Raw genomic sequence first — 53,050 nt, 5'->3', positions numbered from 1 at the left:
CCTGAAGGGCGCGCTGACCTGGAGCGGCGATACCCGTCCCATACCTGAAATGCTGGCGCGGTTCGCTGATGACAACGAACTGATCGCGCATGACTGCGGCCTGCACGGCAACCCGTCGCACACCGGCGTGGATGACCTGGAGCGCGAATACAGCGCCGAACTCCAGGCCCGGATGATGCTCTATCACTACGCCAGCGTGGCCGATGGCGATGCGCTGCGTGCACGCGGCCACCGCGTGGCGCTGCCGGGGGAGTGCGTGCCGCTGGCGCCGCCGACGGCGATGCAGGCGCCCTGACGGCGAAGGGCGGCCGCCGGGTGGGCTGCCATTTGATCAGGTTTAATGGATGCGTTAAAGTTCGGGCAACGCCTCGGCTGGAGAGCCCATGGACCTCTGCGATGACATCGTTCCACTGAACCAGGTGCGTGCCCGCTTCACGGCGCTGGCCGAAGACGCCCGCAATGGACATGCAAAAGTCATCACCCGCAATGGCGAAAGCTATGTCGCCATCGTCGACGCGCGGAAGCTGGATTACTACCACCGCCTTGAGCGCGAAGTGCAGCAGTTGTCTGCATTGCGCGACGTGGTGGACGGGCTGGAGCGATTGCGGGCGGGAGAAGCGGGTGCTGACCCGGCCGCGGTACGTGTGCGCCTGCAGGACAGAGTGAAGCGTGCCACGCGCGGCTGAACCGCGCGTGCTGGCGGTCCACGCCCTTCCTGCGTACGAACGCTCGCTTGAAGCGGCGGTGGATGTCCTGCTGGAACTCGGGGCTGTCGATGCAGCTCAGGTCGTACTCGACCGGGCAGCGGGTTTCCTGCCGGAGCTGCTGCTGCGGTTTCCCGAGGCCGGACGTCAGTTTGATCCGCGCAATCCGGAAGGGGCGCGTGTACTGGCTTTGGCGGGACGGGTGCGTGAGTTGCTGGGCGATACCATCGAGCTGCGTGAGTACGTGCTGGATGACTACCTGGTGCTTTACGCCATCCACGATCGCGCCGTGCACCTGCTGACGCTGCGCCATCAGCGGCAGGACGGCTTCAGTCTGGGGTCGTAATAGCCCGTTCGCTGCCGCCGACGGCGCGGCAGGCGCCCTGACGGCATCCGGCGCGCGCAACGATCAGGTAGCGCCGAGCAATGCTCGGCGGGATCTTTCCGGGACTTCCGGTCCTGACCCAGGCCGCGCTTCGCGCTCGCCGGGCAAGGCTTGGCGCTAACGGTACGGGGCTGAAAAGGTGGCGACCCCGCCGGCTGACCTCGGCGCCCGCGTCGATCGATACCGTTGCTGCCTTCCGGCCCTGGCGGGATTTTCGATCTAGCGTCGCGAGGGGCCGACGGGGCCACCATAGAGACGTGGTCACCTTGCTGGCGACCTGTCACGGATGTGGGACGCAGCGCGAAGCGCCTGGAACCCGGTCCGGACTGCACATCGCTGGGCGATGGCAGGCGCGCATTCTAGCGCATGCGCGCATGCGTTAGCCAGCACGCACTCAGCGTTGTTCCCCTTCACCATGACGATGCGTCGTCTGACTTCCGGCGCTGCATGCCATGCCTATGCTGAACAAGGTGCTCGCGCCTGTGTTCAATACGAGATGTATCGTATGGGATGGTGTATGGTGGGATTCAACGAAGCCAAGCAACAGGTCATCCGAGACCTGCAAGCGGGCAACTTCGTCCACGAAGTCCGCCGCAACATCAGCAGCAAGAACCTGCTGCTGACCGGGGGGATCAGCGCGTCGGACCTGGCGGCAATTCTCAAGCGCGCGCGGGGGCAGGATCACCGCAGCTCGCCCCACCACCGGGACGCCGACATCCAGGTGCACGAGATCCTCGCCGCCGGGTGGTACGTGAAGTTCTACTTCCTTTCCGATACGACGTTCATCAGCGTTCACCGACAAGAGTCCATCAGGCCATGAAGCTCTACCGCGAAGGCGAACACAGGGACGCCCTATGTGACCGGGACGGTCGGGTCACCGCCACCTTTGAATACCGGGACGTGCCCTTTTCCGATGGGCGCGCGATTGCGCGTGACATTCTGGTGGGACGGTGCAACGCCTGCGGTGATGTGATCTTCATCCCGGCGCAGTCAACCCCGGCGGTGGCCAATGCGCGTTCAGCGCAGCAGTGCTCGTTCGAGGTCAACGTGCCTTCGGTGTTCGTCGAGCTGCTGGATGCCGCTGCCGCCCGCATCACGCCGCTGGCGACGCCTGACTTCCGCAAGCGCCTGTTCTTTTTCTATGTCAACCGCTACGCGCACGGCCAGGAGACATCAGCCGGGCTTGCGAAGCTGGCCAGACGATCAGCAGAGCTGGAAGCAGGCGGGCCGGCCAAGCGGTTGTCGATGAAGTTGAGTGCCTTCGCCAATGAGCGCATCGAGACCGTTCTGCAGCGCTCCTCGTTGACCAGGACCGAGCTGATCAAATGCGTCGCGTTGAAGGTGGGCGATGATATCGTCGCGCCCGAGCGACCACGTCACATAGGCCAACTGACCGTGCTTGCCGACATCCTGTATGCCTGATCTGCGTGAACCCGTTGTAACCACGGAAGGCCCCGTATGGGGCGGCGATCCGGCTGTTGCTAGACTCCCTCCCGGAGGAACGGCCTCCCCCGCACCGGGTTGAAATGTCCAGGACGGCCTGGCCCCTGCAAAGGAGGCCGCCATGGCCTGGATCCATCTTCTGTTTGCTGGCTTGCTGGAAATTGTCTGGGCCGTTTCGATGAAACAGTCCGAAGGCTTCAGCAAGCTCACCCCCACGCTCATCACCCTGGTCGGCATGATCGCCAGTTTCTGGCTGCTGGCCGTGGCGATGCGCAGCCTGCCGCTGGGCACCGCGTATACGATCTGGACCGGCATCGGCGCGGTCGGTGCATTCGTGGTGGGCATCGTGTTTCTGGGCGAGCAGGTCAGTGCGATGCGCATCGGCGCGGCCGTGCTGATCGTGTGTGGACTGGTGCTGATGAAGCTGTCCAGCAGTTGATGTGCGCCAAGCGGAAGCGGGGCGTCACGCGCTCCGCTTCACCACGGCAAGCAGGGTCTGCATCAGTTCGTCGCTGGCCTGCGACCTGCTGATATCGCCGTCGGCTGCGGCCTGCGACAACGTATCGGCCGCGCCCAGCACCGCCCACATGCCCGCATTGGATACCCCCGCCGTGCCCGCGAAGGGGGTAAAAATGCGCTGGCATTTTTCGATGAACGCATGCTGGTAACTGCGCTTGACCGCCTGCAGTTCAGGCGAGCCGCCGAGTGCAGCCACGACGGCTGAAATCTCCTGGCCCTGGGTCAGGACGCACTCCACATAACTGGCCGCGACCACCCGCGCTTTTTCCTGCAGCGTGGCCTTGGCAGCGTCAACGGCGGTATCGAAGATCGCCGTCTGCCGCACGTCATAGTCTTCGTAAAGCGCGGCAAGCAGGCCATTGCGGGTGCCGAAGTGATCGTAGGCCACCGGCTTGGTGACCCCCGCTGCTTCGGCCAGCCGGCCCAGCGTCAGCTGGTCGGTGCCTTCCTCGCTGATCAATGCCCACGCCACGTCCAGCAACTGGCGCGTGCGTGCTTCGCGCGGCAGGCGACGGCGGGGGGCGGGCGTGGCAGTGGAGGAGGACTTCGGCAACGACTCAATTCCCGGGGGTGGCGATGCGGCGTCCGATCGCGTGGGCGGTATCCAGATGCGCGGCCGGGAAGCCGGGATCCGATGCCAGCAGGCGCGCCGAACTGGCGACAGTGGCACCACAGTAATCGAAAATCCCATGGTCGATCTGCGTGGCCATGGCCTTGGCGTAACCGTGGCGTTCGATCATCCCCGCGTCGGCGCCGCCGTTGGCGACCAGATGCACCTGCAGCCGCTGCAGTTTCTTCTGCACCTTTCCGTCGGGGCCTTCGTCGTAGGCCCAGCCGTTGCTGAAAACACGGTCGATCCAACCCTTCAGCAGCGCGGGAAACGACCACCAGTAAATCGGGTAGACCAGCACCAGCGTGTCCGCCCGGTCCAGGCGGGCGTGCTCGCGCGCGACATCATCAGGCGCCGCGGCGCGCTTCTCGAAGTAGGCGAGGTCGTCGCTGTTGAAAACCGGATCGAAGCGTTCGGCGGTCAGGTCCGCGAACTCCGTGCTGGCGGCTGGGTCGGCGCTGGTGATGCCGTCGGCCACGCGGCGGGCGATGGCGTGGGTCAGGGAGTCTGGATTGGCGTGCGAGACCACGATCAGTGCGTGCATGGGGATCCTTTCTGTAGTTACCATAGGTAACTTAATATAAGTAGATATCTGCCCCGTGCCATGCACACTGATGGAACGCTGTCAGCTCACCGGATGTTGGTCTTGCGCGCGATGGGACGGTAGCCCTGCCATTCCGGGTGAGGCTGGGTGCCCGATGGGTTGGGCTGCAGGTGCACGTGCAGGCCGCCGAACTCCCCGAGGGCCAGGCAGTTGTCGACCTCGCGCAGGTCATCCTTGTGCAGCTGCTGGGCCCCTTGCAGCAGGCTGCGCCGCGCCTTCGCCTTGGCGCCGGCGGCATCCGCTGCCACGAACAGGCCGAACGCATGCAGCTCCGCCAGGGTGTCTGCGCGGTAGCCACCCATGTTGACGAAGAACAGCGTGAGCCCGGACGGGTCCGGCTCCGGCGCGAGATGCACGTCGAAGCCATCGGCCCAATCGATGCGCATGTAGCCATCCAGATGCAGGCTGCCGGGATCGCCGAACCACGCCTCGCGCAGGGCAGGGTAGGCATCCTGCACGCGGGAAACTGCGGCGAACTGGACGTCGTGCAGTTCGATGTTGGCGCGGCCGGCCATGCCGCCGATGTAGAACTGGTAGAGGTGTCGGCTGCGGGCGGGTGGGGTGGGCATGGCGAGGAATCGTTGCTTGCGGGTGACGCGTCAGCGTAGCCGCAGATCGCATTCGCTGCGGTGGGACGCGTCTGTAGTGCCGACCTGGGTCGGCAGCTTTTTTGCACGGGGCCCACCATGGGCGGCACTACCGAAGCAGAAGCTGCGCGCTGCAGGGCCAGCCTTCGGCTGTCCGGATCTGCTCCTGCAGATCCGTCGAACCCCGGGGCTTCTCATCTGCCGCTCTCTCCGCCAGGCAAATAAAAAGGGCCGCCCGATGGGCAGCCCTTTTTATTTGTCTGGCGGAGAGAGGGGGATTCGAACCCCCGAAGCGCGGTTTAGACGCTTACACACTTTCCAGGCGTGCTCCTTCAACCGCTCGGACACCTCTCCGGATTCCCCTGCGGAACGACAATGCCGTTGCAGGGGCCGCAGATTCTAGCTGGCTGCGCGGCTGGACACAAGGCCCTGCAGTTGCCGACGTAGGGGGCTGGACAGGCGTGGCACAATGGTCGTCCTGATGAAGACGGTGGCCTGATGTCCTATCTCGTCCTTGCCCGCAAGTGGCGTCCAAAGCGTTTTGCCGAGCTGGTGGGCCAGGAACACGTGGTCCGCGCGCTTACCAATGCGCTGGACAGCGGTCGCGTGCATCACGCTTTCCTGTTTACCGGTACCCGTGGGGTGGGCAAGACCACCATCGCGCGTATTTTCGCCAAATCGCTGAACTGCGAACAGGGCACCAGTGCCGATCCCTGCGGCCAGTGTCCGGCCTGCCTGGACATCGATTCCGGCCGCTACATCGACCTGCTGGAAATCGATGCGGCGTCCAACACCGGCGTGGACGATGTCCGCGAAGTGATCGAGAACGCGCAGTACATGCCCTCGCGTGGCAAGTACAAGGTCTACCTGATCGACGAAGTGCACATGCTGTCCAAGGCGGCGTTCAATGCGCTGCTGAAGACGCTGGAAGAGCCGCCGGAGCACGTCAAATTCCTGCTCGCCACCACTGATCCGCAGAAGCTGCCGGTCACCGTGCTCAGCCGCTGCCTGCAGTTCAACCTGAAGCGCCTGGACGAAGACCAGATCCAGGGGCAGATGACCCGGATCCTGGCGGCCGAAGAGATCGAAGCCGACGACAGCGCCATCGTGCAGCTGTCCAAGGCCGCCGATGGCAGCCTGCGTGACGGCCTGTCATTGCTCGACCAGGCCATCGCCTATGCCGGCGGTGCGCTGCGCGAGGACGTGGTGCGCACCATGCTGGGCACGGTGGATCGCACCCAGGTGGCGGCCATGCTCGACGCCCTGGCCGAAGGTGATGGCCAGCGCCTGCTGCAGGTCGTGGCGGCGCTGGCGGAGTTCTCGCCGGACTGGAGCGGCGTGCTGGAAGCGCTGGCCGATGCCCTGCACCGCATCCAGGTGCAGCAGCTGGTGCCGGGCGCCATCGCCGCCGATGGGCTGGATCTGGGCGGCTTTGCTGCGCGGGTGCGTCCGGAAGTGGTGCAGCTCTGGTACCAGATGGCCCTCAACGGCCGCCGCGACCTGCCGCTGGCGCCGAGCCCGCGCGCCGGTTTCGAAATGGCCGTGCTGCGCATGCTGGCCTTCCGTCCGGCCGCTGCGGTGCCGCCGGTACCGCGTGCACCGGAAGGTGGCGAAGGTATGCAGTCGGGTGGTTCGACGGGTTCGGTGAGCGGCTCGGCGGGTTCTGCCGGCATCGCCGCCGCACCCGTTGCCGCCGCACCGGCGCCGGCCGTGGCAGCCAGCGTGCAGGCCGCAGCGCCCAAGCCCGGTCCGCTGCCGGACACCACGCCGGTGGAAGATCCCGAGCCAGCGCCGCCGGCACCGGTGAAAGATCCGCCGCCGGCCTCGAATGAACCGGATCTGCCCCCGTGGGAGATCGAAGCGGCCGATGACAGCGACCAGCGCGACGATGCACTGGCGGCCGAACTGGCTGGCCCGGACGCGGCCATGCTGGCGCCGTGGCAGCCACCTGCCGAACCGGCACCGCGCGCTGCGCCCACTGTTGCGGTGGCGGCACCGCCCAAGCCGTTCCGCGCCGAAGGCATCGACATCGCGCCTACCGCCAGGGTGGCCGAAGCAGCAGCCCCGGGCGGTGCATCGGTGGCATTGGCCTGTGCCGAAGATTGGCTGGAACTGGTGGCTGCCAGTGGCCTGAGTGGGCCTTCGCGGCAGCTTGCCGCCAACGCGGCGTTCATCAGTTTCCAGCACGGGGTCTTGAAACTGGGTTTGTCGCCCGGATTTGAGTACCTGAGTTCCGAACGCGCGCTGGGCGCGCTGGCGGAGATGCTGGGCAAGGCGCTGGGTTCGCCGCCGAAGATCGTGGTCGATGCCACGCAGGCGCCGGCCGAGACCCTGCACCAGCGATCAGACCGTCAGCGGAGTGAACGCCAGCAGGCGGCCGAGGCGTTTTTCATGGCCGATCCGGAAGTGCAGGTGCTGATCCAGAAGCACGGCGCGCGGCTCGTGTCCGATTCCATCCGTCCCTTTGAAGAGTAAAGAACCATGCGCGGCAATATCGCCCAGATGATGCAGCAGGCCCAGAAGATGCAGGAGAACCTGCAGAAGGCCCAGGAAGAAATCGCCAAGCTTGAAGTCACCGGCAGCGCCGGCGGCGGCATGGTCAGCGTCACCCTCACCGGTGCCAAGGAATGCCGCAAGGTGCGCCTGGATCCGTCGCTGCTGGGCGACCAGGAAATGCTGGAAGACCTGGTGGCCGCAGCCTTCAACGATGCGTCCAACAAGATCGATGCCGAGTCGAAGACCCGCATGGGTTCGGCCACGGCCGGCATGCAGCTGCCCCCGGGCATGAAGCTGCCGTTCTGATGCAGCGCAGCCGGGCATGGCCCGGCTCTATCCGAGCCGAATGATGTCCGCACCCCTGCTTGACCAGTTGATCGAAGCGTTGCGCGTGTTGCCCGGCGTGGGCCAGAAGACCGCCCAGCGCATGGCGTACCACCTGCTGGAACGCGAGCGCGAGGGCGGCGGGAAGCTGTCCTCGCTGCTGGCGCAGGCGATGGAGCGCATCGGCCATTGCGCGCAGTGCCGCGATTTCAGTGAAAGCGAACTGTGCGCGACCTGCGCCAACAACAGCCGCGAGCGCAGCCAGTTGTGCGTGGTGGAATCCCCCGCCGACCGGCTGGCCATCGAAAACGCGACCGGTTTCCGCGGCGTGTACTTCGTGCTGCAGGGCCGGCTGTCGCCGCTGGATGGAATCGGCCCGCGCGAACTGGGGCTGGAGCTGCTGGGCCAGCGGCTCGATGCCGGCGAGATCACCGAAATGATCATCGCCACCAGTGCCACCGTGGAAGGCGAAGCGACCGCGCATTACCTTGCCCAGCTGGCGCGTGCGCGGCAGGTGCGGCCGAGCCGTCTCGCGCAGGGCCTGCCGCTGGGCGGCGAGCTGGAGTTCGTCGATCGTGGCACGTTGTCGCATGCCTTCGGCACGCGCAGCGAAGTGCGGGAATGAAGCGTAGTGCCGACCTTGGTCGGCACCCCCCCCCAAAGAGGCGACACCCATGACCAGCGAAACGCTCTTCAGCAAGATCATCCGCCGCGAAATCCCGGCCGTCATCGTCTACGAAGACGAAGAGGTGCTGGGCTTCAAGGACATCGCGCCGCAGGCGCCGGTGCACGTGCTGTTCATCCCGAAGAACGAGGTCATTCCCACCCTGGATGACGTAACGCCGGGGCAGGCGCACCTGATCGGCAAGTTGGCGCTGGCCGCCGCACAGTACGCGCGTGAGCAGGGGCTGGCCGAAGACGGTTACCGCATCGTCATGAACTGCCGCGAACACGCCGGGCAGACCGTGTTCCATATCCACCTGCACTTGCTGGCCGGCGCTCCGCTGGGCCACTTCGGCGCGCCGGGCCGGTAGCGCCGACCCATGGTCGGCGGATGCCCGGGGGTGAGGGGGCTGATCGTTTCCGCCGACCATGGGTCGGCGCTACCGCTTCTGCCTTGCCGTGCCGCGCGCAACAAAAAAGCCGCCCGAAGGCGGCTTTTTCATTACAGCCCAGGCAGCGGTCACCACCAGCCGTAACGGCCGTAGCCCCACGGGCCCCACGGACCCGGGCCTGGCCCCCACGGACCGTACGGGTAGGGCACCACATCGACCTGGCGCTGTTCCGGCCACAGATAGATCACATCGGCGGCGAGCTTGGGCAGGCGATAGTCGTACTCGCCGATCTTGACGTTCTCATAGCCGTCCACGCGGCCGATGAAGGTCACATCGCGGCCTTCTTCGAACACCGCCGGATCATAGAAACCGGCGCGGCAGGCAACGAAGCGGCCGTCGCTGGCGTCGGTGGAACTGGTGGTCGGGCGGCCACTGGCGTTGAGCGGGCGCGACAGCAGCTGGAAGCAGGTCTGGCCCTGGCCCGGCAGCGTTTCGATGATGCGGCCGCCCCAACGCACCGGCGCGCCCACCTGCTGGGTCGCCACGGTATCGCGCGGGGTCACGGCGGCGAACTGGCCCTGCAGCGGCTTCGGTGCCGTCGCGCAGGCCGCCAGCGCCAGTGAGGCAGCCAGGGGAAGCAGAATCTTGATGTTCATGGTGTGGCTCCGGAAGACGGACGATGCCTGCGCAGGTCGGCCAATAATGAAGCGCGGTCGACATGAGTGCCAGCGTAGCGCGCGTGGACGAAACGCTGGCTGAGCGCCAGCAAGGCAGGATCGCTCCGTTGGGCGTCAACGCGGCGTGCCCATTCCATCGCGGGCTCTGACGGTTCACGCGCCAGGCCCTGTTTCGCGTATCGACGGCCCAGTCGGTGCCAGGCACGGAGCAGCGGGTCGCGCTCGCGTTCGCCGCGGGCCAGCACCCAGGCCATCGCCCCCAGCGCCATCAGCGCAATCACCACCAGGCTGGAAATCAGCTGCGGCGGCGACAGGTCCGGCATGCCCAGCGGCCGCAGCAGCTGCTGCTGGCGGGTGGCGTCGAAGGACAGCACCATCTCGTTCCAGCCCCTGCGCAGCCAGTCCACGGCCTGTCCGGTCTGCAGCCAGGCCCCCTGCATGCCGCCCGCTTCGGTGCCCAGGCGGTCTTCCAGCGTGTCGTAGATGCGTTCGGGGGCCACCGCGGCGGTGGGGTCCACGCGCACCCAGCCGCGTCCGGGAAGCCACACTTCGGCCCAGGCATGGGCATCCATTCGGCGCACCACCCAGTAGTCGCCGATTGGGTTGCGCACGCCACCGGCAAAGCCGGTGACCACGCGCGCCGGCACTCCGGCATTGCGCATCAGCACGACGAATGCCGAGCTGAAGTGTTCACAAAATCCCACCTTCTGATCGAACAGGAATTCGTCCACCGCGTTGCGGCCGGGCAGTTCGGTGTCCAGCGAATAGGCGAATTCGGCGCGGATCCAGTCCAGGCTGCGGCGCACCAGCGCGGCATCGTCGTTGCCGGCTTCGGCGCGCCACTGGCGGGCGAGCGCGGCGGTGCGCGGATTGAATCCTTCCGGCAACTGCAGCGACAGCTGGCGCTGCCACGGCGACAACGATGCGGCGAACACCTGCGGCGGCGCCGACTGCAGCGTCCAGCGGCTCAGCGAAGCCAGGGGGCGATCGCTGACCAGGCTGTAATCGGCGGTCAACCGCGCGCCGGCCGGGGCGCTCCCGGGCAGGTCCAGCGCCACCAGCTGGCGGCGGTCGGTGGGTTCGTAGTCGATGGTGTAGTTCCAGCGCTGCGGACCGGCCTGCACCGGCACCGGCGCGCGCTCTTCATTGCGGCGGTCGCGGATCCACGTGCGGCCATCGAAATGGGTCATCACCGGGCCGCGCCAGTAGCGCTGTTCCGCTGCGGGCACCGGCCCCTGGAACTGCGCGCGCAGGGCCGGGGTGTCATCGGCCATCAGGTCCAGCCACTGGCCGGGTTCCATGCTGTCGGACAGGCCCGGCCGGCTGACCGCACGGTCCGGCAGCCCCCACAGCGGCTGCGACAGGCGCGGAAACAGCCAGAACGTGGCCATCGCCAACGGCAGGCCGATCAGCAGCAGGCGCAGTACGCCCCGCACCTGCACGCGCAGCGCGGGGGGCGCCGACTGGCCTTCCACCTGCGCCAGCCGCTGCAGGGACAGCAGTGCGCAGGCACCGGCCAAGGTGGCCAGCAGGGTGGTCAATGGTCCCTGGTCCAGCAGGAAAGCGGCGAACGGGGCGAACAGGGCGAAGCCGAGCAGGCTGCGCGCATCGCGCAGGGTATGCAGTTCGCTGGACTTGATCGCCAGCATCGCCGCCAGCAGCGCGCAGCCGGTATCGCGGCCGGGACGGATGCCCATCTGCACGTAGATCAGCGCCAGCATCGCCAGCACCAGCAACAGCCGCACGGGCACCGGCAGCAGGCCGCGACGCGACACCAGCGCGGTCAACAGCGCGACAGCGGCGATGGTGGCGGCGAGCACGCTGGGCAGCTGCAGCAGCAATGGCAGCAGGGCCAGCGCGGTGCTGGCCAGGGCCCAGCCACGTGCATGGCGGTCGAGCAGGGAGGGGGCGGGCTCAGTCATGCGGCAGCAGCGCCAGGGCGCGCAGGCAGAGGTGGTGGTGCGAAGCGCCCTGTGCGGGCCCGATCGGCGACTGGCCGGGCAGCTTCAATGTATAGCGGCGGCCCTCGCGCTCGGCCAGGTCGACCCAGCGCGCAAGCCGGGCGATGCGCTGTTCGGTGCCCAGTCCGTGCAGCTGGCGCCAGTCCAGCATCACCTCGATGCCGGCGGGTTTTTCATATTCGCGCACCAGCAGCGTGTCGCGCCGTGCGGAGTGTTTCCAGGCGATGCTGCGGCGGGGGTCGCCTGCGCGATAGGGGCGCAGTTGGTGCAGTTCTTCGCCCGCCGCATCCATCCGGCTGTGCAGCGGGTCGCTGCCTTGTTCGGGCAGCCCGGGGCCCTGGGTTTCGGCGTGGGGATACACCAGCAGCGGCTGGTCCGGCCAGAACCACGACCATGCGCGCACCAGTCCCAGCGGCTGCGTGGTGGACAGGCGGATGCGGTCCAGGTCCAGCCAGCCGCGCTGTGCCGTGGGCAGCTCCAGTTCGGCATCCACCCGGCCGCCGGCGGGGACTGCGGTCCAGCTGCGTGCATCGCCGTGGTCAAGCTGCAGGCCCGGGCGGCCACGCTGTTCGCGCTGGGAAAGCACCACGCGCACGCGCAGCGGCTGGCCGGCTGCAACCGGTTCGGCGCTGACCGCATCCAGGCTCAGCCCGGACAGGGTCAGGTGCGCGCTGATCGCACTGGCCACCGCAGCGCCGGCCAACAGCAGGGCCAGCAGCAGCGCCGGGTTGTTGTTGTAGTTCAGCGCACCGAGCAGCATCGCCGCCAGCACCGCAGCCACGAACAGCCCGAAGCGGGTGGGCAGCACGTAGATGCGGCGCCGGTCCAGCCGTTGCGGCAAGGTTTCCGGCTGGCGCGGGCGCGCCAGGTTCATCAGCCACTGCCGGCGCGTAGGCACGGGCGCGTTCAATCCACCGGCACCGTCTGCAGGATCGCGCGTGCCAACGCCGCGCCGGCCGACGACTCGGCTTCGCCGACAAGGCGGTGCCCGGCCACGCCGATGAACAAGGTCTGCACGTCTTCGGGAATGACATGCGCGCGGCCCAGCAGCAGCGCATGCGCCTTCGCTGCACGCAGCAGCGCCAGCCCGGCACGCGGTGACAGTCCAACGCGCACGCCGGCGTGCTGGCGGCTGCGGGTCAGCAGTGCCTGCACGTAATCGATCAGCGCATCGCTGGCATGCACCTGCAGCACGGCTTCGCGCAGTGCACGCACCTGCTGGTCGTCCAGCTTCGGGGTGGCGCGCGCGATCAGGTCGCGACGGTCCACGCCACGCAGCAGCTCGCGTTCGGACTCTACGTTGGGGTAGCCCATCGCCAGCCGCAGCAGGAAGCGGTCCAGCTGCGAATCCGGCAGCGGGAAGGTGCCCGACAGGTCGACCGGGTTCTGCGTGGCGATCACGAAGAACGGATCCGGCAGGGCGTGGGTCTGGCCGTCCAGGGTGACCTGTTGTTCGGCCATCGCTTCCAGCAGCGCACTCTGCGTGCGCGGCGGGGCGCGGTTGATTTCATCGGCCAGCAGCACGTGGGTGAACACCGGCCCGGGATGGAAAGCGAACTCGCGGCTGCCCGGGTCCAGGATCGACACACCGAGCACGTCGGCTGGCAGCAGGTCGGACGTGAACTGCACCCGTTGGAAGCCCAGTCCCAGGCTGGAGGCCAAGGCATGGGCGAGGGTGGTCTTGCCCAAACCGGGCAGGTCTTCGATCAGCAGATGCCCGCCAGACAGCAGGGCGACGAAGGCGAGGCGCACTTCGTGGGACTTGCCCAGCACCAGGGCGTTGACCTGTTGTTGCGCGTCAAGCAGGGCCTGACGCAGTTCATCGGTTAGCATGCGGGGCACGGGGGGCGAAGAATCCATCGTCGTCTCTGGCTCGGTCTTCCTTCGATTCTATAGAGCAATGCAGGGCGAACAACGCGCGCGCACGATATTTCTGTGGCTATGGACACTGATCACGGCGGTGAAGCTGGTCGTGGCCGCACGCCTTCCGTTGTTCGTCGACGAAGCCTTCTATTGGCAGGAAGGCCAGCACCTGGCCGCCGCCTACTCCGACCTGCCGGGCCTTACCGCATGGCTGGCACGGCTGGGCGTGGAGATCGGTGGGCAGCATGTGTTGGCCCTGCGCCTGCCGTTCCTGGCCATCGGGGCGTGGCTGCCGTGGGCGGTCTCGCGCATCGCCACGCGCTGGTTCGGCAACGTGGCCGGCTGGCAGGCCGGCAGCCTGACCCTGTTGATGCCGCTGTCGGCCACGCTGGGCATGCTGGCGGTGCCGGACGTGCCGATGGCGCTGGCCGCGGTGCTGTGCCTGGGCGCCGGTGCGCGGTTGCTGCACACGGTCGATGCGGCGGCGGCGATGCGGCTGGCCCTGGGCCTGCTGATCGGCGCGCTCAGTCACTACCGTTTCATCGGCGTGATCGCGGTCGGCTTCATCGCCCTGCTGCTGATGCCGCAGGGGCGGCGGATGCTGCGCGATCCGCGCATCTGGGTGGCGCTGGCGGTCGGCGTGCTGGCATGGCTGCCGTTGCTGGCCTGGAATGCGGACAACCATGAGGCCGGGCTGAAGTTCCAGGTGGTGGATCGCCATCCGTGGGATTTCCAATGGACCGGGCTGTGGTTCCTGGTGATCCAGCCGATGCTGGTCACCCCGCTGCTGTGCGTGGCGATGTGGAAAGTGGCCGTGGCCGGCACGCGGGCCGGGGGCGGCGCACGCGCGCAATGGCGTTACTTCGGGCTGGTCGGTGGCGTGTCGACGCTGGCGATCTTCGTGCTCGGATTCTTCACCGACGTGGAACGCATCAGTTTCCATTGGCCGCTGCCGGGCTATCTGGCGCTGCTGGTGGCGGTGCCGGTGGTGCTCAATGGCTGGCCGCGCTGGCTGCGCCGCACGGCATGGTGGACGGCGGGCGCGGGGCTGGCCTTGGCCTTCAGCTATTACCTGATGGCGTCCACGCCGCAGCTGCGCGAGCAGTTGGCCGGTTACAAGTATTACCCGCGCAATTTCGCCGGCTGGCAGCCGCTGGCCGATGCCGTGCGCGACGAACTGCAACGGATGCCGGAGGGCACGAAGGTGCTGGCCGGCAACTTCAAGGTCGGCGCGGAGCTGGGCTTCCAGCTCGGCGATGCGGATATCGCGGTGCTGTCGCATCCGCTCAACGACAAGCATGGGCGCAGCGTGCAGCTGGGCCTGTGGGGGCAGCTGCACGATGGCACGCGTGACGGCCCGATGCTGCTGGTGCTGTCGCCCAGCGACCAGCGTTACCGCGAGCTGCTGGACCGCTATCGCGCCATCTGTGGGCAGGTCGGTCCGCTGCCGCCGCCGCGGGTGGTCAGCAACGACCACGGCTTCCAGCGCTTCCTGCTGTTCCGCCTGCCGGCGCAGCGCGACGAGGGGGCGTGCGTGACCCCGGCGATGGCCTGGCTGGATGCACCGTCCTCGGGGGATGTCGTCGCCGCGGACCTGCACGTGAAGGGCTGGGCCTTCAAGGACGGCGTGGGGCTGTCACGCGTGGAGGTGCTGCTGGACGGGCAGCCGGTGACCGACGCGGTGTACGGGCGGGCCTTCGACATCCGTTCGGCATGGCCGCAGTCCACTGATCCGCAGCACCCCAACGTGGGCTTCGATGCCCACATCGACACCCGCAAGCTGGCGCCGGGGCGGCACTGGCTGGGCCTGCGCCTGCATGGCCACGATGGCAGCGTGGAGCTGTGGCAGGAGCAGCCGTTCGTGGTTCCCGCGCGCTGACGACCGTTGGGTCTGGTGGGTGACGACCTGGTGGGTGACGACCTGGTGGGGGACGACCGTTGGTCGTCACGGGGCCTTTCCCGACCTCGGCGAAGAGCGTGACGACCAACGGTCGTCACCCACAACAGCAGACCTCACACCGCCGCGATCCGTCGGCTTCGTAGGTGACGACCAAGGTCGTCACTACGGCACCGCAAATCCCGCCTGGCGCAGCAGCGCGCACAGCGCGATCAGCGGCAGGCCCACCAGGGCGGTGGGGTCGCGGTTGTCGATGGCCTCGAACAGGGCGATGCCCAGTCCCTCGCACTTGAAGCTGCCGGCGCAGTCCAGCGGCTGTTCGGCATCCACGTAGCGTGCAATCTCAGCCTCGGTCAACGTGCGGAAGCGCACCGTGGTGGTATCCATTGCCTGCAGACGTTCTCCGTCGCGCATGAGACAGATCGCCGTATGGAACTGCACGGCGGCCCCGGACATCCTGGCCAGCTGGACCCGGGCAGCTTCCACCGTGCCCGGTTTACCCAACGGCTGGCCCGCCAGATCGGCCACCTGGTCCGACCCGATCACCCAGGCGCCCGGGTGCCGACGGGAGACCTCGGCCGCCTTGGCTGCCGCCAGGCGTACCGCCAGCGCGGCCGGGGCCTCGCCGGGCAGGGAGCTTTCATCCACCTGCGGGCGTGCGCAGTCGAAGGGCAGGCGCAGCCGTTGCAGCAGCTCGCGGCGGTACGGCGAAGTAGAGGCCAGTAACAGGCTATTCATGCGTGGAATCAGGGTTCTGGGCCACCCAGTCTGGCCCCTGGCTGACGCCCGCCACAAGCCTGAAGCTGCAGGTAATTGACAGCGGCCGCGGCGGTCCTTAACATTCAGCGGCTTATGTCCGCGAACGTGCCCGAAACGCTGGATGCTTGGCGGATGGTCGCAGCGCGAAGGCGCTTCGACGGCCAGGTCGATCTGGCTCAATTCACCCGCCTGCAAGGGCTTGTTGCCGATGCTGAAGGCCAGTGCACGTATGCGCTGGAATTCTCGCACGACGACATCCTGCGGGTATCCTATGTGGAATTGACCATCGATACCGAGCTGCCGCTGATCTGTCAGCGCAGCCTGCAGCGATTCCTGCTGCCGGTGAAGCTGGTGCAGAAGATCGGCCTGATCCGCGAGGAAGACGAGGAATCGTCCCTTCCGGAAGATTTCGAGGCCCTGCTGGTGCCCGAAGATGGCCAGCTTGTGCCGCTGGAGCTGGTCGAAGACGAACTTGTGTTGGCGGTCCCGGTGGTCCCCCTTTCGCCCGATGGCGAGGCGGTGGACCAGGAATGGGCCCCGACCAAAGAAGAAACCGACAAGGTCAACCCGTTTGCGGCGTTGGCAGCGTTGAAGAAAAAGTAAGGTCGGGCTGGCCTGACCGAGCGAATATGCAGCCGGGTATCGTCGGCGGCTGCGGCGAAAGCGAAAAGTGTGCTGGGCGCTGGCGTCCTGTGCGACGAAACGACGAAGAACATCGAACCGAGTTTGGAGCAATCCCATGGCTGTGCAGAAATCCCGTGTCACCCCGTCCCGCCGCGGTATGCGCCGTGCGCATGACGCCCTGAGCGCAAAGCAGCTGTCGACCGACCCGACCACGGGCGAAGTGCATCTGCGTCACCACATCACTGCCGATGGTTTCTACCGCGGCAAGAAGGTCATCCAGACCAAGACTTCTTCCGTCGAAGAAGATTGATGTGAGTGAAGGCCGCTGCCGTGCCGGCAGCGGCCTTTGCCGTATCCCTCCGGGCACCGGCAACGGCCGCCCGCGCAACAGGAATGTCGATGAGCAAGCGGATCTACTCGAGGATCGCGGGCACCGGTAGCTATTTGCCGGAAAAAGTGCTGACCAACGCCGACCTGGAAAAAATGGTCGAGACGTCGGACGAGTGGATTGTTTCGCGCACCGGCATCAAAGAGCGGCACATTGCCGCTGATACGGAAACCACCAGCGACCTCGGCTACCACGCTGCGGTGAAGGCGCTGGAAGCGGCCGGCATCGATGCCAGCCAGCTGGACATGATCGTGGTCGGTACCACCACGCCCGATCTGATTTTCCCGTCCACCGCGTGCCTGATCCAGGCCAAGCTCGGTGCGACCGGTTGCCCTGCCTTCGACGTCAACGCGGCCTGTTCCGGCTTCGTGTTCGCGCTGGGCGTGGCCGATAAATTCATTCGTTCCGGTGATGCACGGCATGTGCTGGTCATCGGGGCGGAAACCCTCACCCGCATCGTCGACTGGAACGACCGCACCACCTGCGTGCTGTTCGGTGACGGTGCCGGTGCGGTCGTGCTGAAGGCCGACGAAGAGACCGGCATCCTCAGTACCCACCTGCATTCGGACGGCAGCAAGAAAGAGCTGCTGTGGAATCCGGTCGGTGTCTCGGCCGGTTTCGGCGAAGGCGAGCAGGCACGCGGCGCGATCCTGATGAAGGGCAACGACGTGTTCAAGTACGCAGTGAAGGCGCTGGACTCGGTGGTCGACGAGACCCTGGAAGCCAATGCGCTGAGCAAGGCCGACCTGGACTGGTTGATCCCGCACCAGGCGAACCTGCGCATCATCGAAGCCACTGCCAAGCGCCTGGACATGTCCATGGACCAGGTGGTGGTGACGGTGGACAAGCACGGCAATACCTCGTCGGCTTCGGTGCCACTGGCGCTGGACCATGCGGTGCGCTCGGGCCGGGTGGAACGTGGCCAGCTGCTGCTGCTGGAAGCCTTTGGTGGCGGCTTCACCTGGGGTTCGGCACTGCTGCGCTATTGATAGCGCCAGTTACGACATCGTGAAAACGTCGTTACGGCCCTTCGGGGCCGTACTGCGTTAGGGAGGATCCCCATGGTTGAACCGATTACCCTGGAAGGGCAGCGGGCCTGGTTGAAGCAATACGGCGTAGGCAGCCGCGCGGTCGCGCTGGGCCTGCTCAATTTCGTCGCGCGCCGGTTCCACCTGGATGCACTGCGCCCGCCGCCGCACCGCGGGGGTGATGCCGCCCGGCAGACCGAAGCGCGCCGGCTGGGCGAGCTGCAGGCGCAGGGCGTGAACGTGCCTTCGGTGCTGGGCAGCGGGCATGCCGCGCTGGTACTGGGCGACAACGGCAGTTCCTTCAATACCTGCCTACGCGAGGCCGACGATGCCGGCCGCGACGTGCTGGTGGCCGCCGCCATGCAGGCGATGGCGGCCGCGCATGCGCGCGGTGCGTATTTCGGCCAGCCGCTGCCGCGCAACCTGACCTGGGACGGGCAGCGCGTGGGCTTCATCGATTTCGAAGAAGACCCGCTGGAGGTGATGGACCTGGACCAGGCGCAGGCGCGCGACTGGCTGATGTTCGGCTATGGCGTGGCGAAGTACTACGCCGATCGCCCGCAGCAGCTGCAGGCGATGATGGCCGCCGCGATGGATGGCGCGCAGCCCCCGGTGCGCGAGCACGCGCATGCGGTGACCGGGCGGCTGCAGCGCTTCGCCAAGGCCAGCCTGGGCCTGGGGCGTTCGGCGCGCGCGCTGGCCCACGCCATCCTGATCGTGCATGGCGCCACCACGCTGGGCGTACTGATGGTGCTGGTGGTGTGCGTGGACTGGTTGGCCGATGGCCAGCTGGACCTGCTGGAACTGCTGACCTGACGCAGGGTAGTGACGGCCGCTGGCCGTCAATCCTGCACCGCGCGCGGACTGCATTGACGGCCAGCGGCCGTCACTACCGCTCTCCCTGCATACGCGCACGTACAGACGGCAGGCGGCAATCGCCTTTATCATGGCCCGCTTCGATTCAAACCAGGCGGATGACCGCGTGACTGATTCCACTCTTGCTTTCGTTTTCCCCGGCCAGGGCTCGCAGTCCGTGGGCATGCTGGCCGAGCTGGCCGAGCTGCACCCGCAGGTGCGTGAAGCCTTCACGGAAGCATCCGATGGCGCCGGCGTCGACCTGTGGGCGCTGTCCCAGGGCGGCCCGGAGGAAATGCTCAACCGCACCGAATACACCCAGCCGACCCTGCTGGCCGCCAGCATCGGCGTGTGGCGTACCTGGAAGGCACTGGGCGGCGCGCAGCCGTCGCTGCTGTCCGGCCACAGCCTGGGCGAGTACTCCGCGCTGGTTGCCGCCGGCGCCCTGAGCCTGCACGACGGTGCGCACCTGGTGCGCCTGCGTGGCCAGTTCATGCAGGACGCCGCGCCGGCGGGCGTGGGCGCGATGGCCGCCGTGCTCGGCGCTGAAGATGCACTGGTGCTGGAGGTGTGCAAGGAAGCGGCCGGCAGCCAGGTACTGGTGCCCGCCAACTACAACTCGCCTGGCCAGATCGTCATCGGGGGCGACGCCGCTGCGGTGGATCGCGCGCTGGCGCTGCTCGCTGAAAAGGGCGTGCGCAAGGCGGTGAAGCTGGCGGTCAGCGTTCCCTCGCATACGCCGCTGATGCGCGAAGCCGCCAACCGCCTGGCCGAAACCATGGCCGGCCTGTCCTGGCAGGCGCCGCAGCTGCCGGTGGTGCAGAACGTGGATGCCACCGTGCACGAAGGCGTGGACGCCATCGCCGCCGCGCTGGTGCAGCAGCTGTACCAGCCGGTGCAGTGGACCGGCTGCGTGCAGGCGCTGGCCGCGCGTGGCATCACCCGTATCGCCGAATGCGGCCCGGGCAAGGTGCTGACCGGCCTGGTCAAGCGCATCGACAAGACCATCGACGGCCGTTCGCTGGCCACCCCGGGCGACGTCGAAGCCGCCCGCGAGGCATGGTCGGCCTGACCCCCTTCCCGTTGCCCGCCTGCGTCGTGCCCCCCGGCATGGCGCCGCGCGCGGGCGACCGCACCATTCGAGGACAGCATCATGAGCAAGCCCCTGCAGGGTGAAATCGCACTGGTCACCGGCGCAAGCCGCGGTATCGGTGCCGCCATCGCCGACCTGCTGGCCGCCCAGGGCGCCACGGTCATCGGCACCGCCACCACCGATTCCGGTGCCGCCGCCATCGGCGAGCGGCTGGCCGCGCAGGGCGGCCACGGCCGCGCGCTGAACGTCACCGACGTTGCCGCGCTGGATACCGTGCTGGCCGACATCGCCAAGGAATTCGGCCCGATCAGCATCCTGGTCAACAACGCCGGCATCACCCGCGACAACCTGCTGATGCGCATGAAGGACGAGGACTGGGCGTCGATCATCGACACCAACCTGACCAGCGTGTTCCGCACCAGCAAGGCGGTCATGCGGGGCATGATGAAGGCGCGCAAGGGCCGCATCATCAACATCGCCTCGGTGGTGGGGGTGACCGGCAACGCCGGCCAGGCCAACTACGCCGCCGCCAAGGCCGGCATCATCGGCTTCTCCAAGTCGCTGGCCAAGGAAATCGGCTCGCGCGGGGTCACCGTGAACGTGGTGGCGCCCGGCTTCATCGACACCGACATGACCAAGGCATTGCCTGACGAAGCGCGTGCTGCGCTGGTCAACAACATCGCCCTGGAACGCCTGGGCTCGCCGGAAGACATCGCCCATGCGGTGGCCTTCCTGGCCAGCCCGGCAGCCAACTACATCACCGGAGAGACACTCCATGTGAACGGCGGGATGTACATGCCGTAAGCACGGGGCGCACGGAGCGCGCCGCAAGTGGTTGATCTGGATGGCGTTTTACTTGCATGCAAGGTGCCGCCGGTTTCCACTACACTATCCCACGGCCATCGTCTGCGATGGCGTCTTTTTGAACCACTACTCCATCTGGAGCAATACCCCATGAGCACCATCGAAGAACGCGTCAAGAAAATCGTCGTCGAACAGCTTGGCGTCAAGGAAGAAGAAGTCACCACCAGCGCATCGTTCGTCGATGACCTGGGCGCAGACTCGCTGGACACCGTCGAGCTGGTGATGGCGCTGGAAGAAGAGTTCGAGTGCGAAATCCCGGACGAAGAAGCCGAGAAGATCACCACCGTGCAGGCGGCGATCGACTACATCAAGTCGCACACCAAGGCCTGATGCAAGGCGGCTGGTGCGCGGCGGCGGCTTTGACCGTAACCGCGCACGGCACTCCATGGGGCCGCGCATGCGGCCCTGTGTATTTGCGCTGCTGCATACGGGCGCGGATCCAATAACGTTCCACCCCGCGTCATACCCGCACCACGTTCGGGTCAGGAGAGAGCAATGAAGCGTCGCGTCGTCGTTACCGGCATGGGCATGGTTTCGCCTCTGGGCAATGACCTGGCCAGCAGTTGGCAGGGCATCACCGAAGGCCGTTCGGGCATCGGTCCGCTGACCCACGTTGCCGACGCCTACCTGGACCGTTTCACCACAAAGATTGCAGGTGAGGTCAAGGATTTCGACATCACCGCCGACAACGAACTGTTCGGCAAGTACCGCGTGTCCGGCAAGGACGCCAAGAAGATGGACCCCTTCATCCACTACGGCCTGGGCGCGTCCTTCATGGCGCTGGCCGATTCGGGTCTTGAAATCAACGAAGGCAATGCCGAGCGCATTGGCGCCATCGTCGGCGCCGGCATCGGCGGCCTGCTGGGCATCGAAGAACAGACCATCGACTTCCACGAAGGGAAGAAGATCTCGCCGTTCTACGTGCCCAAGACCATCATCAACATGCTGCCGGGCCAGCTGAGCATCATCGCCGGGCTGAAGGGTCCGTCGTTCTCGGCGGTGTCCGCGTGCGCCACGTCGAACCATTCCATCGGTACGGCGATGCGCATGATCCAGTACGGCGATGCCGACGTGATGGTCGCCGGTGGCGCCGAACGTGGCTCCTCGCCGACCGCGCTGGGCGGCTTCTGTGCGATGAAGGCGATGTCCACCCGCAACGATGACCCCACCGCTGCCTCGCGCCCGTGGGACAAGGACCGCGACGGCTTCGTGCTGGGCGACGGTGCCGGCATCCTGATCCTGGAAGAGTACGAGCACGCCAAGGCGCGCGGCGCGAAGATCTACTGCGAGCTGGCCGGCTTCGGTGCCAGTTCCGATGCGTACCACATGACCGCACCGGCAGAGAGCGGCGAAGGCGCTGCGCGCTGCATGGTCGCGGCGATGAAGGACGCCGGGGTCAATCCGGACCAGATCGGTTACCTCAACGCGCACGGCACGTCCACGCCGCTGGGCGACCTGGGCGAAACGATGGCGATGAAGACCGCCTTCGGCGACCACGCCTACAAAATGCTGGTCAGTTCCACCAAGTCGATGACCGGCCACCTGCTGGGTGCGGCGGGCGGCGTGGAAGCGATCTTCTCCGTGCTGGCGCTGCAGGACGGCGTGATTCCGCCGACCATCAACCTGCACCAGCCGGGCGAAGGTTGCGATTTGGACTACGTGCCCAACGAAGCACGCCAGGCCAAGGTGGACGTGGTGATGTCCAACGGCTTCGGCTTCGGCGGCACCAACGGCACGCTGGTGTTCAAGCGCGTCTGACGCCGTTGCCGGCCGCTACCGCGTAGTGTCGAGCTTGCTCGACACCCCGGGCCGACCCCGTCGCGTAGTCCTGGTAGCGCCGGCCATGCTCGGCGGCTGTTGCGATCGCGCTTGCCGCTGCGCTCGCCGAGCATGGCTCGGCGCTACCGCGGTCCGTTGCCCGCCGTCCGCTGCCGCCACCCTACATTCCCTCTTCCAGGCGCTGCGCCGACATGCCCGATCCGATCCTGATCCAGCCCCTGGACACCCCCGCCGACCTGCTCGCCCTGCAGCAGGCCGACCCGGCGCGCTTCCCGCTGCTGATGGAATCGACTGCTTCCGGCACCGCACAGGGCCGCTGGGACCTGCTGCTGGTGGCCGGCGAGGCGTTCCTGCGGCTGGATGCCGATGGCATCGTCCGCGACCATACCGGCCAGGCCCACGCAGGCGCCTTCCTGGACCTGCTGGACGCCGCCTGGCAGGCCGAGCGCCTGCCACCCGCGCACGCCCCCTCGCTGCCCTTCCGGGGCGGCTGGGCGCTGCTGCTGGACTACGAAGTAGCCAGCCAGATCGAGACCGTGCTGCCGCCGATGGCGCGCGCCGATGGCCAGCCCACCGCGCTGGCCCTGCGCTGCCCCGCCGCCGTGCTGCATGACCACCTGGAACAGCGCAGCTACCTGGTGGCCGAAGCCGGCCAGCAGGCGCTGCTGGCCACCCTGCAGGCGCAACTCGCGGCTGGCGTACCGGCCGCAGGGCAGGGCTGGCAGCCGCCGATCCGCGTGCAAGAAGACGCACCCGCGCGCTTCACCGACGGCGTGCGGCGGGTGATCGATTACCTGCTGGCCGGTGATGTGTTCCAGGTGAACCTGTCGCGCCGCTGGTGCGCGCACTTTGCCGATGCGGTGAGCCCGCAGGCCCTGTATGCCCAGCTGCGTCGCGCCAACCCGGCACCGTTCGCCGGCCTGTTCACCGGCCACGGCCGCCACGTGGTGAGCTCATCGCCGGAACGGCTGGTGTCGGTGCACGGCGGCCACGCGCAGACGCGGCCGATTGCCGGCACCCGGCCGCGCTTCGATGGCGACGACGATGCCGCGCGCATCCAGGAACTGGTCGGCCACCCGAAGGAACGCGCCGAACACGTGATGCTGATCGACCTGGAGCGCAACGACCTGGGCCGCATCTGCACGCCCGGCAGCGTGGTGGTGGACGAACTGATGACCGTGGAAAGCTATGCCCACGTGCACCACATCGTCAGCAATGTCAGCGGCACCCTGCGCGATGACGTCACCCCCGGTCAGGTGATCGCCGCGACGTTCCCCGGCGGCACCATCACCGGCTGCCCGAAGGTGCGCTGCATGCAGATCATCAGCGAACTGGAGCAGGTGCCGCGCGGCGCCTACACCGGCGCCTTCGGCTGGCTGAACCGCGACGGCGACCTGGACCTGAACATCCTGATCCGCACTGCCGAAGTAGCGGGCAACGAAGTCAGCTTCCGCACCGGCGCCGGCATCGTGGTCGATTCGGACCCGGACAAGGAACTGGACGAAACCCGCGCCAAAGCCCGCGGCCTGATGCGGGCCCTGGGCCAGCAAGGCTGACCCGGTAGTGACGGCCGCCGTCGGTAGTGACGGCCGCTGGCCGTCTGCTCCTGCTGTTGCCCTGGTGGGTGACGACCGTTGGTCGTCACGCTGTTCCCCCACCTCCGCGCCCGCCGAGCACGGCTCGGCGCTACACGTTCGCGGTATCCTGCACACCTGAATAATTCTTCGAGGTACTCCATGGCGGCAGCCAAGCGCGGATGTCTGATGGTGGTGATCATCCTGGTGCTGCTCGGTGCAATCGCCGTAGGCGCCGGCGCATGGTTCTTCCATCAGCAGGGCCAGTTCGCCGACCGCCCGCTGAGTCCCGACCAGGAGAGCATCGTCATCGCCAGCGGTGATGGCTTCAACACGGTGCTCGGCAAGCTGCGCGCCGCCGGCGTGGACGAAGGCCAGGACGCGCAATGGCAGCTGCTTGCCCGCCAGATGGACGCCGCCGGCAAGCTGAAAGTCGGCGAGTACGCGCTGGATGCCACGCTGACCCCGCGCGAGCTGCTGACGCGCATGCGCCAAGGCCGCGTGCTGCAGCACCGCGTCACCCTCATCGAAGGCTGGAACATCCGCCAGGTGCGCGCCGCACTCAAGCGTGCCGAGCCGCTGGTACACACCACCGACGAACTGGATGACGCCGCGCTGATGCAGCGCCTCGGCTTCGGCGGCCAGCATCCCGAAGGCCGCTTCCTGCCGGAAACCTACGTTTACCAGCGTGGCGACACCGACGTGGACGTGCTCAAGCGGGCCCATGAGGCGATGGAAAAGGCCCTCGCCGACGCCTGGGATTCGCGCGCCGACGGCCTGCCGATCAACTCGCCGTACGAGCTGCTGACGCTGGCGTCCATCATCGAAAAAGAGACCGCGCTGGCCAGCGAGCGCCCGCAGATTGCCGGCGTGTTCGTACGCCGCCTGAAGATGGGCATGCGCCTGCAGACCGATCCGACCGTGATCTATGGCATCGGCCCGGCCTACGACGGCAACATCCGCCGCGTGCACCTGACCACCGATACGCCGTACAACACCTACACCCGCGCCGGGCTTACCCCCACGCCCATCGCCATGCCCAGCCGCGATGCGCTGAATGCCGCCGCGCAGCCCGCACCCGGTGACGCCCTGTACTTCGTCGCCGTCGGCGATGGCAGTGGCGCGCACGTTTTTTCAGCCAGCTATGCAGAGCACAACGTCGCCGTGGCGCGTTACCTGCAGCAGCTGCGCCAGAACCGCATCAAGGAGAACCAAGCGCAATGAGTGCCGCGCTGCTGCGCCACCCGCGCCTGATCAGCCTGGAAGGCGGCGAAGGCGCGGGCAAGACCACCGCCATCAATGCCATCCATGCCTGCCTGCGCGCGCATGGCCACGAGGTCGTGCTGACCCGCGAACCGGGGGGCACGCCGCTGGCCGAACGCATCCGCGCGCTGGTGCTGAAGCCCGATGAAGCGATCGCCGCCGAACCGCTGGGCGCCGAAGCCGAACTGCTGCTGGTGTTCGCCGCACGCGCCCAGCACGTGCGCCAGATGATCCAGCCGGCACTGCGCCGTGGCGCCTTCGTGCTGACCGATCGCTTCACCGATTCCAGTTATGCCTACCAGGGCGGCGGGCGCGGGCTGGACGCCGCGTGGATCGCCGACCTGGAACGCCGCGTGGTCGGCCTGCTGCCGGGCCTGACCCTGCTATTGGACGTGGACGTGGAAACCGGCCGCGCGCGCGCCAACGGCCGTGACCTGTGGCCGGACCGCATCGAAAGCGAACAGGAGGATTTCTTCCAGCGCGTGCGCGCGGTATTCCGCGAACGTGCGCAGCAGGACCCGCAGCGCTTCGCGCTGGTCGATGCCAGCCAGCTGCAGCAGCGCGTAGCGGCTGATGTAGTGGCCCGCGTGGAGCAGTTCCTGCAGAACGGGGAGGGCGCATGAGCGCGACCGGAAAGGCGGCATTTTCACCGTGGCAGCGGCGCGCCTATGACCAGATGATTGCCGCGCTGGATGCGGGCCGGCTGGGCCACGGCCTGCTGATCTGCGGGCCGGCCGGGCTGGGCCAGCGCGCCGTGGCCGATGCACTGGCCGAACACGTGCTCACCCAGGGCGGTGGCCCGCAGGCCGACCGCGCGCGCCAGCTGATAGCAGCCGGCACGCATCCAGACCTGCAGATCATCAGCTTCATCCCGAACAAGAGCGGCGACAAGCTGCGCACCGAGATCGTCATCGAGCAGGTGCGCGAGATCGGCCAGAAGCTCTCGCTGACCCCGCAGTACGGCATCGCCCAGGTGGTGATCGTGGACCCGGCCGATGCGATCAACCGCGCGGCCTGCAATGCGCTGCTGAAGACGCTGGAAGAACCGCAGCCCGGCCGCTACCTGTGGCTGGTGAGCAGCGACCCGGCGCGCCTGCCGCAGACCGTGCGCAGCCGCTGCCAGCGGCTGGAATTCAGGCTGCCGCCACGCGAAGAAGCACTGGCGTGGCTGCAGCAGCAGGGCCATCGCGAGGACGATGCAATCGAGGCGCTGGACGCCGCGCGCGGCCATCCCGGACTGGCCGATTCCTGGCTGCGCGAAGAAGGCCTGGAGCTGCGCCGCGAGGTCACCAAGGACCTGGAATCGCTGGCTGCCGGACGCACTGGCGCCGTGGCGCTGGCACAGAAATGGACCGGCGACGAAGACGCCGCGCTGCGGCTGCGCTTTGCCGCCGACTTGGCGCTGGCGATGGCCAGCAGCGATGGCTTGACCGCGCCGGAACGTTTGAACAAGCTGGCAGCCTGGTTCGACGCTGCCAACCGGACCCGCGACCTGCTGCGCACCACCGTGCGCGCGGACCTGGCCGTGGTAGAACTGTTGCTGGCCTGGAACAAGGTCAACGAACGGCAGCACCCAAGGGGTAATCGATGAGCGCCACCAACGCCCGACAGGGCATCCTGTCCCTTGCCGTAAAGGACAAGGCCGCGCTTTACGGCGCCTACATGCCGTTCGTGAAGAATGGCGGGGTGTTCGTGCCCACGCCGAAGCGGTATTTCCTCGGCGACGAGGTGTTCCTGCTGCTGACCCTGCCCGATTCCAGCGAGCGCCTGCCGGTTGCCGGCAAGGTGATCTGGGTGACCCCGGCCGGCGCGCAGGGCAACCGGCCTTCGGGCATCGGCGTGCAGCTGGCGGATGGGCAGGAAGGCGAGGCGGTACGGCACAAGATCGAGACGCTGCTGGCCGGCCTGACCACGTCGGAAAAGCCGACCCAGACGATGTGAAGAAGTGATCTGAAAAGTATTGACGCTCTCGGGAAAGCCCCTATAATGAGCGGCTCAGCAGCATCGGGCGGTTAGCTCAGCGGTAGAGCATTGCCTTCACACGGCAAGGGTCACAAGTTCGAACCTTGTACCGCCCACCATGATCAAGTTGAAAAAGCCTCCGGAAACGGGGGCTTTTTTGCGTTGTTCGCCATCCCCGGACTCTGCTTGATGATTGACATCGTTTTCGTCGACGTCATTGGCGATGTTGCGCGCCCGCAGGAGGGTACCAAGGCTGCACCCCGCATCGACCTGCACATCACACATCCAGCTTCAGCCAAGCTACCAGTGCCGTGAACGCGGGCGACGGCTGCCGGCGGTTAGGGTAGTAAAGGTGGTAGCCGGGGAAGGGGACGCACCACTTGTCCAGCACAGCCACCAACCTGCCCTGTGCAATGTGCTCGGCTACCATCGGTTCCGGCGCATAGGCCAAGCCCAGTCCATCCAATGCGGCATTGATTACGTGGGTCATGCTGTTGTAGACCAACGGTCCGTCGCCACGTACGGTGAATTCCTTGCCCTTTTCTTCGAACTCCCAGGCATAAATGGCGCCGTTTGGGCGATGCCGGATGTGCACGCAGCGGTGTCGGGTGATGTCGGCCGGCTTCCTGGGCTTGGGATGCTTCTCGAAGTAATCGGGCGATCCCACCACGACCAAGCGCCAATCGGGGCCAACCCTGACCGCGATCATGTCCTTGCTGAGCGCCTCGCCTAGCCGGATGCCGGCGTCGAAGCGCTGCTCCACCACATTGGTAAAGCCGTAATCCACGTAGAACTCAAGCGTTATATCCGGGTACTCGGCCAGGAATCCGGCAAGCCGCGGGCGGATGATGGTCTCCATGGAATCGTCCGTGCAGGAGATCCGCAGGGTTCCAGCCGGACGGTCCCGCAGGTCTCCCAGTGCCTCCACGCTGGCACCGATGGCCTCGAAGTGCGGTGCGATGGAGCGCATCAGGCGCTCACCCGCCTCGGTAGGGGAGACGTTGCGGGTGGTCCGCGCCAGCAGGCGGATGCCCAGGCGCTCTTCCAGCAACCGCATCGAATGGCTGAGCGCGGAGGGCGTCACCCCGAGGCGAACCGCCGCTTTGGTGAAGCTCTGCTCCTGTGCCACCACCAAAAAGGCTTGGAGGTCATTGGTCTTCACGGTGCTCATGAGGCAATTGTGAGCTCAACTCATCAATGCATCAACTTTCAGCCGGCTTATCGCAGTAGCGGCCGGGGCCTATCTTGGCGACCTGAGTCCCCACCGAGGCCGCACGCGCATGAAACCCACCACGTTGCTGCTGGCGCTGCTTGCCAGCCACCTCCTCCCGCTTTCCGCGTTGGCCGCTGTCGCGCCGGTGCCAACCCGTCCCGCCGGGGCGGACAACTTCTACCGTAGCCCCACGGTCACGGGTGAGCGCGTCAGTTTCCGCAACCAGTACCAGATGGAAGTGGTAGGCACGATGTACCGCCCTCAGGGCCTGCCTCGCGGCAGCCGCGCCCCCGCCGTGGTGGTCGGCCACCCGATGGGCGCGGTGAAGGAACAGAGCTCGCAACTCTATGCGCAGAAGCTGGCCGAGCAGGGCTTCGTTACGCTGGCGATCGATCTTTCCTTCTGGGGAGAAAGCGGCGGTGCTCCGCGGCACCTGGTTGCTCCGGAAATCTATTCGGACGACATCAGTGCGGCCGTGGACTTCCTGAGCACGCAGTCCTTCGTGAACCCGGATCGGATTGGCGGCCTGGGTATCTGCGGTAGCGGCAGCTTTGTGATCAGCGCGGCCAAGATCGACCCGCGCATCAAGGCCATTGCCACGGTGAGCATGTACGACATGGGAGCGGCGGCACGGCAGGGGCTGAACAACGGGCAATCGCTGGAGCAGCGCAAGGCGGTGATCCAGTCCGCAACCGACCAGCGCCTGGCCGAGTTCAAGGGCGGGGCGGCTGTGTACGTGCCGGGCACAGTGAACAAACTCGATGCTGACACCCCTGCCATCCAACGCGAGTTCTTCGACTTCTACCGTACCCCGCGCGGCGCCTACACGCCCAAGGGCGATACGGCAGAGCTGACGACCCAGCCGCTCTTCAGCAGCCTGGTCAAATTCATGAACTTCTATCCCTTCAATGACATCCAGACCATCTCGCCCCGGCCGATGCTGTTCGTCTCCGGCGACGCCGCGCATTCCCGCGAGTTCAGCGAAGACGCATACCAAAGGGCGGGCCAGCCGAAGGAGCTCTACTGGGTGAAAGGTGCGGGGCACGTGGACCTGTATGACCGTACCAACCTGATTCCCCTGGAAAAACTGACGACGTTTTTCCAGCGCGGTCTTGCCTCGAAATGAGCCGCAACGACGCCACTGCAGGTCGCGCCAATTGGGGCGGCGTGCTCGCGATGACGTTGTGCGTCTTCGCGTTGATCGCGTCTGAATTCATGCCGGTGAGCCTGCTTACTCCCCTGGCGGAAGATCTGGGCGTGACCGAAGGTCTTGCCGGGTACGGCATTGCCATATCAGGTGCCTTTGCGGTGCTGACCAGCCTGTCAATCTCCCGGTTGGCGGGCAACATGAACCGACGAACGTCGCTGCTGATCCTCACCGCGTTGATGGCGGTGTCGGGTGTGGTGGTGGCCCTGGCTCCCAACTATCCGGTCTACATGACAGGGCGCGCGCTGATTGGCGTGGTGATCGGTGGGTTCTGGTCACTGTCTGCCGCAACGGCCATGCGGCTGGTGCCTGCTGCAAAAGTCCCGCGCGCCTTGGCGATATTCAACAGCGGCAACGCGCTTGCAACGGTAGTTGCGGCGCCTTTAGGCAGCTACCTGGGCGGCATGATCGGCTGGCGCGGTGCTTTCCTGTGCCTTTTGCCGGTGGCTGCCATAGCCCTCGCATGGCAGTGGATTTGTCTGCCCTCCATGCCCGCGGAGAGCGGGCAGTCACAAGGCGGCCTGGTCGCGCTGTTCCGGCGGCGTTTGGTGGCAATTGGCATGCTTGCCTGCGGTGCCTTCTTCATGGGGCAATTTGCATTGTTCACCTACGTGCGGCCGTTCCTGGAGCGGGTGACCAGTGCGGGAACGTCTGCTGTACCACTGGTGCTGCTGGCCATCGGCGTAAGCGGCTTCGTGGGCACGCTCGTCATTGGCGCGTTCATCAGGCGTGGGCTTTACCGAACGCTTGTGATCATTCCAGCCTTGATGGCGCTCATTGCTGTGGCCTTGGTTGCATTGGGGCCCCAGCTTTGGCCGACCGCCGCGCTTCTCTCGGCATGGGGCCTGCTGGCAACGGCAGCGCCAGTGGGCTGGTGGAGCTGGCTGGCCCGCACGTTCACTGACAACGCAGAAGCCGGCGGGGGGCTGATGGTGGCGGTGGTGCAGTGCTCCATCGCGCTGGGATCTACCGTCGGCGGACTGCTGTTAGACAGCGTCGGCTTTGCCAGTACGTTCCTGGCCAGTGCAGGCCTGCTGCTGATTGCCGCGCTGCTCGCCTATGTCACGGCGGCCGCCGCCGCGGCCCCGTCCGGGCCGGCGGTCGCCGCAGAGGCCCGGGGCTGATGGGGCGCCTGTCGTCGACCGCAGCGCCGCTGCTGTGCCTTTCTCTTGCACTCGGAGCGGTGTCGGCATGCTCTGCCGAGCACAAACATCCCCCCATCGCGCCCATGAAAGTACGGCCCAATCCGGAGATCCATTCCATGAAGATTCGACTGATCATCAATGATCAGACGCTGTCGGCCACCTTGGAAGACAGTATCCCCGGACGCGAGTTCGCGGCCCAGTTGCCCTTGACGCTGCAGCTTGAGGACCACGCCGCGACTGAAAAGATCGCGCAGCTTCCCCGCCGTCTCAGCGTGGTGGGCGAGCCGGAGGGAATCACACCGATGGCAGGCGATATCGCCTTCTATGCGCCGTGGGGAAACCTGGCCATTTTCCACAAGCCCTTTGGATACTCGAAGGGTCTGATCCGACTGGGTCGCATCGAAGGAGGACTGCAGCCCCTTCGCACGGAAGGCCCCGTTGCGGCGCGCATCGAGTCCGACTAGCGATTGGCTGCATACCCTTGACACCACAACGAGGTGAGCCACATGGAAATCAAACGCGTTGGTACGCAAGCATCCATCAAGGGGGCGGCGGAATGGTTTACCGGCACCGTCCGCATCGACCCACTCAATGCTGCCCCTGCGCCATCGAGGGTATCCTGCGCCGCGGTCACCTTCGAGCCGGGTGCGCGCACTGCGTGGCACACCCATCCGTTGGGGCAGACGCTTATCGTTACTGCCGGCTTCGGTTGGACACAGTGCGAAGGCGGCCCGATCGTGGAGATCCGCGCGGGTGACGTGATCTGGTGCCGGCCGGGTCACAAACACTGGCACGGTGCATCGCCCACCACCGCCATGACGCATATCGCAGTCCAAGAGGCCTTGGATGGCAGGAACGTTGACTGGCTGGAGCATGTGAGCGAAGCGCAGTACCTGGCCGGACCTCCCGCAGCTGTCGCACCGGCACGCTCCGAGGGAGGCGCCTGACATGTTGGTTCGATCCGCGTTTCGCGGGCTCTTGGCCCTCTCTGTCTGGGCGCTGCTTGGTCTTCCCCACGAGGCCCACGCTGCGGCGCCCGAACAGCAGATCACCGCTGCCGGGAATCAGGCTTCGATGAATGGTCCTGCGGAGTACTTCACCGGCAGAGTTCGCATCGACCCGCTCTGGCCCGCGGACGCTGGTATCACCGCCTCCGGCGGGCTGGTGACGTTTGAGCCGGGTGCACGATCAGCGTGGCACACCCACCCCGCGGGCCAGCGTCTGGTGGTCACCTCTGGCGTTGGGCGCGTGCAGGAGTGGGGTAAGTCCGTTCAGGTCGTTCGTCCCGGGGATGTAGTGTGGTGCCCGCCAAGGGTGAAGCACTGGCATGGAGCTGCCCCCGGTACCGCTATGACGCACCTTGCCGTAACCGGCGTGCGCGAGGGTCAGAACGTGAACTGGTTGGAGAAGGTGACCGATGCCCAGTACCAAGGCGATTGATTGGAAACGGCGGTCCAGTCGTTTCGCCTGCCTGATGGGTGCGGCGATGCTTGCCTCCGGTCCGGGACAGATGGCTTTCGCATACGAAGGAGCAGCTATGAACGTCAAATCAAACGGGGGTTCTACCACCGAACTGGACACCCGCCAGCAAGCCATTATCCCGATCAGCGCCTCAGCAGCGGCTGGCAACATGGATATCCTTCGGGGCGCGCTGAATCAAGGTTTGGACGCGGGACTGAGTCTGGCCGAAGCACGAGAGATCCTCGTGCAGGTTTACGCCTATGCGGGCTTTCCGCGGAGCCTGAACGCATTGAGCGAACTGATGAAGGTGGCGGAGGCGCGCAGGCAGAGGGGCATCCAGGATGAAGCCGGGCACGAGCCCGGCAAGCCGATTCCCAAGGGCGACGCGTTGCTCGCTGCAGGCACCGCGAACCAGACCAGGCTGGCTGGTGGTCCGGTCTCAGGGCCATTGTTCGATTTCGCACCGCAGGCAAATGAGTATCTGCGTACGCATCTCTTTGGCGACATCTTCGAGCGCGACAACCTGGATTGGCAGAGCCGCGAGCTGGCCACGGTCAGCATGCTGGCTGCCATGTCCGGGGTGGAACCCCAGTTGCAGTCTCACATAGGAATCAGCATGAACATAGGCGTGCGCCCTGAGCAGCTGTCCAGCCTGGCCGATGTTCTCGAAGCGCGCTTCAGCGTGGAGGCTGCCGAACGTGTCCGCGTTAGTATTCAGCGCCAGCTCGAGGATCGGCAGGAATGATGCTCCGGAAAACTCTGCGCCGACTGGCGCGCGCACATCGGAGGCTTGATTGAAAAAGATACTCATTGGAACCTTGATCGGCATGGCTGGATGCTCCTTCAGTGTTGGAGCTGAGGAGTTGCAGATGACAAGGCTGTCAAAGATCACCGTAAACGCGGACCATTTGCCCGCCTATCGAGACGCCCTGGCTGAAGAGGTTCGCGCCTCGATGGAGCTCGAGCCAGGCGTGCTTTCGTTGTACGCCGTCTTCGACAAGAAGGACCCGACCAGACTGACGATTCTTGAAATATATGCGAGCCGGCAGGCATACGAACAGCACGTGAAGAGTCCCCATTTCCTCAAGTACAAGAACGGGACGCTGCACATGGTCAAGTCTCTGGAGCTGGTTGATGTTGATCCTCTTCTGCCGGCGCTGAAGATCAAGTAGCAGTGAACCCCGCTGCGCGGACGCGACCGAAGCATTGACCATGGGCACGGCGGCCTCAAAGCTTACCGACTGCTTTGTAGCGGGAAGCGCCCTGTTGGACAAGGTGCTGCAGTTCTTCCAGCACAGCCGGATCCGAAGAAGTGAAACTGAAGCACGACTTTCCCTGCATTTGCTTTTTCAAGGCTGGACTGAGGTCGCAAAGCAGTTCGGGAAAGTCATACACCGGCATGAAGTGAAACGAACGCTTGCGACCCGATACCTTAATCGCCCCGAAGAACTGAGCCTTGCCCTTCGTATCAAGCTTTCTACAGTTGGCGTAGAAATGCCCATCCTCATCGTGCATAACCGAAAGCTCGCTTCGATAGGCAAGCAACAACTCGCGCAAAGCAGCGAAAAGCTCAGGCGACGTGCCATCCGAAGCCGGCTCCATCTGGGTGGCAGGTAATCGTGGCATCTTCATGCGCCCAGCCCGGTGGGAAAGCTTGATTCTGCACCTATCCGACGCCTGCGCGCCCCCTATTCAGCTTCCGTCAAAACTATGAACGAATTCAGCTGATAAGGTTTCTCCTTGCTTAGTTCGCGCAGAAGCGCAAGGAGGTTTCATGTCCTTGGAAGCTGTGGTGTACACAAGCCGGGTCAGCAAGCGCATCGACCCGCAGGACCTTCAGGCGCTGGTTTCCGATGCCGAGGCGTTCAACCGTGCCGCTGATGTGAGTGGCGTGCTGCTCTTCGATGGCGGCAGGTTTCTTCAGTATCTGGAAGGCCCCGGCGAGGGCGTGGCACAGGCTTACGGGCGCGTGCGCCAGGCTGGCCTGCACACCGGCATTGCCGAGATCGCCAAGGGCGTGACCGGCAAGCGCCTGTTTCGCCATTGGCCGCTGAAGAAGTTCGAAGTGGACAGCATCGTGCTGGGCTCCATCGCCCGCGCAGACTGGTCCGGGTTCGTGCAGGGCAACCGCCGGCCCGGCGCGGTGGACCATCTGCTGGACGTAGTGAACGGCCGTTTCAGCCACGCCTGAAACCGCGAAGCGCTGTCCGTGCGGCGCCCAGCCATCGGCATTGCGCAGACGAATGCTCCGGGAGGCAGGGAGTCCTGGAGCTACGCATGGGTCACAGGCGAGGACGCCGCCGCCTTTTGGCAACTGAATGGGTATGACTAAAAGAGGGGGATTCAGACCCCGGGATGATCAGCGAAAGCGCATCGCCTCGGTGAGCTTTACCCCGAGGCGTGTTGCCGGTAGATCGGCCGGGCAGGGGCGTGACGACCAACGGTCGTCACCCACCAAGGACGGTCGTCACCCACCAAGGACGGTCTTCATCCACCGGGGGCGGTCGTCAGCCAGCCGGTGCACCTCACTTCCACTGAGATCAATCAGCGGGAACGCGATCTTCCACCCGGAGCTGCAGCTTCATCGCGCGCATCACGCCCAGCACGGTTTCCAGGTACAGCGGGCGGGTGCCGTTCAACTGGCGGCGCAGGGTTTCCACGCTCAGGCCGCACGCCTGCGCAATGCGCGACATGCCGTCCAGTTCTGCAACCAACAGCAGGGCGCGCCCGATGCTGGATTCGTCGCAGCCCTCCATCCGCATCCGGACGTCCAGATACTCGGCGCGCTCGGCGGCGCGTGCGGCAGCGCTGTTGATCGGCAGGATCTTGAACTCGATATCACTCATGTCGCACTCCACATGGATTCGATGGATGACTTCACCAAGGCGCGGCCGGAGGTGATCAGGCCTTCCACCAGGTGGTCGCTCAGCACGGCATGCGTACCGCCGTCCTGCCTGCCGACCTGCACCGAATGCAGGATCTCAAGGATCGCGCCGATGCCCTGCAGCGTGGCGATGGGCACGGCCACTTTGCTGTGGCGTTTGAGGTCGGCGTAGCTGTCGACGCCGAGCATCGGTGCGTCGTCGGATACGTCGGGCACCAGGTGCAGATGCACCACGCCTGACGAACTTTCGCGGGAGGCTTCGAACTCCTCCAGCTTCCTTTCCAAGCGCTCTATGAAGTACGGCGGAAACTCGTGGATCTTGTCGCCGATCAGGGCGTGCAGGCGTTTGGCACTAAGCGGATTCTGCGATTCCATCGGTCATCCTTCCCAAGGCGTATGGCCACCTGCGCGGACGCGCGAGGTGGCGGGCGATGCGGGTTGGCATACCGGGGCAAGTTCAAAAAATGGCCGGCGGATCAGGGATCCCCTCACATCGCCCACCATGAAACCGGCACGCGATGCAGTGCATTCTCCGCCGTGCCCAGAGGGCAAAACAGAGCCAAAGTTGAACTTGCCGAACAGGATGCCAATCCCGACTGACGCTTCTACGTCGCCAGCACCTACATACCAACAGCCGCAGGGGCGCGAGTACATGGGCCGATCTTCAAAAGCTGCCCGGCTTGGGAGGACTCCGTCACCAAGCGCAGGGCGTAGGCGTCATCAGCAGCGCACGCGGGCCCGCGAACCATCGCGTGTCAGGGCGGCGCTACCGGCGCGTTGTCCAGCAGCGTGCCGTCAGGTTCCAACGGAAGCGGACCCACGTTCTTTCGGCTCTCGCTATGCCCGTGCTTCAAAGGGGTTATGTTGATTCTGCACGTCCGCCGCTCTTTCAAGGCTTGCCGGCTGCCGTCCATTCGCTAGGCCGCGCCTGCTGCCCCGGCACGCGCATACCGCGTCGGCGACATTCCCATCTGCCGCGCGAAAGCCACGCTGAACGTCACCGCGCCCGAATAGCCCACGCGTTCGGCTACCTGTTCCAGGCTGAGTTCGCGTGCGCGCAGCAGGCGCTTGGCCAGCGCCATGCGCCAGGTCAGCAGGTACTCCATCGGGGCCACGCCGACCACCTTGGTGAACCGTGCCGCGAACGCCGAGCGCGACAGCGCGGCTTGGTCTGCAAGTTTCACCACGGTCCATCCGTGTTGTGGCCGCGCATGCATCGCACGCAGCACGGCAGCCAGGCGCTCATCAGCCAATCCCCTCACCAGACCCGCGCCTTCGGCAGGCGCCACGCGGCTGCGCAACGCCTCGATCAGCAGCACGTCCAGCAGGCGTTCCAGCACCACTTCGCGCGCCGGCCGCCGCGAGCGCGCTTCTTCGCCCACCATCTGCACCAACGCGGTCAGCCGTGCTTCCCCGCGCACGTGCACCAGGGCGGGCAGCAGCGCCACCAGCAGCGCCGCATCCGGCGACCCGAACTGGCAGTGGCCGACCTGCATGCGCAGGTCCACCGGACCGTGCTGGCGGCCGATGCGGAAATGGTCCTCGCCGAGGCGCGTGGGCAGCGTACCGGGCAGGTCCGGCGGCGCATCCAGGCTGGCGGTCACCAGCGCGTGCACGGCCGGTATCAGCACGAAGTCGCCGGCCTGCAGCGTGATGGGCGCGCCGCCGTCGATCATCAGCTGGCAGCCGCCTTCCAACACGGCGGCGTAGAACGGCTCGCCCGGGATATCGCGCCGGACGCACCATTCACCCGCCCCCTCCACCAGTTTGGAGAACCGCGCAGCAGGCTGCAGCAGGGCGACAACCTCGGACAGGGGATCGGACATGGCAGGACGATCAGAGAGGAAATGTGGACGCTGGAGTGTAGCGCGTCCCGCCGGCGGGGCCGACCATGGACGTCCGTTCCCACGTAGAGGTTTGCTGATGTCGACTGTGATGATTACCGGCTGTTCCTCCGGCTTCGGGCTGGAAACCGCCCGCCTGTTCCTGGCACGCGGCTGGGATGTGGTAGCCACCATGCGCACTCCCGACGCGGGGCTGCTGCCTGCGTCCGATCGCCTGCGCGTGTTGGCACTGGATATCACCGATGCAGACAGCATCGCACGCGCCATTGAGCAGGCCGGGCCACTCGACGCGCTGGTGAACAATGCGGGCTTCGGGGCGCCGGTGCCGGTGGAGCTGACGCCGATGGACACCGCCCGCGCGCTGTTTGAAACCAACACCCTGGGCACGCTGGCGATGACCCAGGCGGTGCTGCCGCAGCTGCGTGAGCGCGGTGCCGGGGTGATCGTCAACGTGACCTCCTCGGTGACCCTGAAGGCGCTGCCGTTGGTGGGCGTGTACTCGGCCAGCAAGGCCGCGGTGAATGCTTTCACCCAATCGCTGGCGATCGAAGTGGAACCCTTCGGCGTGCGGGTGCGGCTGGTGCTTCCGGGGCGCTCGCCGACCACGCGCTTCGGTGCGAATGCGGGCATGCATCTTGGCGGATTGGAACACCCGGACTACGGCCCGATGGTGCAGGGCATCCTGGCAGGTTTCCGCGATACCAGTGGGCCGGTCACCGAGGCGCAGGACGTGGCCGAGGCAGTGTGGCTTGCGGTGACCGACCCGGGCACGCCGCTGCGCACGCCGGCCGGCAAGGACGCAGAGGAGTGGATGCGCGCGGCAGGGTGAGGCGGCCGATCGTTTGGACCAAGTCGGATAACACCCTGCGCATCTCTCATCAGTCTTGGAGCATCGTCGGCGAGCTCAGTGCAGCACGTCCCCGGCATCCACCAGCTGCACGTCGTGCATCAACTGCAGATAGGCCTCGTAATACGGTTTGTGCGACGCGCCGACGACGGCCAGCATGCGCGTGCCGGGCGTCTGCCCGAGCACGTCGCGGATGTTGGCGACCATGCGCAGGTTGCGGGTTTCCCAGTAGCCCACGTAGTTGCGTCCGAATGCCTGCGGCGAAGGCTCCACCAGGGCGGCGCCGAAGTCGCTGTGGAACGCCTGCATCGCGGCCTCCGGTGCGTTGTACGCGCGGTAGATCGCCAGCAGGCCATCGGGCTTGCCCAGGTTGGCGTGCAGCGCCACGTCCGCCTCGGCGCGCGCCTTGGTATACGGGTTGTCCCACGCCTTCATGATCGCCTCGCCGGAGGCCTTTTCCAGTTCCTTGGGCGTGGCCGAATCGGCAGTATGGTCATCCACCGCCCATACCCGTTCCAGGCCGAGCCGTGCGGCGAGCGTAGCCGCCACCAGCAGGGACTCGTCACGACGTTGCAGGCGCTTGTCCAGATAGGCCACCAACTCATCGTTCAAGCCGTCGGCCGCCCTGCGTTGCGCCGTCGGCAGCCGCAGCCATTGCACCAGGGCCGAATTGCGCTCACCGGCCGCAAGGAACACGGCGGCCAAGCGGCGCCGCTGCGCTGCAGTCGGCTCAGTGGGCCAGGTAGCCAGCAGGCGTTCTGCTTCCGCGTTGGCAGCCGGCACATCCAGTCCGGTGGCGGCCTGCGCCGGGGCAAGGTCCGGGCAGTAGCTGTCGATGCTGTCCACGTAACGGGTAGGGAAGCGGCGCATGTAATCGCATTGCATGCCGGATATCGCTTCCACCGCGATCGCGTTCGGTTTCCAAGCTTGAAGGCGCTCCAGCAGCGGCTCCAATTGGGCCGGCGCGAAGGTGTCGGGCAAGGCGGAAAGGTGCGGCGAACCCAGCACCAGCACCTCGTTGGGGCGGCCGGCGGGCGGGCCCTTCAGCTGGTCCGGGTGGAAGCTGGGCTGATAGCCGGGGGTGGCGGCCAGCGCGGCGGCGCTGCACAGCCCAAGAATCAACATACTGCCGATGCGCCTGATCATGCTGCCATCCCTGCAAGGACGGGTGCCTTGCCTGCAGCCGATGGTGGCGCACGTGCGTGGGCAGGGCAAAGCCCCTTTGGTCATTGCAACCTTTACGTCGGCTTCTGCATCAGCGGCGAATCAGTCACGCTCGCGCTGCATCGCGATTTCGAGCCACTCCGCATAGCGCGAAATGCGTACGTTATGGACGACCTGGCCATGGAAGCCCGCCCCCAACGCGTGCTCCATCGGCGTCGTCATCACTCGCGCATCGGGAAGGTCCATGTCGTGGGCACCGAGCTCCAGCGATAGTGGCGCACCTGCAGTTTGGCGATGGGCCGGGCGGTGGCGATCTCGGTTCGCATCGGCAGGCTGCCGTTCTCCCAGGCCAGTGGCACCTGCGCCAGCCGCGTCGGCTGCGCGGGCTTCAGCGGGGCAATGATCATCTGCTCGGACGGCAACACGTTTCCTTCCTCGTCCAGCGGCACGACCACGCTGTACAGGCCGGTCTTCGCCTTCCACGACTGCCTGCCCTGCAGCAGCGTCGCGCGATGGGCAGCGGGGCGCAGCAAGGTGATGTCAGGATTGAGTTTTGAACGCTCACCGGGCTGCAGGATCTCGGTCGTTTCGAACGCATAGACCTCGGCGTCGACGGACATGCGCACCGCTTCGATGCGGCCCAACAGATCACGCGGCGCGCCCAGTGGCAGGTGGAAGGGGAAGCTGACCTCGTTCTGCGTGGCCGCGTATTTCTCAGGGAAGAACAGTGTTGGGGTGACCCGTTTCGTCGGCAGTCCGGCGATCTCCGCCCCATCCGCATCCAGCATCACCACGCGATGCAGGCGGGACATCAGGATGCGCTCGTGCTGTCCTTGGGCGGCCGCCGGGTCGCGTTCCAGGCTGGAACGCGCGCCGATCGCCAGCCAGCGCCCTGCGCCGCCCTCTGCGGGAATCCAGAACGAGCCCATGTACGGCATCAGCGCAGGAAGCGAGGCCGCGGCAACCATGTAGTCCTCGAGCTCGCCGGGTACTGCCGCGCGGTGCGTGTAGGCCGAAGGATCCGGCGCGACGCCGCTGAACGGCGGGCGCTGCAGCGTGTGGTTCACCTGCTCGACATAGCTGACGTAGCTCTCGACATCCTCGCTCATCTGCAGCATCGGATCGTGGCCGGTGTCTGCCAGGTGCAGGCGGTGGAGGGAAGCGGGCAGGCCCTTGCTGGCCGCGTAGCGCACTTCCATGCGCAGCTCGATCGGCATGCCATCGCCACGCGCTACCACCAGCCGGCCGTCACCCTGCGCGCCGGGACCTGCAACGGACAGCTCCATCAGCACCGCCTCCGGGGTGACCTCGATCACACTAAGGGTCGTCTCGACGCTGCCATGGGGTTCGATGCGCAGCGTTCCTGCCACCACGTCGCCCACCGCCACGGTGGCGGGCAATCGCACCGGCCGCAATCCCGCTGCCTGTTGCCGGGCAAGCAGTGCCTCAGCCGCATCGGGTGATTTCCGGGACAGTGCAGACCATGCGCTCTGGTCCGTTGCGCGCAACGCACCGAACTCTCCAGATCGCGTTGCCTCGGCACTGAAGCCTTCGGCAAGCACGGCCAGTTGTGCCGCGTCGGCAGCGTCGAGCGGGTCCAGCTCCATCAGGTAGCTTGCATGACCTGCCGCGTCTCTCTGCTGCGACCAGATGGGCAGGATTCGAAGCTGGCTGCCTGCGCGTGACGCCGGCTGCAATGCCGCTTCGTAGTAGCCGGACAGCGTTGTCTCGTCGCCTGCATCCGGTTCGCTGCTTACTGCATGGCGCACGTAATAAACAGACGACCCCGCGGGGCGGGAGTCCGCGGTGGCGGCCGACGCGGCGCTGGCAACCATCGCCATCGCCGCCCACGTGATGACGTACAGCCGTCGGCGGAAATCCATCTGCCCTGCGCTCCTGATCTATCGAAAGCGGGGGAGTGTAGCAATGCCGCCGTTTACTGGATCCGGCTCGCGGGGTGGCCCTTGGCCGACTCCGCTTCTCTCACTTCCCGGTACAGTGCGTCGGTGCGGGCCTGGCCTTCTGCACGGGCGCGGGCATCGGCCTCCTTGTTCTGGCGGTCCATTTCCTGGTACTGCGCCCAGACCTCCGGGGTGATCGCCTTGAGCGTGTTGTCAGGACGAAGCTGGATGGAGGCAGGAGCGCCCAGGCTGACGGAGAAGTTGTCGAACAGCCATTGCCTGCGTGCGTCCGGCGAGGCATGAAGCAGATCAGGCTCCGCATAGGTGCTCATCGGCAGGTGCTGCTCGGCAAGCGTTTCGTCTGCGGATATCCGTACGAGCCTGACGATGAGTCGCTCCTTCGCCCGCTCGTCGGCGTACAGGGCCGCCACGTCGCCCTCTATCCAGAGCACTTGCCAGTAGCCGGTGATCGGGTGCACCGCGAAGGGATGGGTACGCACCAGCACCAGGTTGCTGGCTTCATCGTAAAGCGTACTCCAGCCCGGCGGCGCGGGCCGTGGCGAGCAATCAACCGTGCTGGTGATGATCTTTTCCAGCGTCGCCTTGCCGCCGTGTGCGGACAGGTGCGTTGTCCAGCAGGCCGACCCATCGCGGGTGCGCGATGCCAGCAGGACGGTGTCGTCGGCAATCACGATGGCATCGGTGTGGACGATCTGCTCGCCCTTGGCGTCCGCATCCTGCAGCAGGTCTGAGAATGCCTTGTCTGAAAGCTCCGTGCCATCGACGAACAGCGTGTACGTCGTGTAGTGCTGGTACTCGCTGACGTTGATATCCAACGTCGACTCCGTGACCGCCACCACCTTCAGGCTGTCGGTCGACAGAACCGTCTTCCGCGTCGTGCCGCCACATCCAGCAGCAAGCAGGGCAGCAGACATCGCCAGCACGGTTGAGCACAGCAGGGAGGCGTTCTTGACCATCATGGTGCTGCGTCCTGCAGGGTATGGAAGGCGGGTTTGATGCCGCGCCAAGCATAGCGGTTCCCGGGACGGCTATCGGTCGGCGCAATGCGCGGCTCATGCCGTGGGGGTGGTGCCGCCGCCGGCCAGTTGGAGGTCGAAGTTCATGCCGAGATCTCCAGCGTGGCGATCTTGCCGCGTTCCAGGGTGAAGGCGTAGCGCAGGTCGATCGGGCTGCCGGGGAAGTCGCCCACCACGTGGCTGGTGACGAAGTAGGTGCGCTCGTTCTTCTCCACCTTGATGGGTGTGGCGGTGTAGCGGTAGCGGTCGGCGGTGTGCGCTTTCCAGGCTTCGATGGCGGCCAGGCCAGTGTGGGTCTTGCCCTCGTCCCGCACCGATCCATCCGGGTTGAAGCAGCGGGCCACGGCACGCCCATCGTTCGCGTCGGCGTTGAAGTAGGCAGTGATCGGCTCGGGCAGGTTCAGGTCTTTCATGGGCAGGCTCCGGTTGAGGACACGGGCTCAGGATGGCCCGTTCCTGCCGTCAACAGAATCGCCTACTATCTGATCAGGCTATGTAGGAATCAGGGCACAATGCGCGGCTCCGAATTCGCAGAACTGAAAGCATTCGCGGCGGTGGTCGACCGGGCCAGCTTTGCCCGCGCCGCCGACCATCTCGGCCTGTCGCGCTCTGCGCTCAGCCAGATCGTGCGGCAGCTGGAGGCGCGCTTGGGCGTGCGGTTGTTGAACCGCACCACGCGCAGTGTTTCGCCCACCGAGCCCGGACGCCGGCTGCATGAGCGTATAGCCCCGATGCTGCGCGAGATGGATGATGCCGTCGCGCAGGCGCTGGGCAGCACCGCGCGAACTGCAGGAACGCTGCGGATCAACACGCTCAGCATGGCAGCGCACAAGCTCATCGCCCCGCGGCTGGGCCGCTTTGCGCAGGCCCATCCGGATGTAGTGCTCGACATCGTGATCGACGATGGCTTGAGTGATATCACCAGCGAGGGCTTCGATGCCGGCATCCGGGTGGGCGGGCGGCTGCAGAAAGACATGATCGCGGTGCGCCTGACACCGGATGTGGAGCTGCTGGCGGTGGCGTCCCCCGACTACCTGGCGCGGCATGGCGAGCCCAGGGTGCCGGCCGATCTGCAGCAGCACGCCTGCATCGGGTGGCGCTTCCCGGGCAGTGGCAAGATCGCCAGTTGGGAGTTCCACAGGAAGGGCAAAAGCGTGGAGTTCGTCCCCGAGGGAAGGGTGCTGTCCAACCACCAGGACATCGTGGTGCCTGCCGCACTGCAGGGGCTGGGGATCCTGTACGCCTACAACGACGACGGCATTGCCGAAGCACTGCGCGATGGGCGATTGAAGCGCGTGCTCGCCGACTGGTCACCCACCGTGCCGGGCCTGTTCCTGTACTACTCCAGCCGCCGCTACCTGCTGCCGGTGCTGCGTGCGTTCATCGATTGTCTGCTTGATCGTGACCTGGGACAGGGCCGGGACATCCAGGCGTAGGGCGCTGCGGATTGGCATGAAGCGTCGATCTGCGTTGGCCGGTATCGGCCGGGATCCGCGTAGACCCCCTTTGTGGGGTCATCAGTGACGCAGCGTGGCGGACGCCCGATGGGGCGTTCGTGGGTGTCCGTGACTTCGCTTCCTCCCCCTTCACCGAGGATCCGCCATGGATACTGCCTTCCCTGCTGCAGCACGCGCGCCAGCGGTTGATGGCCGCACGACCGGCCCGTTGCATACCGAAGAGCTCATCGCCGGTGGCGAGGGCGAGTTGTTCATCCGCAGCTGGCGGCCGAGTGGACCGGTACGCGCCGTGCTGGTGATCGTGCCGGGATTCAACTCGCACAGCGGCCACTACCAATGGGCCGCTGCACAGTTCACCGCGATCGGGCTGGCGGTGTACGCCGTCGACCTGCGGGGGCGTGGCAGATCCAGCGGGCTGCGCTTCCATGTACAGCACTTCGACGATTACCTGGCCGACGTGCAGTCGATGATGGACGTGGCGCGCTCGCGCGAGCCGGCCGTACCGGTGTTCCTGCTTGGCCATAGTGCCGGCGGGGTGATCGCAAGTGCCTACGCACTGGACCACCAGGACGAGTTGGCCGGGCTGATCTGCGAAAGCTTCGCCCTGCAGGTCCCCGCACCGGCCCCGGTGCTGGCGCTGGTGCGCTGGCTCAGCGGACCGTTCCCGAAGCTGCGGGTGCTGAAGCTGCCGAACAAGGAGTTTTCGCGGATGCCCGATGCGGTCGCCGCGCTTGATGCCGACTCGCTTATCGCGGGCGAGAAGCAGACCGCGCTGACGGTGGCGCAGATGCTGGCCGGCAGCGACCGGCTGCGGCGTGGCTTTCCGACGTTGCGCCTGCCGGTGTTGATCGCCCATGGCACCGCCGACAAGGTCACCGTGCCCGGCGGCAGCCAACTGTTCCATGACACCGCAGGCTCCGTCGACAAGACGCTGCGGCTGTACCCGGAGCATGCGCACGACCTGCTCAACGATGTCGGACGCGAACAGGTGATGCACGAGTTCCAGCAGTGGATCGAAGCGCACCTTGTCACCCCGGACGGGAGACTGCAATGAACCTGCTACCGCGTTCGTTCCGCCGTACATCGTCCCGACGTTACTTCCGGCATTCGCCTGGATACCGGCGAAGGTGCATTGTCGCGCTTCACTCCAGGGAAGGTGGTCGTCATGCTTCGCTCCGCGCTATGCGTTGCCTTGCTGTTTTCGCTGCCGACGCTGGCGCATGCCGCAGCCCCGCCTGTTCCAGCCCCCTGTGACGATGCCGACACCTCGGCGCCGCTGCACGCTTCGCTGTGCATGACGGTACCGGTGCCGCTGCACCACGCCGCCCCGGAAGGCGAAACCATCCCGTTGTTCGTGCGCCGCATTCCCGCCGCTGCCTCGGTGAAGCGGCGCGGCGAAGTCTGGTTGCTGTCCGGTGGGCCCGGCGAGGCGGGCGCATCGCTGTACCCGATGATCGCCACCTACCAGCTTGCGTTTCCCGGCTTCGATCTGGTGATTCCCGATCATCGTGGTACCGGTCGCTCGGCGCGCATCTGCCCGCAGCAGGAAGCGCCGGGCAGCGCGGACGGCACCGGCCTGGCCGGCAGCGAGTGGGGACCCTGCATCGGTGGGATGTATGCCAACGTGCCGCGTACCACGGCGTTTTCCACCACGGAAGCAGCGCAGGACCTGGGCCTGTTGATGTCGCAGCGGCCTGCCGGCGGCCAGGTGCTGCTGTATGGCGTTTCCTACGGCACACAGCTTGCGCTGCGCGCGCTGCAGGTGACTCCGCTGCCGCTGGACGGGCTGGTGCTGGATGGCCTGGTGCCGCCTGAACGCACCGGGCAGTGGGACCTGAGCCGTCGCACCGCGCTGGTGGATGAAGTCGGGCGCGAGGTGCTGGGCGAGACCGGCGTGGCGACGTATCGCCGCGTGCTGGCCGCGGCATCCGACGCGCCGTGGCAGACACAGGTGCCGGGTGGCGACCTGCGTCGCTTCTTTGCCGCGCTGCTGAGCTTCCCGGCATTGCGCGATCGCATGCCGCAGATCGTGCAGGACCTGTCCAACAACGATGCGCGCTCGCTGGACACCGCCGCGAACGACTGGAAGGCGGCACTGGCGCAGCTGGGGCAGGGCGGCAACAACCAGCCCGCGCTGCCGCTGGTGATGCTGATTGCCGAATCGGAGAACAATGCCCGGCCAGGGTTGGCCAAGGCCACGGTGGAGGCCGAGCAGAAGGATGCTTTGTTCGTCAGTCCGATTCCCGGACTGCTGGTGGACAGCCCGGTACCGGCCTATCCGAAGGATGCGTGGTTCGGCCAGAGCCCGAAGACCCTGCCGAAGACGCTGGTGGTGCACGGCACGCTGGACCCGAACACCGCCTACGCAGGTGCCCGGGAACATGCAGCCACGTTGGCCAAGGCCGGCCCACTGCAGTTCCACACGGTGGAGCGCGGTGCACATCTCCTGGCGCTGGTGGCGCCTTCGTGCTTTGTCACCGCGGTGCAGGCGTTCGTGGAAGGTGCCGAAGTCGCCGCGCGCTGCGCGGAGCCTGTTTCACGCTGAGCATTTGCCGGTCTGCAGGCAGGCCAGGGCGCTCAGCTGCGCGCAGGTTCAACAATGACCGCCGTGCCATAGCACAGCACCTCGGTCAGCCCGGTCATGATGTCGGTGGCGTCGTAGCGCATGGCGATGATCGCGTTGGCGCCCAGCGTCCGTGCGTGCTTCACCATGTCCCGGTAGGTTTCCTCGCGCGCCTGCTCGCACAGCTGGGTGTAGATGGTGATGTTGCCGCCGAACAGGGTCTGGATGCCGCCGAGGAAGTTGCCGACGATAGAGCGCGAGCGCACGGTGATGCCGCGCACCACGCCGATGTTCTGCACCACGCGGAAGCCCGGCAATTCGAATGCGGTTGTGATCATCGAGTCGTCCAGGCGCGCTTCGCCGGCAGGACGTCGAGCCGTGTTGTAAGGGTCAGCCATGGGTGTCTCGAAGTGGTTTGGGTGAGGGGGATGGTTGATCGCGCGGCAGGGGCGGCAACCGGTCGGCGTCAGTCGCGCGCTGCGATCACCCGCAGCGCCAGGCCGGCCTGATAGACCCGCCCGGAAGCTTCGTCCAGTGCTTCCATGCCGGCAATCAGGCGGCCGTGCTTGAAGGGCACGTAGTCGTTGAAGCTGCCCATGCCGCCGAATACGGACATGACCGAGCCCGAGAGTCTGTTGAGGGAAGGCTGGTCGAGCGGGGTTGCGGCAAGCGCTTCGGCCTGCTGCAGGCAGAAGACGAAGTGGCGCCGCCATTCGCATTCGCTGTCGTGTGCCAGCAGGTCGCAGAGCGCACTCAGTTCCTTGGTCAGCTCATCCAGTTGCGCGGCTCTGTCTTCCATGCGGCTGACTATACTGGCAAGACTGCGGCAGGAAACCCTGCCGCGCTCAGTCCTTTGCATCCCGCTGCGCGGGGTGCAGCAGCACGCCCGCTGGGTCCCAGACACAGGTTGCCTGCGCGCCATAGGGCTCGGCCCATGGAGGTGCCACGCGCGCGCCGGGGGAATGGTTACGTCTCTGGGGGTGCATGCGGGAGGGTGCCACGGTCCAGTGCCCTCAACCAAGGAGCTGGCGAGCTCGCTGTGTCGAATGCGACGTTTATTCGGCTCATCCGGTGAGCCGAATAGACCGCCTATTCGGCTCACGGCATTGCCGGCATTGACTCCACGCCCTTCGATACCCAAAACGGATCACCCCCGCCTGTGAACGGTTTTGGGCGCGGTTGCCCTGCCAGTCCACGCTGTGTGGATGACTTATACCCCCCTTGATTTCAATGGACAGGTCGGCCTGATCACCGGTGCGGCGGGTGGCCTGGGCCTGGCCTATACGCGCCTGCTGGCACGCCTCGGCGCCATGGTCGTGATGCAGGACGTCGGCGCTGACCGCGATGGCGAAGGCTGCGATCCGGACCGTGTAGCCAGTGCCGCAGCGCGGTTGCGCTTGGATGGTCTGGACGTGACCAGCTGCGGGCTCGCCATCGATACGCGCGCCCAGTGCCACGCGCTGGTGAGTGAAGTGCTGGGCCAGCACGGGCGGCTGGGCTTCATCATCCACAACGCCGGTTGGGTGCACTACCAGCCGATCGAGAGCGTCACCGAAGTGCAGCTGGAGCACATGCTGGACATCGCTGCCAAAGCGCCTTTATGGCTGGCCCAGGCGGCGTGGCCGTGGATGCGTGCGGCCGGCGGCGGCCGCATCGTGCTGACCACGTCCGACCGCGCGCTTTACCCGCAGTACGTGCAGCACGGGCTGGCCAGCTATGCGATGGCCAAGAGTGCCGCGGTGGGCCTGATGAACGTGCTGGCCGCAGAGGGCGAGGCGGACAACATCATCGTCAACGCGGTATCGCCGGTGGCCAAGACGCGCATGTGGGGTGTGCATGGCGAACCGGATGAGCTGCATCCCGATGCGGTGGCGCCCGGTGTGGCCTGGCTGGCCTCATCGCGCTGCGTGCAGGGTGGCTGGGTACTGCGCGCGAGCAATGGGCAGTTCCACGCGACCCGCGCACAGGAGCCTGCCGGGGTGGCCTACCCGCGCGATCTGCAGGGTGTGGCGGTCGCCAGCGTGGAGGCTTTCGATGCCGCGTGGCACGAGATTGCGCTGCCGGCGATCGAGCCGCGGAGCAGGCCCCGGGACTGCTAACCTGAGTCCGTCATTCCACGCGCGGTTGCCATGATCGATCTTCGTTTGCTGCGCCAGTTCGTCGCCGTTGCGGAAGAACAACATTTCCACCGCGCCGCCGCACGCCTGCATATGTCACAGCCCCCGCTGACCGCGGCGATCCGCCGGCTGGAAGAGCAGGTAGGCGCGGTGCTGGTGATGCGCGGCCGTCGCACGGTGGGGCTGACCGCCGCCGGCCAGGTGCTGCTGGTGGAGGCGCGACGTACCCTGCAACAGGCGGCACACGCGCTGGATGCCACGCGCGAGGCTGCGGCAGGGCGTAGTGGACGGGTGCGCGTGGCCTACGTTGGCAGTGCGCTGTATGGGCGCCTTCCGCAGTTGATCCGTGCGTTCCGGCGCAGCCATCCGCAGGTCCTGCTTGAGCTGCGCGAAGCGACGTCGGGACAGCAACAGGACATGCTGACCAAGGGCGAGGTGGACGTGGGCGTGCTGATCCCTCCGATTCCGCCCTCGTCCAACCTGCAGTTGCATGCGTTCGATAGCGATGCCCTGGTCATTGCACTGCCGCGCCTGCATCGGTTGTCCTGCGGCCCTTCGATGCAGCTGCAGGACCTTGCGGATGAGGCTTTCGTATCCTGGCCCGCCGCCGAAGGCGAGGGCTTCCATTCCCACGTGATGCGCCAATGCGTGGCGGCGGGATTCATGCCCGATGTGGTGCAGGAAGCACATGGCATGCACGCGGTGCTGTCACTGGTGGCAGTGGAAACCGGGGTCGCCATCGTGCCGGCCAGCATGGCAGGGTTCCGCGCCACGGAAGTCTGCTACGTCCCGGTGCAGTCGGCAGATGCGCGCTTCAGCCTGAGCTTCTGTCTGCGCACCGATGCAGACAATCCGGCCGTGCATGCCTTCATCGGGACTGCGCGCTGCACCTGATCACGTGCATGGGGCGATGCGGTGCGTCGCGTTTGCCTCTTCAACTGCGGGGGGCCAGTCGATAGCGTCTCAGATCACGTTTCTGGAAATCCAAGGAAGATGTGATGAGCGCGAGTTATGACAGTATCGTCGACCAGTACATGGCCTATGCCAACGCTTCGCCGACCCGCCCCATCGAAGTGCGTACGATGCGGCAGCTGGCCGGCGTGGTGGAGGGAAGGAGCGTGCTGGACCTGGCCTGTGGATCTGGCTACTACGGACGTGAGTTCCTTCGCCATGGCGCGCGCAGTGCCCACGGGGTGGACCAGTCGCAGGGCATGATAGATTTCGCACGTGCCTTGTCGACGTATCGCGGCGACGAGATGACGTTCCAGCAGCACGATGTGATGGAGATGCCGTTCACTGGCGAGTACGACATCGTGCTGGCAGCGTATCTGTTCAACTACGCCGCTTCGCTGGATGAACTGCGAAGGATGTTCGCCGCGGTCATCCCGCACGTGAAGCGGGGTGGGCGGCTGGTCGTGCAGACCCTGAATCCCGATTACCGGCTCGCACTGGGCAACTATGCGGCCTATGGGGTCAAGGTGCTGGAGGAGGGGCCGTGGAAGCAGGGCGCACGCCTGCGACTGGAATTTCCGGGATCACCGCCGGCGTTGATCACCAACTACCGCTGGGAACGTGCGCATTACGAACAGGCGGTACGCGCGGCAGGTTTCAGTGCAGCGGAGTGGCACGAGCCCATACTGGAACAGTCGGATATCGATGCGCGTGCTGAAGGTTACTGGGAGGACTATGTGCACAACTGCATGTCGGTGAACCTGGTGTGCGTGCGCTGACGGGGCAGGCGTGAGTTCGCTTTCGCCTCTTCAATGCGCGGGCGACGTTGCGTAGCGTGGATACCTCTGTTGAAGAGGGTTTCCAAGATGAAAGCGCACTACGATGACATCGCAGGCCAGTACGCGGCGTACGCCAACGCATCGCCCACGCGCGTGGTCGAACTCCGCACCATGCAGCACATGGCGGGCGATGTGACCGGCCGCAGCGTGCTGGATCTGGCCTGCGGTTTCGGTTTCTATGGCAGGGCGATGCTGCTGGCCGGCGCCGCCAGTGCACACGGTGTGGATCAGTCGCCAGAGATGGTGGCACTGGGGAGGCGGGTATCGGCGAATGCGGGCGATTCGATGACGTTCGAAGCGTGTGATTTTCTGGAATTCAGGCCCGACCGCCGGTATGACCTCGCGGTCGCCGCCTTCCTGTTCAACTACGCGCAGTCGCTGGACGAGCTCGCACGGATGGCTGCGGCGGCGTTCGAGCACGTGCGCGCGGGTGGCAGGATCGCCGTGGAGACGATGAATCCTGGTTACTGCCTGGCGGACGGTGATTGTTCGCAGTATGGCGTGCGGGTGTTGGACGATGTGCCGTGGCAGCAGGGCGCGAAGATGGAGATGGAGTTCCCGGGCGATCCACCGGCGCGGATCACCGTGTTCCGCTGGGCACGCGAGCATTACGAACACGCGTTCGCGCAGGCGGGTTTCACCGACCTGGTGTGGCAGGCTCCCTGCCTGTTGCAGCAGGAGCGGCTGGCCCAGCCGGCGGGGTACTGGGATGACCTGCTGCGCAACGGATTGGCCGCATGGTTTTCCTGCACCAGACCCGTCATGGGCCGCTGAAGGCGGGTAACGCCGCGCCATGCCCGGCGAACGGAATCAGTGCGTCAGAACCGGTAGCGCCGCGCCATGCTCGGCGAGCGCAGCGGCCGCCAGATCAGGCAGACAGCTCCAGCAGCAGCTTGTTCAAGCGCGCCACATAGGCACCCGGATCCTTCAGGCTGTCACCGGCGGCCAGCGCGGCCTGGTCGAACAGCACCCGGCCGAGGTCATTGAAGCGCTCGCCATCAGCTTCAGCATCGAGCTTGGCGATCAGCGGATGGCCGGGGTTGATCTCCAGCACCGGCTTGCTCTCGGGCACCTTCTGCCCGCTCGCTTCCAGGATCTGGCGCATCTGCAGGCCCAGGTCCTGCTCGCCGATGGCCAGCACCGCCGGCGAATCGGTCAGGCGGTGTGACACGCGCACTTCGGCCACGTCATCGCCCAGGGCGGCCTTCAGCCGTTCCACCAGCGCCTGCTTGTCCTTGGCTGCCGATTCCTGCGCCTGCTTGTCTTCCTCGCTTTCCAGCGCGCCCAGGTCCAGGTCGCCGCGTGCGATATCCACGAAGCGCTTGCCGTCGAAGTCGGTCAGGTAGCCCATCAGCCACTCGTCGATGCGGTCGGTCAGCAGCAGCACTTCGATGCCCTTCTTGCGGAACACTTCCAGGTGCGGGCTGTTGCGCACCTGGGTGTAGCTCTCGCCGGTCAGGTAATAGATCTTGTCCTGGCCCTCGGCCATGCGGGCCAGGTAATCGGCCAGTGACACCGTCTGCGCATCGCCTTCGCCGCGGGTGGAGGCGAAACGCAGCAGTCCGGCGACCTTTTCGCGGTTGTTGTAGTCCTCGGCCGGGCCTTCCTTCAGCACCTGGCCGAATTCCTTCCAGAACGTGGCGTACTGCTCCGGCTTGTCCTTGGACAGCTTCTCCAGCATGTCCAGCGAACGCTTGGTCAGCGCCGATTTCATCGAATCGATGACCGGCCCGGACTGCAGGATTTCCCGCGAAACGTTCAGCGACAGGTCGTTGGAATCGACCACGCCCTTGATGAAGCGCAGGTAGAGCGGCAGGAACTGCTCGGCCTGGTCCATCACGAACACGCGCTGTACGTAGAGCTTCAGGCCCTTCGGCGCTTCGCGGTGGTACAGGTCGAACGGCGCACGGCCCGGCACGTACAGCAGCGAGGTGTACTCCAGCTTGCCTTCGACCTTGTTGTGGCTCCAGGCCAGCGGGTCGCTGTGGTCATGCGCCACGTGCTTGTAGAACTCGGTGTACTCGGCGTCGGTGACCTCGGTGCGCGGGCGGGTCCACAGCGCGCTGGCGCGGTTGACGGTCTCCCATTCCAGCGCCGGTGCGTCGCTCTCGCCTTCGGCCGGGGCGGTTTCCTTCGGCATCTGGATCGGCAGGCCGATGTGGTCCGAATACTTCTTCAGGATGCTGCGCAGGCGCCAGCCATCGGCGAAGTCATGCTCGCCATCCTTCAGGTGCAGCACGATGCGGGTACCGCGCTCGGCCTTTTCCACCGCCGCGATGTCGAACTCGCCTTCGCCGCGCGAAGACCAGCGCACGCCTTCGGCGGCCGTCGCGCCGGCACGGCGCGAGTACACATCGACCTGGTCGGCCACGATGAAAGCGCTGTAGAAGCCCACGCCGAACTGCCCGATCAGCTGCGAATCCTTCTTCTGGTCGCCGGACAACTGGCGCAGGAAGTCGCCGGTACCGGACTTGGCGATGGTGCCGAGGTGGGCAATGGCCTCTTCACGGCTCATGCCGATGCCGTTGTCTTCGATGGTCACCGTGTGGGCGTCGGCATCGAAGCTGACCCGCACGCGCAGCTCGTTGTCACCTTCCAGCAGCGCCGGCTGGGTCAATGCTTCGAAGCGCAGCTTGTCGGCGGCGTCGGCGGCATTGGAAACCAGCTCGCGCAGGAAGATTTCCTTGTTCGAGTACAGCGAGTGGATCATCAGCTGCAGCAGCTGCTTGACCTCGGTCTGGAAGCCAAGGGTTTCGGTCTGGGTCGTTTCAGTCATTGCATGGGGCTCCGTGTCATCGCCGCGCCAGCATGTGCGGCCTGCGCAAGGGGTGAGGGTGATTGTCCCGTTATCAAGGCCTTCCGCCGACGCCCGGCGAACGGCGGAGCCCCTCGTGGTGGGTCGCTGGAAGCGGTTTTCTGGGTTGGGCCGGGCGGGAGGGGTTGGTGGGGGCGTGGAGCGCCAGGGATGGCGCGACACGAGGCCCGCATGGATGCAGTTTCTGCCGTCCCCCACCAACCCCATCCCCCCCGGCCCCACCCAGAAAACCCCGGCCCCGGCCCCCCCCCCGGGGGGCCCGCCGTGGCGCGGGCGGGGGGGGGCGGCCGG

The 53,050-nt window shown here is 66.2% G+C and carries 61 protein-coding genes, 2 tRNA genes and 1 other RNA gene (1 of these 64 cut by a window edge); 41 read left to right on the top strand and 23 right to left on the bottom strand.

Features of this window, described 5'->3' with window-relative positions; genetic code table 11:
- The 3 genes from ABE522_RS07875 to ABE522_RS07865 form a co-directional block, all read left to right on the top strand.
- Positions 1–295, top strand: the final stretch of a protein-coding gene (locus tag ABE522_RS07875) for an MBL fold metallo-hydrolase (RefSeq protein WP_346591233.1). The gene continues 458 nt to the left of window position 1, outside the view; only the last 295 of its 753 coding nucleotides appear in the window; its start codon lies beyond the left edge, outside the window; it ends in the stop codon at positions 293–295.
- 88 nt (positions 296–383) lie between these two features.
- On the top strand, positions 384–686 hold the full coding sequence (locus ABE522_RS07870; protein WP_346591213.1) for a type II toxin-antitoxin system Phd/YefM family antitoxin: 303 nt from the start codon (positions 384–386) through the stop codon (positions 684–686).
- Positions 687–744: 58 nt separating this feature from the next.
- A complete protein-coding gene (locus tag ABE522_RS07865; RefSeq protein WP_346591212.1) occupies positions 745–1,050 on the top strand; it encodes a hypothetical protein in 306 nt (101 codons plus the stop codon).
- Between the two features lie 184 nt (positions 1,051–1,234).
- Here ABE522_RS07865 and ffs read toward each other — a convergent pair.
- Positions 1,235–1,331: signal recognition particle sRNA small type (gene ffs / locus ABE522_RS07860), an RNA gene on the bottom strand.
- A gap of 173 nt (positions 1,332–1,504) precedes the next feature.
- Between ffs and ABE522_RS07855 the strand changes: the two genes are divergently transcribed.
- From ABE522_RS07855 to ABE522_RS07845, 3 genes are all read left to right on the top strand, one after another.
- Entirely contained in the window at positions 1,505–1,909 is a 405-nt protein-coding gene (locus ABE522_RS07855) for a hypothetical protein (protein WP_346591211.1), read from the top strand.
- Positions 1,906–2,511, top strand: coding sequence for a hypothetical protein (locus ABE522_RS07850; protein WP_346591210.1), 606 nt, complete (start codon positions 1,906–1,908; stop codon positions 2,509–2,511). Before ABE522_RS07855 ends, ABE522_RS07850 begins: the two co-directional genes overlap by 4 nt.
- Positions 2,512–2,653: 142 nt before the next feature.
- A complete protein-coding gene (locus tag ABE522_RS07845) occupies positions 2,654–2,971 on the top strand; it encodes a DMT family transporter (RefSeq protein WP_319274567.1) in 318 nt (105 codons plus the stop codon).
- A gap of 24 nt (positions 2,972–2,995) precedes the next feature.
- On the opposite strand, the gene ABE522_RS07840 is transcribed toward ABE522_RS07845, so the two are convergent.
- The 4 genes from ABE522_RS07840 to ABE522_RS07825 form a co-directional block, all read right to left on the bottom strand.
- The gene (locus ABE522_RS07840; protein WP_346591209.1) at positions 2,996–3,604 is read right to left on the bottom strand and encodes a TetR/AcrR family transcriptional regulator; all 609 of its coding nucleotides are present in this window, start codon (positions 3,602–3,604) and stop codon (positions 2,996–2,998) included.
- Between the two features lie 4 nt (positions 3,605–3,608).
- Positions 3,609–4,205, bottom strand: a complete 597-nt coding sequence (locus ABE522_RS07835; protein WP_346591208.1) for an NAD(P)H-dependent oxidoreductase — start codon at positions 4,203–4,205, stop codon at positions 3,609–3,611.
- Positions 4,206–4,291: 86 nt separating this feature from the next.
- Positions 4,292–4,834: a DUF1543 domain-containing protein gene (locus ABE522_RS07830; RefSeq protein WP_346591207.1), complete on the bottom strand. Its 543-nt coding sequence runs from the start codon at positions 4,832–4,834 to the stop codon at positions 4,292–4,294.
- Positions 4,835–5,113: 279 nt separating this feature from the next.
- Positions 5,114–5,206, bottom strand: a tRNA-Ser gene (locus tag ABE522_RS07825).
- A gap of 144 nt (positions 5,207–5,350) precedes the next feature.
- Here ABE522_RS07825 and dnaX point away from each other — a divergent pair.
- The 4 genes from dnaX to ABE522_RS07805 are packed head-to-tail and all read left to right on the top strand — an operon-like array spanning position 5,351 to position 8,706.
- A complete protein-coding gene (dnaX, locus tag ABE522_RS07820; protein WP_346591206.1) occupies positions 5,351–7,327 on the top strand; it encodes a DNA polymerase III subunit gamma/tau in 1,977 nt (658 codons plus the stop codon).
- Positions 7,328–7,333: 6 nt separating this feature from the next.
- Positions 7,334–7,654 carry a YbaB/EbfC family nucleoid-associated protein gene (locus ABE522_RS07815; protein ID WP_042613371.1) on the top strand — a complete coding sequence of 107 codons (321 nt, stop codon included), beginning with the start codon at positions 7,334–7,336 and terminating at the stop codon, positions 7,652–7,654.
- Positions 7,655–7,697: 43 nt separating this feature from the next.
- Positions 7,698–8,297 (top strand): recombination mediator RecR, encoded by a 600-nt coding sequence (gene recR, locus ABE522_RS07810; protein WP_346591205.1) that lies wholly within the window; start codon positions 7,698–7,700, stop codon positions 8,295–8,297.
- 49 nt (positions 8,298–8,346) lie between these two features.
- Entirely contained in the window at positions 8,347–8,706 is a 360-nt protein-coding gene (locus ABE522_RS07805; protein WP_346591204.1) for a histidine triad nucleotide-binding protein, read from the top strand.
- 149 nt (positions 8,707–8,855) lie between these two features.
- Here the strand turns inward: ABE522_RS07805 and ABE522_RS07800 are convergent, their stop codons facing one another.
- From ABE522_RS07800 to ABE522_RS07785, 4 genes are read right to left on the bottom strand one after another with little or no spacing between them, the layout of a single operon-like run.
- Positions 8,856–9,383, bottom strand: a complete 528-nt coding sequence (locus tag ABE522_RS07800) for a Slp family lipoprotein (protein ID WP_057506959.1) — start codon at positions 9,381–9,383, stop codon at positions 8,856–8,858.
- On the bottom strand, positions 9,380–11,326 hold the full coding sequence (locus tag ABE522_RS07795; RefSeq protein WP_346591203.1) for a transglutaminase TgpA family protein: 1,947 nt from the start codon (positions 11,324–11,326) through the stop codon (positions 9,380–9,382). The genes ABE522_RS07800 and ABE522_RS07795 overlap by 4 nt, the downstream gene beginning before the upstream one ends.
- Positions 11,319–12,239: a DUF58 domain-containing protein gene (locus ABE522_RS07790; protein ID WP_346591202.1), complete on the bottom strand. Its 921-nt coding sequence runs from the start codon at positions 12,237–12,239 to the stop codon at positions 11,319–11,321. Before ABE522_RS07790 ends, ABE522_RS07795 begins: the two co-directional genes overlap by 8 nt.
- A gap of 32 nt (positions 12,240–12,271) precedes the next feature.
- Positions 12,272–13,225 carry an AAA family ATPase gene (locus tag ABE522_RS07785; protein ID WP_346591201.1) on the bottom strand — a complete coding sequence of 318 codons (954 nt, stop codon included), beginning with the start codon at positions 13,223–13,225 and terminating at the stop codon, positions 12,272–12,274.
- Positions 13,226–13,265: 40 nt separating this feature from the next.
- On the opposite strand from ABE522_RS07785, the gene ABE522_RS07780 reads away from it, so the two are divergent.
- The gene (locus ABE522_RS07780; protein ID WP_346591200.1) at positions 13,266–15,107 is read left to right on the top strand and encodes an ArnT family glycosyltransferase; all 1,842 of its coding nucleotides are present in this window, start codon (positions 13,266–13,268) and stop codon (positions 15,105–15,107) included.
- Positions 15,108–15,290: 183 nt separating this feature from the next.
- Here ABE522_RS07780 and ABE522_RS07775 read toward each other — a convergent pair whose 3' ends face one another.
- Positions 15,291–15,863, bottom strand: coding sequence for a Maf family protein (locus tag ABE522_RS07775; protein WP_346591199.1), 573 nt, complete (start codon positions 15,861–15,863; stop codon positions 15,291–15,293).
- A gap of 114 nt (positions 15,864–15,977) precedes the next feature.
- On the opposite strand from ABE522_RS07775, the gene ABE522_RS07770 reads away from it, so the two are divergent.
- The 14 genes from ABE522_RS07770 (at position 15,978) to ABE522_RS07705 (ending at position 27,433) form a co-directional block, all read left to right on the top strand.
- On the top strand, positions 15,978–16,487 hold the full coding sequence (locus ABE522_RS07770) for a YceD family protein (RefSeq protein WP_042613379.1): 510 nt from the start codon (positions 15,978–15,980) through the stop codon (positions 16,485–16,487).
- Between the two features lie 136 nt (positions 16,488–16,623).
- Positions 16,624–16,818, top strand: a complete 195-nt coding sequence (rpmF, locus tag ABE522_RS07765; protein WP_042613380.1) for a 50S ribosomal protein L32 — start codon at positions 16,624–16,626, stop codon at positions 16,816–16,818.
- An 89-nt stretch (positions 16,819–16,907) separates the two neighbouring features.
- Positions 16,908–17,885 carry a beta-ketoacyl-ACP synthase III gene (locus ABE522_RS07760; protein ID WP_346591198.1) on the top strand — a complete coding sequence of 326 codons (978 nt, stop codon included), beginning with the start codon at positions 16,908–16,910 and terminating at the stop codon, positions 17,883–17,885.
- A gap of 72 nt (positions 17,886–17,957) precedes the next feature.
- A complete protein-coding gene (locus tag ABE522_RS07755) occupies positions 17,958–18,740 on the top strand; it encodes a BUD32 family EKC/KEOPS complex subunit (RefSeq protein ID WP_346591197.1) in 783 nt (260 codons plus the stop codon).
- Positions 18,741–18,906: 166 nt separating this feature from the next.
- Positions 18,907–19,851 (top strand): ACP S-malonyltransferase, encoded by a 945-nt coding sequence (gene fabD, locus ABE522_RS07750; protein WP_346591196.1) that lies wholly within the window; start codon positions 18,907–18,909, stop codon positions 19,849–19,851.
- Positions 19,852–19,932: 81 nt separating this feature from the next.
- Positions 19,933–20,676, top strand: a complete 744-nt coding sequence (gene fabG, locus ABE522_RS07745) for a 3-oxoacyl-ACP reductase FabG (RefSeq protein WP_346591195.1) — start codon at positions 19,933–19,935, stop codon at positions 20,674–20,676.
- A gap of 150 nt (positions 20,677–20,826) precedes the next feature.
- Positions 20,827–21,066, top strand: coding sequence for an acyl carrier protein (acpP, locus tag ABE522_RS07740; RefSeq protein WP_057506950.1), 240 nt, complete (start codon positions 20,827–20,829; stop codon positions 21,064–21,066).
- 165 nt (positions 21,067–21,231) lie between these two features.
- Positions 21,232–22,494, top strand: coding sequence for a beta-ketoacyl-ACP synthase II (fabF, locus tag ABE522_RS07735; RefSeq protein ID WP_346591194.1), 1,263 nt, complete (start codon positions 21,232–21,234; stop codon positions 22,492–22,494).
- 212 nt (positions 22,495–22,706) lie between these two features.
- The gene (locus ABE522_RS07730; protein WP_346591193.1) at positions 22,707–24,071 is read left to right on the top strand and encodes an aminodeoxychorismate synthase component I; all 1,365 of its coding nucleotides are present in this window, start codon (positions 22,707–22,709) and stop codon (positions 24,069–24,071) included.
- Between the two features lie 180 nt (positions 24,072–24,251).
- Positions 24,252–25,313: an endolytic transglycosylase MltG gene (gene mltG / locus ABE522_RS07725; protein ID WP_346591192.1), complete on the top strand. Its 1,062-nt coding sequence runs from the start codon at positions 24,252–24,254 to the stop codon at positions 25,311–25,313.
- The gene (tmk, locus tag ABE522_RS07720) at positions 25,310–25,975 is read left to right on the top strand and encodes a dTMP kinase (RefSeq protein ID WP_346591191.1); all 666 of its coding nucleotides are present in this window, start codon (positions 25,310–25,312) and stop codon (positions 25,973–25,975) included. The genes mltG and tmk overlap by 4 nt, the downstream gene beginning before the upstream one ends.
- A complete protein-coding gene (locus ABE522_RS07715) occupies positions 25,972–26,943 on the top strand; it encodes a DNA polymerase III subunit delta' (RefSeq protein ID WP_346591190.1) in 972 nt (323 codons plus the stop codon). The genes tmk and ABE522_RS07715 overlap by 4 nt, the downstream gene beginning before the upstream one ends.
- A complete protein-coding gene (locus ABE522_RS07710; RefSeq protein WP_042613390.1) occupies positions 26,940–27,293 on the top strand; it encodes a PilZ domain-containing protein in 354 nt (117 codons plus the stop codon). Before ABE522_RS07715 ends, ABE522_RS07710 begins: the two co-directional genes overlap by 4 nt.
- Positions 27,294–27,358: 65 nt before the next feature.
- Positions 27,359–27,433 (top strand) — tRNA-Val (locus ABE522_RS07705).
- Between the two features lie 158 nt (positions 27,434–27,591).
- Here the strand turns inward: ABE522_RS07705 and ABE522_RS07700 are convergent.
- Entirely contained in the window at positions 27,592–28,485 is an 894-nt protein-coding gene (locus ABE522_RS07700) for a LysR family transcriptional regulator (protein WP_346591189.1), read from the bottom strand.
- A 109-nt stretch (positions 28,486–28,594) separates the two neighbouring features.
- Between ABE522_RS07700 and ABE522_RS07695 the strand changes: the two genes are divergently transcribed.
- The 7 genes from ABE522_RS07695 (at position 28,595) to ABE522_RS07665 (ending at position 33,512) form a co-directional block, all read left to right on the top strand.
- Complete coding sequence (locus ABE522_RS07695) at positions 28,595–29,653, top strand: alpha/beta hydrolase (protein ID WP_346591188.1); 1,059 nt, start codon at positions 28,595–28,597, stop codon at positions 29,651–29,653.
- Complete coding sequence (locus tag ABE522_RS07690) at positions 29,650–30,858, top strand: MFS transporter (protein ID WP_346591187.1); 1,209 nt, start codon at positions 29,650–29,652, stop codon at positions 30,856–30,858. The genes ABE522_RS07695 and ABE522_RS07690 overlap by 4 nt, the downstream gene beginning before the upstream one ends.
- A gap of 137 nt (positions 30,859–30,995) precedes the next feature.
- The gene (locus ABE522_RS07685) at positions 30,996–31,343 is read left to right on the top strand and encodes a cyclophilin-like fold protein (protein WP_346591186.1); all 348 of its coding nucleotides are present in this window, start codon (positions 30,996–30,998) and stop codon (positions 31,341–31,343) included.
- Positions 31,344–31,385: 42 nt separating this feature from the next.
- On the top strand, positions 31,386–31,826 hold the full coding sequence (locus ABE522_RS07680; protein ID WP_346591185.1) for a (R)-mandelonitrile lyase: 441 nt from the start codon (positions 31,386–31,388) through the stop codon (positions 31,824–31,826).
- Position 31,827: 1 nt separating this feature from the next.
- Positions 31,828–32,319 carry a (R)-mandelonitrile lyase gene (locus ABE522_RS07675; RefSeq protein WP_346591184.1) on the top strand — a complete coding sequence of 164 codons (492 nt, stop codon included), beginning with the start codon at positions 31,828–31,830 and terminating at the stop codon, positions 32,317–32,319.
- Positions 32,320–32,416: 97 nt separating this feature from the next.
- The gene (locus ABE522_RS07670; protein ID WP_474200915.1) at positions 32,417–33,085 is read left to right on the top strand and encodes a carboxymuconolactone decarboxylase family protein; all 669 of its coding nucleotides are present in this window, start codon (positions 32,417–32,419) and stop codon (positions 33,083–33,085) included.
- Positions 33,086–33,134: 49 nt separating this feature from the next.
- Positions 33,135–33,512 (top strand): putative quinol monooxygenase, encoded by a 378-nt coding sequence (locus tag ABE522_RS07665; protein WP_346591182.1) that lies wholly within the window; start codon positions 33,135–33,137, stop codon positions 33,510–33,512.
- A gap of 55 nt (positions 33,513–33,567) precedes the next feature.
- On the opposite strand, the gene ABE522_RS07660 is transcribed toward ABE522_RS07665, so the two are convergent.
- The gene (locus tag ABE522_RS07660; RefSeq protein ID WP_346591181.1) at positions 33,568–33,972 is read right to left on the bottom strand and encodes a hypothetical protein; all 405 of its coding nucleotides are present in this window, start codon (positions 33,970–33,972) and stop codon (positions 33,568–33,570) included.
- Positions 33,973–34,114: 142 nt separating this feature from the next.
- Between ABE522_RS07660 and ABE522_RS07655 the strand changes: the two genes are divergently transcribed.
- Positions 34,115–34,531, top strand: a complete 417-nt coding sequence (locus tag ABE522_RS07655; RefSeq protein ID WP_319274512.1) for a BLUF domain-containing protein — start codon at positions 34,115–34,117, stop codon at positions 34,529–34,531.
- Between the two features lie 349 nt (positions 34,532–34,880).
- On the opposite strand, the gene ABE522_RS07650 is transcribed toward ABE522_RS07655, so the two are convergent.
- The 3 genes from ABE522_RS07650 to ABE522_RS07640 all read right to left on the bottom strand — a co-directional run bounded on the left by ABE522_RS07650 (position 34,881) and on the right by ABE522_RS07640 (position 37,050).
- Positions 34,881–35,186: a helix-turn-helix domain-containing transcriptional regulator gene (locus ABE522_RS07650; RefSeq protein WP_346591180.1), complete on the bottom strand. Its 306-nt coding sequence runs from the start codon at positions 35,184–35,186 to the stop codon at positions 34,881–34,883.
- Positions 35,183–35,599 carry a hypothetical protein gene (locus tag ABE522_RS07645; RefSeq protein WP_346591179.1) on the bottom strand — a complete coding sequence of 139 codons (417 nt, stop codon included), beginning with the start codon at positions 35,597–35,599 and terminating at the stop codon, positions 35,183–35,185. Before ABE522_RS07645 ends, ABE522_RS07650 begins: the two co-directional genes overlap by 4 nt.
- A gap of 542 nt (positions 35,600–36,141) precedes the next feature.
- Positions 36,142–37,050, bottom strand: coding sequence for an AraC family transcriptional regulator (locus ABE522_RS07640; protein ID WP_346591177.1), 909 nt, complete (start codon positions 37,048–37,050; stop codon positions 36,142–36,144).
- Positions 37,051–37,147: 97 nt separating this feature from the next.
- On the opposite strand from ABE522_RS07640, the gene ABE522_RS07635 reads away from it, so the two are divergent.
- Positions 37,148–37,897: an SDR family oxidoreductase gene (locus ABE522_RS07635; protein WP_346591176.1), complete on the top strand. Its 750-nt coding sequence runs from the start codon at positions 37,148–37,150 to the stop codon at positions 37,895–37,897.
- 75 nt (positions 37,898–37,972) lie between these two features.
- Here ABE522_RS07635 and ABE522_RS07630 read toward each other — a convergent pair whose 3' ends face one another.
- The 5 genes from ABE522_RS07630 to ABE522_RS07610 all read right to left on the bottom strand — a co-directional run bounded on the left by ABE522_RS07630 (position 37,973) and on the right by ABE522_RS07610 (position 42,430).
- Complete coding sequence (locus ABE522_RS07630) at positions 37,973–39,061, bottom strand: DUF5694 domain-containing protein (RefSeq protein ID WP_346591175.1); 1,089 nt, start codon at positions 39,059–39,061, stop codon at positions 37,973–37,975.
- A gap of 120 nt (positions 39,062–39,181) precedes the next feature.
- Positions 39,182–39,325, bottom strand: a complete 144-nt coding sequence (locus ABE522_RS07625) for a hypothetical protein (protein ID WP_346591174.1) — start codon at positions 39,323–39,325, stop codon at positions 39,182–39,184.
- Positions 39,301–40,962, bottom strand: a complete 1,662-nt coding sequence (locus ABE522_RS07620) for a hypothetical protein (protein WP_346591173.1) — start codon at positions 40,960–40,962, stop codon at positions 39,301–39,303. Before ABE522_RS07620 ends, ABE522_RS07625 begins: the two co-directional genes overlap by 25 nt.
- A 53-nt stretch (positions 40,963–41,015) precedes the next feature.
- On the bottom strand, positions 41,016–41,960 hold the full coding sequence (locus ABE522_RS07615) for a hypothetical protein (protein ID WP_346591172.1): 945 nt from the start codon (positions 41,958–41,960) through the stop codon (positions 41,016–41,018).
- A 140-nt stretch (positions 41,961–42,100) separates the two neighbouring features.
- The gene (locus tag ABE522_RS07610; protein WP_101098783.1) at positions 42,101–42,430 is read right to left on the bottom strand and encodes a nuclear transport factor 2 family protein; all 330 of its coding nucleotides are present in this window, start codon (positions 42,428–42,430) and stop codon (positions 42,101–42,103) included.
- A gap of 99 nt (positions 42,431–42,529) precedes the next feature.
- Between ABE522_RS07610 and ABE522_RS07605 the strand changes: the two genes are divergently transcribed.
- The 3 genes from ABE522_RS07605 to ABE522_RS07595 all read left to right on the top strand — a co-directional run bounded on the left by ABE522_RS07605 (position 42,530) and on the right by ABE522_RS07595 (position 46,019).
- Entirely contained in the window at positions 42,530–43,453 is a 924-nt protein-coding gene (locus ABE522_RS07605) for a LysR family transcriptional regulator (protein WP_346591171.1), read from the top strand.
- Positions 43,454–43,619: 166 nt separating this feature from the next.
- A complete protein-coding gene (locus tag ABE522_RS07600) occupies positions 43,620–44,528 on the top strand; it encodes an alpha/beta hydrolase (protein ID WP_346591170.1) in 909 nt (302 codons plus the stop codon).
- A 111-nt stretch (positions 44,529–44,639) separates the two neighbouring features.
- Entirely contained in the window at positions 44,640–46,019 is a 1,380-nt protein-coding gene (locus ABE522_RS07595) for an alpha/beta hydrolase (protein ID WP_346591169.1), read from the top strand.
- A 32-nt stretch (positions 46,020–46,051) separates the two neighbouring features.
- Here the strand turns inward: ABE522_RS07595 and ABE522_RS07590 are convergent, their stop codons facing one another.
- Entirely contained in the window at positions 46,052–46,435 is a 384-nt protein-coding gene (locus ABE522_RS07590; RefSeq protein ID WP_346591168.1) for a YbjQ family protein, read from the bottom strand.
- 68 nt (positions 46,436–46,503) lie between these two features.
- Complete coding sequence (locus ABE522_RS07585) at positions 46,504–46,836, bottom strand: DUF6966 domain-containing protein (protein WP_346591167.1); 333 nt, start codon at positions 46,834–46,836, stop codon at positions 46,504–46,506.
- Between the two features lie 406 nt (positions 46,837–47,242).
- Here ABE522_RS07585 and ABE522_RS07580 point away from each other — a divergent pair, with 406 nt between their 5' ends.
- The 4 genes from ABE522_RS07580 (at position 47,243) to ABE522_RS07565 (ending at position 50,718) form a co-directional block, all read left to right on the top strand.
- Entirely contained in the window at positions 47,243–48,136 is an 894-nt protein-coding gene (locus tag ABE522_RS07580; protein ID WP_346591166.1) for an SDR family NAD(P)-dependent oxidoreductase, read from the top strand.
- A gap of 30 nt (positions 48,137–48,166) precedes the next feature.
- The gene (locus tag ABE522_RS07575; protein WP_346591165.1) at positions 48,167–49,048 is read left to right on the top strand and encodes a LysR substrate-binding domain-containing protein; all 882 of its coding nucleotides are present in this window, start codon (positions 48,167–48,169) and stop codon (positions 49,046–49,048) included.
- Between the two features lie 104 nt (positions 49,049–49,152).
- Complete coding sequence (locus ABE522_RS07570; RefSeq protein ID WP_346591164.1) at positions 49,153–49,884, top strand: class I SAM-dependent methyltransferase; 732 nt, start codon at positions 49,153–49,155, stop codon at positions 49,882–49,884.
- 87 nt (positions 49,885–49,971) lie between these two features.
- Entirely contained in the window at positions 49,972–50,718 is a 747-nt protein-coding gene (locus ABE522_RS07565; protein ID WP_346591163.1) for a class I SAM-dependent methyltransferase, read from the top strand.
- Positions 50,719–50,812: 94 nt separating this feature from the next.
- On the opposite strand, the gene htpG is transcribed toward ABE522_RS07565, so the two are convergent.
- Positions 50,813–52,720, bottom strand: coding sequence for a molecular chaperone HtpG (htpG, locus tag ABE522_RS07560; RefSeq protein ID WP_346591162.1), 1,908 nt, complete (start codon positions 52,718–52,720; stop codon positions 50,813–50,815).
- Positions 52,721–53,050: the final 330 nt, after the last annotated feature.

Source organism: Stenotrophomonas lacuserhaii, from assembly GCF_039674585.1.
GTDB lineage: Bacteria > Pseudomonadota > Gammaproteobacteria > Xanthomonadales > Xanthomonadaceae > Stenotrophomonas > Stenotrophomonas pennii_A.
The sequence above is the reverse complement of the archived record's forward strand: the minus strand, read 5'-3'. Positions and strand labels throughout refer to the sequence as shown.

Coding starts and splice junctions, on each gene's coding strand:
- ABE522_RS07635 (WP_346591176.1), top strand. CDS start 37,148: ATGTCGACTGTGATGATTACCGGCTGTTCCTCCGGCTTCGGGCTGGAA.
- ABE522_RS07600 (WP_346591170.1), top strand. CDS start 43,620: ATGGATACTGCCTTCCCTGCTGCAGCACGCGCGCCAGCGGTTGATGGC.
- recR (WP_346591205.1), top strand. CDS start 7,698: ATGTCCGCACCCCTGCTTGACCAGTTGATCGAAGCGTTGCGCGTGTTG.
- ABE522_RS07675 (WP_346591184.1), top strand. CDS start 31,828: ATGTTGGTTCGATCCGCGTTTCGCGGGCTCTTGGCCCTCTCTGTCTGG.
- ABE522_RS07590 (WP_346591168.1), bottom strand. CDS start 46,435: ATGGCTGACCCTTACAACACGGCTCGACGTCCTGCCGGCGAAGCGCGC.
- ABE522_RS07695 (WP_346591188.1), top strand. CDS start 28,595: ATGAAACCCACCACGTTGCTGCTGGCGCTGCTTGCCAGCCACCTCCTC.
- ABE522_RS07715 (WP_346591190.1), top strand. CDS start 25,972: ATGAGCGCGACCGGAAAGGCGGCATTTTCACCGTGGCAGCGGCGCGCC.
- dnaX (WP_346591206.1), top strand. CDS start 5,351: ATGTCCTATCTCGTCCTTGCCCGCAAGTGGCGTCCAAAGCGTTTTGCC.
- ABE522_RS07670 (WP_474200915.1), top strand. CDS start 32,417: ATGAACGTCAAATCAAACGGGGGTTCTACCACCGAACTGGACACCCGC.
- tmk (WP_346591191.1), top strand. CDS start 25,310: ATGAGTGCCGCGCTGCTGCGCCACCCGCGCCTGATCAGCCTGGAAGGC.
- ABE522_RS07850 (WP_346591210.1), top strand. CDS start 1,906: ATGAAGCTCTACCGCGAAGGCGAACACAGGGACGCCCTATGTGACCGG.
- ABE522_RS07685 (WP_346591186.1), top strand. CDS start 30,996: ATGAAGATTCGACTGATCATCAATGATCAGACGCTGTCGGCCACCTTG.
- ABE522_RS07575 (WP_346591165.1), top strand. CDS start 48,167: ATGATCGATCTTCGTTTGCTGCGCCAGTTCGTCGCCGTTGCGGAAGAA.
- ABE522_RS07815 (WP_042613371.1), top strand. CDS start 7,334: ATGCGCGGCAATATCGCCCAGATGATGCAGCAGGCCCAGAAGATGCAG.
- ABE522_RS07605 (WP_346591171.1), top strand. CDS start 42,530: ATGCGCGGCTCCGAATTCGCAGAACTGAAAGCATTCGCGGCGGTGGTC.
- fabF (WP_346591194.1), top strand. CDS start 21,232: ATGAAGCGTCGCGTCGTCGTTACCGGCATGGGCATGGTTTCGCCTCTG.
- ABE522_RS07630 (WP_346591175.1), bottom strand. CDS start 39,061: ATGATCAGGCGCATCGGCAGTATGTTGATTCTTGGGCTGTGCAGCGCC.
- ABE522_RS07760 (WP_346591198.1), top strand. CDS start 16,908: ATGAGCAAGCGGATCTACTCGAGGATCGCGGGCACCGGTAGCTATTTG.
- ABE522_RS07615 (WP_346591172.1), bottom strand. CDS start 41,960: ATGATGGTCAAGAACGCCTCCCTGCTGTGCTCAACCGTGCTGGCGATG.
- ABE522_RS07645 (WP_346591179.1), bottom strand. CDS start 35,599: ATGGAATCGCAGAATCCGCTTAGTGCCAAACGCCTGCACGCCCTGATC.
- ABE522_RS07655 (WP_319274512.1), top strand. CDS start 34,115: ATGTCCTTGGAAGCTGTGGTGTACACAAGCCGGGTCAGCAAGCGCATC.
- ABE522_RS07770 (WP_042613379.1), top strand. CDS start 15,978: ATGTCCGCGAACGTGCCCGAAACGCTGGATGCTTGGCGGATGGTCGCA.
- ABE522_RS07775 (WP_346591199.1), bottom strand. CDS start 15,863: ATGAATAGCCTGTTACTGGCCTCTACTTCGCCGTACCGCCGCGAGCTG.
- fabG (WP_346591195.1), top strand. CDS start 19,933: ATGAGCAAGCCCCTGCAGGGTGAAATCGCACTGGTCACCGGCGCAAGC.
- ABE522_RS07680 (WP_346591185.1), top strand. CDS start 31,386: ATGGAAATCAAACGCGTTGGTACGCAAGCATCCATCAAGGGGGCGGCG.
- ABE522_RS07565 (WP_346591163.1), top strand. CDS start 49,972: ATGAAAGCGCACTACGATGACATCGCAGGCCAGTACGCGGCGTACGCC.
- ABE522_RS07795 (WP_346591203.1), bottom strand. CDS start 11,326: ATGACTGAGCCCGCCCCCTCCCTGCTCGACCGCCATGCACGTGGCTGG.
- ABE522_RS07845 (WP_319274567.1), top strand. CDS start 2,654: ATGGCCTGGATCCATCTTCTGTTTGCTGGCTTGCTGGAAATTGTCTGG.
- ABE522_RS07800 (WP_057506959.1), bottom strand. CDS start 9,383: ATGAACATCAAGATTCTGCTTCCCCTGGCTGCCTCACTGGCGCTGGCG.
- ABE522_RS07595 (WP_346591169.1), top strand. CDS start 44,640: ATGCTTCGCTCCGCGCTATGCGTTGCCTTGCTGTTTTCGCTGCCGACG.
- ABE522_RS07620 (WP_346591173.1), bottom strand. CDS start 40,962: ATGGATTTCCGCCGACGGCTGTACGTCATCACGTGGGCGGCGATGGCG.
- ABE522_RS07790 (WP_346591202.1), bottom strand. CDS start 12,239: ATGAACCTGGCGCGCCCGCGCCAGCCGGAAACCTTGCCGCAACGGCTG.
- ABE522_RS07690 (WP_346591187.1), top strand. CDS start 29,650: ATGAGCCGCAACGACGCCACTGCAGGTCGCGCCAATTGGGGCGGCGTG.
- ABE522_RS07730 (WP_346591193.1), top strand. CDS start 22,707: ATGCCCGATCCGATCCTGATCCAGCCCCTGGACACCCCCGCCGACCTG.
- ABE522_RS07710 (WP_042613390.1), top strand. CDS start 26,940: ATGAGCGCCACCAACGCCCGACAGGGCATCCTGTCCCTTGCCGTAAAG.
- ABE522_RS07625 (WP_346591174.1), bottom strand. CDS start 39,325: ATGGACCTTCCCGATGCGCGAGTGATGACGACGCCGATGGAGCACGCG.
- ABE522_RS07855 (WP_346591211.1), top strand. CDS start 1,505: ATGACGATGCGTCGTCTGACTTCCGGCGCTGCATGCCATGCCTATGCT.
- ABE522_RS07610 (WP_101098783.1), bottom strand. CDS start 42,430: ATGAAAGACCTGAACCTGCCCGAGCCGATCACTGCCTACTTCAACGCC.
- ABE522_RS07580 (WP_346591166.1), top strand. CDS start 47,243: ATGACTTATACCCCCCTTGATTTCAATGGACAGGTCGGCCTGATCACC.
- ABE522_RS07785 (WP_346591201.1), bottom strand. CDS start 13,225: ATGGATTCTTCGCCCCCCGTGCCCCGCATGCTAACCGATGAACTGCGT.
- ABE522_RS07780 (WP_346591200.1), top strand. CDS start 13,266: ATGCAGGGCGAACAACGCGCGCGCACGATATTTCTGTGGCTATGGACA.
- ABE522_RS07835 (WP_346591208.1), bottom strand. CDS start 4,205: ATGCACGCACTGATCGTGGTCTCGCACGCCAATCCAGACTCCCTGACC.
- rpmF (WP_042613380.1), top strand. CDS start 16,624: ATGGCTGTGCAGAAATCCCGTGTCACCCCGTCCCGCCGCGGTATGCGC.
- acpP (WP_057506950.1), top strand. CDS start 20,827: ATGAGCACCATCGAAGAACGCGTCAAGAAAATCGTCGTCGAACAGCTT.
- ABE522_RS07650 (WP_346591180.1), bottom strand. CDS start 35,186: ATGAGTGATATCGAGTTCAAGATCCTGCCGATCAACAGCGCTGCCGCA.
- ABE522_RS07640 (WP_346591177.1), bottom strand. CDS start 37,050: ATGTCCGATCCCCTGTCCGAGGTTGTCGCCCTGCTGCAGCCTGCTGCG.
- ABE522_RS07805 (WP_346591204.1), top strand. CDS start 8,347: ATGACCAGCGAAACGCTCTTCAGCAAGATCATCCGCCGCGAAATCCCG.
- ABE522_RS07755 (WP_346591197.1), top strand. CDS start 17,958: ATGGTTGAACCGATTACCCTGGAAGGGCAGCGGGCCTGGTTGAAGCAA.
- ABE522_RS07700 (WP_346591189.1), bottom strand. CDS start 28,485: ATGAGCACCGTGAAGACCAATGACCTCCAAGCCTTTTTGGTGGTGGCA.
- ABE522_RS07570 (WP_346591164.1), top strand. CDS start 49,153: ATGAGCGCGAGTTATGACAGTATCGTCGACCAGTACATGGCCTATGCC.
- htpG (WP_346591162.1), bottom strand. CDS start 52,720: ATGACTGAAACGACCCAGACCGAAACCCTTGGCTTCCAGACCGAGGTC.
- mltG (WP_346591192.1), top strand. CDS start 24,252: ATGGCGGCAGCCAAGCGCGGATGTCTGATGGTGGTGATCATCCTGGTG.
- ABE522_RS07660 (WP_346591181.1), bottom strand. CDS start 33,972: ATGAAGATGCCACGATTACCTGCCACCCAGATGGAGCCGGCTTCGGAT.
- ABE522_RS07870 (WP_346591213.1), top strand. CDS start 384: ATGGACCTCTGCGATGACATCGTTCCACTGAACCAGGTGCGTGCCCGC.
- ABE522_RS07585 (WP_346591167.1), bottom strand. CDS start 46,836: ATGGAAGACAGAGCCGCGCAACTGGATGAGCTGACCAAGGAACTGAGT.
- ABE522_RS07830 (WP_346591207.1), bottom strand. CDS start 4,834: ATGCCCACCCCACCCGCCCGCAGCCGACACCTCTACCAGTTCTACATC.